Annotated in this window: 57 protein-coding genes, 1 other RNA gene, 3 pseudogenes and 1 other annotated feature (2 of these 62 only partly in view); of the genes and pseudogenes, 18 read left to right on the forward strand and 43 right to left on the reverse strand. The window is 46.1% G+C overall.

Annotated elements, in window-relative coordinates; genetic code table 11:
- The 4 genes from CP943_RS18700 to CP943_RS18715 all read left to right on the forward strand — a co-directional run.
- On the forward strand, positions 1-829 hold the 3' portion of the coding sequence (locus CP943_RS18700; RefSeq protein WP_020452974.1) for an oxalate decarboxylase family bicupin. Its footprint begins 326 nt before the window's first position; 829 of the gene's 1,155 nt are visible here — the last part of the coding sequence; its start codon lies off the left edge, out of view; it ends in the stop codon at positions 827-829.
- Positions 830-901: 72 nt separating this feature from the next.
- Positions 902-1,300, forward strand: coding sequence for a YrvL family regulatory protein (locus CP943_RS18705; RefSeq protein ID WP_050820780.1), 399 nt, complete (start codon positions 902-904; stop codon positions 1,298-1,300).
- Positions 1,301-1,364: 64 nt separating this feature from the next.
- The gene (locus CP943_RS18710; protein ID WP_039073024.1) at positions 1,365-1,850 is read left to right on the forward strand and encodes a DUF6022 family protein; all 486 of its coding nucleotides are present in this window, start codon (positions 1,365-1,367) and stop codon (positions 1,848-1,850) included.
- A gap of 147 nt (positions 1,851-1,997) precedes the next feature.
- Positions 1,998-3,443 (forward strand): alpha/beta hydrolase family protein, encoded by a 1,446-nt coding sequence (locus CP943_RS18715; protein ID WP_105981237.1) that lies wholly within the window; start codon positions 1,998-2,000, stop codon positions 3,441-3,443.
- A 176-nt stretch (positions 3,444-3,619) separates the two neighbouring features.
- On the opposite strand, the gene CP943_RS18720 is transcribed toward CP943_RS18715, so the two are convergent.
- From CP943_RS18720 to CP943_RS22340, 3 genes are all read right to left on the reverse strand, one after another.
- Positions 3,620-4,843, reverse strand: a complete 1,224-nt coding sequence (locus CP943_RS18720; protein WP_105981375.1) for a glucuronoarabinoxylan endo-1,4-beta-xylanase XynC — start codon at positions 4,841-4,843, stop codon at positions 3,620-3,622.
- 100 nt (positions 4,844-4,943) lie between these two features.
- Positions 4,944-6,491 (reverse strand): glycoside hydrolase family 43 protein, encoded by a 1,548-nt coding sequence (locus CP943_RS18725; RefSeq protein WP_101561457.1) that lies wholly within the window; start codon positions 6,489-6,491, stop codon positions 4,944-4,946.
- A 670-nt stretch (positions 6,492-7,161) separates the two neighbouring features.
- Positions 7,162-7,323 (reverse strand): hypothetical protein, encoded by a 162-nt coding sequence (locus tag CP943_RS22340; RefSeq protein ID WP_153247050.1) that lies wholly within the window; start codon positions 7,321-7,323, stop codon positions 7,162-7,164.
- Positions 7,324-7,525: 202 nt separating this feature from the next.
- On the opposite strand from CP943_RS22340, the gene CP943_RS18730 reads away from it, so the two are divergent.
- From CP943_RS18730 to CP943_RS18745, 4 genes are all read left to right on the forward strand, one after another.
- Entirely contained in the window at positions 7,526-8,068 is a 543-nt protein-coding gene (locus tag CP943_RS18730; RefSeq protein WP_020452980.1) for a YcxB family protein, read from the forward strand.
- 172 nt (positions 8,069-8,240) lie between these two features.
- Positions 8,241-8,621, forward strand: coding sequence for a hypothetical protein (locus CP943_RS18735; protein ID WP_023856311.1), 381 nt, complete (start codon positions 8,241-8,243; stop codon positions 8,619-8,621).
- Between the two features lie 283 nt (positions 8,622-8,904).
- Positions 8,905-10,623 (forward strand): ribonuclease YeeF family protein, encoded by a 1,719-nt coding sequence (locus CP943_RS18740; protein ID WP_020452982.1) that lies wholly within the window; start codon positions 8,905-8,907, stop codon positions 10,621-10,623.
- Positions 10,624-10,628: 5 nt separating this feature from the next.
- Complete coding sequence (locus CP943_RS18745; RefSeq protein WP_003185302.1) at positions 10,629-10,913, forward strand: hypothetical protein; 285 nt, start codon at positions 10,629-10,631, stop codon at positions 10,911-10,913.
- A 28-nt stretch (positions 10,914-10,941) separates the two neighbouring features.
- Here CP943_RS18745 and CP943_RS18750 read toward each other — a convergent pair.
- From CP943_RS18750 to CP943_RS18785, 8 genes and pseudogenes are all read right to left on the reverse strand, one after another.
- Positions 10,942-11,237: pseudogene (locus CP943_RS18750) on the reverse strand (peptidoglycan-binding domain-containing protein); the annotation flags it as partial.
- 108 nt (positions 11,238-11,345) lie between these two features.
- Positions 11,346-11,701: a transfer-messenger RNA gene (gene ssrA, locus CP943_RS18755) on the reverse strand.
- A 116-nt stretch (positions 11,702-11,817) separates the two neighbouring features.
- Positions 11,818-12,291, reverse strand: coding sequence for an SsrA-binding protein SmpB (gene smpB / locus CP943_RS18760; protein ID WP_009329604.1), 474 nt, complete (start codon positions 12,289-12,291; stop codon positions 11,818-11,820).
- A 115-nt stretch (positions 12,292-12,406) separates the two neighbouring features.
- A complete protein-coding gene (rnr, locus tag CP943_RS18765; protein WP_059230941.1) occupies positions 12,407-14,710 on the reverse strand; it encodes a ribonuclease R in 2,304 nt (767 codons plus the stop codon).
- Between the two features lie 13 nt (positions 14,711-14,723).
- Positions 14,724-15,470: an alpha/beta hydrolase gene (locus CP943_RS18770; RefSeq protein WP_035337713.1), complete on the reverse strand. Its 747-nt coding sequence runs from the start codon at positions 15,468-15,470 to the stop codon at positions 14,724-14,726.
- A 140-nt stretch (positions 15,471-15,610) separates the two neighbouring features.
- Complete coding sequence (gene secG / locus CP943_RS18775) at positions 15,611-15,841, reverse strand: preprotein translocase subunit SecG (protein WP_003185418.1); 231 nt, start codon at positions 15,839-15,841, stop codon at positions 15,611-15,613.
- Between the two features lie 164 nt (positions 15,842-16,005).
- Positions 16,006-16,287: an AbrB/MazE/SpoVT family DNA-binding domain-containing protein gene (locus tag CP943_RS18780; protein ID WP_020452985.1), complete on the reverse strand. Its 282-nt coding sequence runs from the start codon at positions 16,285-16,287 to the stop codon at positions 16,006-16,008.
- Positions 16,288-16,315: 28 nt separating this feature from the next.
- Positions 16,316-16,549 (reverse strand): helix-turn-helix domain-containing protein, encoded by a 234-nt coding sequence (locus tag CP943_RS18785; protein WP_085959538.1) that lies wholly within the window; start codon positions 16,547-16,549, stop codon positions 16,316-16,318.
- A gap of 152 nt (positions 16,550-16,701) precedes the next feature.
- Between CP943_RS18785 and CP943_RS18790 the strand changes: the two genes are divergently transcribed.
- Positions 16,702-17,103, forward strand: a complete 402-nt coding sequence (locus CP943_RS18790; RefSeq protein WP_020452987.1) for a transcriptional regulator — start codon at positions 16,702-16,704, stop codon at positions 17,101-17,103.
- 172 nt (positions 17,104-17,275) lie between these two features.
- Positions 17,276-17,674 carry a helix-turn-helix domain-containing protein gene (locus CP943_RS18795; RefSeq protein WP_023856314.1) on the forward strand — a complete coding sequence of 133 codons (399 nt, stop codon included), beginning with the start codon at positions 17,276-17,278 and terminating at the stop codon, positions 17,672-17,674.
- Positions 17,675-17,722: 48 nt separating this feature from the next.
- On the opposite strand, the gene CP943_RS18800 is transcribed toward CP943_RS18795, so the two are convergent.
- From CP943_RS18800 to CP943_RS18815, 4 genes are read right to left on the reverse strand one after another with little or no spacing between them, the layout of a single operon-like run.
- Entirely contained in the window at positions 17,723-18,400 is a 678-nt protein-coding gene (locus CP943_RS18800; RefSeq protein WP_020452989.1) for an ABC transporter permease, read from the reverse strand.
- Between the two features lie 16 nt (positions 18,401-18,416).
- The gene (gene opuCC / locus CP943_RS18805) at positions 18,417-19,334 is read right to left on the reverse strand and encodes an osmoprotectant ABC transporter substrate-binding lipoprotein OpuCC (RefSeq protein WP_020452990.1); all 918 of its coding nucleotides are present in this window, start codon (positions 19,332-19,334) and stop codon (positions 18,417-18,419) included.
- Between the two features lie 13 nt (positions 19,335-19,347).
- Positions 19,348-20,001 carry an ABC transporter permease gene (locus CP943_RS18810; RefSeq protein ID WP_020452991.1) on the reverse strand — a complete coding sequence of 218 codons (654 nt, stop codon included), beginning with the start codon at positions 19,999-20,001 and terminating at the stop codon, positions 19,348-19,350.
- Positions 20,002-20,022: 21 nt separating this feature from the next.
- Positions 20,023-21,162 carry a betaine/proline/choline family ABC transporter ATP-binding protein gene (locus CP943_RS18815; RefSeq protein ID WP_105981238.1) on the reverse strand — a complete coding sequence of 380 codons (1,140 nt, stop codon included), beginning with the start codon at positions 21,160-21,162 and terminating at the stop codon, positions 20,023-20,025.
- A 257-nt stretch (positions 21,163-21,419) separates the two neighbouring features.
- Here CP943_RS18815 and CP943_RS18820 point away from each other — a divergent pair, with 257 nt between their 5' ends.
- On the forward strand, positions 21,420-21,959 hold the full coding sequence (locus CP943_RS18820; RefSeq protein WP_020452993.1) for a GbsR/MarR family transcriptional regulator: 540 nt from the start codon (positions 21,420-21,422) through the stop codon (positions 21,957-21,959).
- Between the two features lie 51 nt (positions 21,960-22,010).
- On the opposite strand, the gene CP943_RS18825 is transcribed toward CP943_RS18820, so the two are convergent.
- Positions 22,011-22,643: an NAAT family transporter gene (locus tag CP943_RS18825; RefSeq protein ID WP_105981239.1), complete on the reverse strand. Its 633-nt coding sequence runs from the start codon at positions 22,641-22,643 to the stop codon at positions 22,011-22,013.
- 160 nt (positions 22,644-22,803) lie between these two features.
- Here CP943_RS18825 and CP943_RS18830 point away from each other — a divergent pair, with 160 nt between their 5' ends.
- Positions 22,804-23,583: a zinc ribbon domain-containing protein gene (locus tag CP943_RS18830; protein WP_026580124.1), complete on the forward strand. Its 780-nt coding sequence runs from the start codon at positions 22,804-22,806 to the stop codon at positions 23,581-23,583.
- 163 nt (positions 23,584-23,746) lie between these two features.
- Here CP943_RS18830 and CP943_RS18835 read toward each other — a convergent pair whose 3' ends face one another.
- The 3 genes from CP943_RS18835 to CP943_RS18845 all read right to left on the reverse strand — a co-directional run bounded on the left by CP943_RS18835 (position 23,747) and on the right by CP943_RS18845 (position 27,416).
- The gene (locus CP943_RS18835) at positions 23,747-24,121 is read right to left on the reverse strand and encodes a VOC family protein (protein ID WP_095292199.1); all 375 of its coding nucleotides are present in this window, start codon (positions 24,119-24,121) and stop codon (positions 23,747-23,749) included.
- Between the two features lie 438 nt (positions 24,122-24,559).
- Complete coding sequence (locus CP943_RS18840) at positions 24,560-26,338, reverse strand: zinc ribbon domain-containing protein (protein WP_105981240.1); 1,779 nt, start codon at positions 26,336-26,338, stop codon at positions 24,560-24,562.
- Between the two features lie 130 nt (positions 26,339-26,468).
- Entirely contained in the window at positions 26,469-27,416 is a 948-nt protein-coding gene (locus CP943_RS18845) for an ABC transporter substrate-binding protein (RefSeq protein WP_101561452.1), read from the reverse strand.
- Between the two features lie 149 nt (positions 27,417-27,565).
- On the opposite strand from CP943_RS18845, the pseudogene CP943_RS18850 reads away from it, so the two are divergent.
- Both CP943_RS18850 and CP943_RS18855 read left to right on the forward strand, forming a co-directional pair.
- Positions 27,566-28,018 (forward strand): annotated as a pseudogene (locus CP943_RS18850) (methyl-accepting chemotaxis protein); the annotation flags it as partial.
- Positions 28,019-28,664: 646 nt separating this feature from the next.
- Entirely contained in the window at positions 28,665-29,054 is a 390-nt protein-coding gene (locus CP943_RS18855; protein ID WP_020452999.1) for a hypothetical protein, read from the forward strand.
- A gap of 304 nt (positions 29,055-29,358) precedes the next feature.
- On the opposite strand, the gene CP943_RS23060 is transcribed toward CP943_RS18855, so the two are convergent.
- From CP943_RS23060 to CP943_RS18900, 8 genes are all read right to left on the reverse strand, one after another.
- Positions 29,359-29,448 (reverse strand): putative holin-like toxin, encoded by a 90-nt coding sequence (locus CP943_RS23060; RefSeq protein WP_221175459.1) that lies wholly within the window; start codon positions 29,446-29,448, stop codon positions 29,359-29,361.
- Positions 29,449-29,636: 188 nt separating this feature from the next.
- A complete protein-coding gene (locus CP943_RS18865) occupies positions 29,637-30,269 on the reverse strand; it encodes a type 1 glutamine amidotransferase family protein (protein WP_020453000.1) in 633 nt (210 codons plus the stop codon).
- A gap of 136 nt (positions 30,270-30,405) precedes the next feature.
- On the reverse strand, positions 30,406-31,698 hold the full coding sequence (gene eno / locus CP943_RS18870) for a phosphopyruvate hydratase (RefSeq protein ID WP_020453001.1): 1,293 nt from the start codon (positions 31,696-31,698) through the stop codon (positions 30,406-30,408).
- Between the two features lie 22 nt (positions 31,699-31,720).
- Positions 31,721-33,256, reverse strand: coding sequence for a 2,3-bisphosphoglycerate-independent phosphoglycerate mutase (gene gpmI, locus CP943_RS18875; RefSeq protein WP_105981241.1), 1,536 nt, complete (start codon positions 33,254-33,256; stop codon positions 31,721-31,723).
- A complete protein-coding gene (gene tpiA, locus CP943_RS18880; protein WP_105981242.1) occupies positions 33,249-34,010 on the reverse strand; it encodes a triose-phosphate isomerase in 762 nt (253 codons plus the stop codon). Before tpiA ends, gpmI begins: the two co-directional genes overlap by 8 nt.
- A 30-nt stretch (positions 34,011-34,040) precedes the next feature.
- The gene (locus CP943_RS18885) at positions 34,041-35,225 is read right to left on the reverse strand and encodes a phosphoglycerate kinase (RefSeq protein ID WP_020453004.1); all 1,185 of its coding nucleotides are present in this window, start codon (positions 35,223-35,225) and stop codon (positions 34,041-34,043) included.
- A 174-nt stretch (positions 35,226-35,399) separates the two neighbouring features.
- Positions 35,400-36,407, reverse strand: coding sequence for a type I glyceraldehyde-3-phosphate dehydrogenase (gene gap / locus CP943_RS18895; RefSeq protein ID WP_020453005.1), 1,008 nt, complete (start codon positions 36,405-36,407; stop codon positions 35,400-35,402).
- A 33-nt stretch (positions 36,408-36,440) separates the two neighbouring features.
- Complete coding sequence (locus tag CP943_RS18900) at positions 36,441-37,481, reverse strand: sugar-binding transcriptional regulator (protein WP_020453006.1); 1,041 nt, start codon at positions 37,479-37,481, stop codon at positions 36,441-36,443.
- Between the two features lie 292 nt (positions 37,482-37,773).
- Between CP943_RS18900 and CP943_RS23065 the strand changes: the two are divergent.
- Positions 37,774-37,871: pseudogene (locus CP943_RS23065) on the forward strand (hypothetical protein); the annotation flags it as partial.
- An 89-nt stretch (positions 37,872-37,960) separates the two neighbouring features.
- On the opposite strand, the gene CP943_RS18905 reads toward CP943_RS23065, so the two are convergent.
- Together CP943_RS18905 and CP943_RS18910 are read right to left on the reverse strand one after the other, a co-directional pair.
- Positions 37,961-38,968 (reverse strand): LLM class flavin-dependent oxidoreductase, encoded by a 1,008-nt coding sequence (locus CP943_RS18905; RefSeq protein ID WP_023856322.1) that lies wholly within the window; start codon positions 38,966-38,968, stop codon positions 37,961-37,963.
- A gap of 139 nt (positions 38,969-39,107) precedes the next feature.
- A complete protein-coding gene (locus CP943_RS18910) occupies positions 39,108-40,475 on the reverse strand; it encodes an amino acid permease (protein WP_023856323.1) in 1,368 nt (455 codons plus the stop codon).
- Positions 40,476-40,536: 61 nt separating this feature from the next.
- Positions 40,537-40,793: a binding site (T-box leader), on the reverse strand.
- 314 nt (positions 40,794-41,107) lie between these two features.
- Between CP943_RS18910 and CP943_RS18915 the strand changes: the two genes are divergently transcribed.
- On the forward strand, positions 41,108-41,581 hold the full coding sequence (locus CP943_RS18915; protein WP_105981243.1) for a hypothetical protein: 474 nt from the start codon (positions 41,108-41,110) through the stop codon (positions 41,579-41,581).
- 354 nt (positions 41,582-41,935) lie between these two features.
- Here CP943_RS18915 and CP943_RS18920 read toward each other — a convergent pair whose 3' ends face one another.
- The 6 genes from CP943_RS18920 to CP943_RS18945 all read right to left on the reverse strand — a co-directional run bounded on the left by CP943_RS18920 (position 41,936) and on the right by CP943_RS18945 (position 47,670).
- The gene (locus tag CP943_RS18920) at positions 41,936-42,862 is read right to left on the reverse strand and encodes an ABC transporter ATP-binding protein (RefSeq protein ID WP_023856326.1); all 927 of its coding nucleotides are present in this window, start codon (positions 42,860-42,862) and stop codon (positions 41,936-41,938) included.
- Positions 42,862-43,551 (reverse strand): ABC transporter permease subunit, encoded by a 690-nt coding sequence (locus CP943_RS18925; protein ID WP_020453011.1) that lies wholly within the window; start codon positions 43,549-43,551, stop codon positions 42,862-42,864. The genes CP943_RS18920 and CP943_RS18925 overlap by 1 nt, the downstream gene beginning before the upstream one ends.
- A gap of 336 nt (positions 43,552-43,887) precedes the next feature.
- A complete protein-coding gene (locus CP943_RS18930; RefSeq protein WP_020453012.1) occupies positions 43,888-44,610 on the reverse strand; it encodes a LutC/YkgG family protein in 723 nt (240 codons plus the stop codon).
- Positions 44,607-46,040: a LutB/LldF family L-lactate oxidation iron-sulfur protein gene (locus tag CP943_RS18935; protein ID WP_020453013.1), complete on the reverse strand. Its 1,434-nt coding sequence runs from the start codon at positions 46,038-46,040 to the stop codon at positions 44,607-44,609. Before CP943_RS18935 ends, CP943_RS18930 begins: the two co-directional genes overlap by 4 nt.
- A gap of 42 nt (positions 46,041-46,082) precedes the next feature.
- Positions 46,083-46,799, reverse strand: a complete 717-nt coding sequence (locus tag CP943_RS18940) for a (Fe-S)-binding protein (protein ID WP_020453014.1) — start codon at positions 46,797-46,799, stop codon at positions 46,083-46,085.
- Between the two features lie 130 nt (positions 46,800-46,929).
- Positions 46,930-47,670, reverse strand: a complete 741-nt coding sequence (locus tag CP943_RS18945; protein ID WP_020453015.1) for an L-lactate utilization/bacilysin biosynthesis transcriptional regulator LutR — start codon at positions 47,668-47,670, stop codon at positions 46,930-46,932.
- Between the two features lie 201 nt (positions 47,671-47,871).
- Between CP943_RS18945 and lutP the strand changes: the two genes are divergently transcribed.
- Entirely contained in the window at positions 47,872-49,563 is a 1,692-nt protein-coding gene (gene lutP / locus CP943_RS18950) for an L-lactate permease LutP (protein ID WP_020453016.1), read from the forward strand.
- A 33-nt stretch (positions 49,564-49,596) separates the two neighbouring features.
- On the opposite strand, the gene rpoN is transcribed toward lutP, so the two are convergent.
- On the reverse strand, positions 49,597-50,907 hold the full coding sequence (rpoN, locus tag CP943_RS18955; RefSeq protein ID WP_026580131.1) for an RNA polymerase factor sigma-54: 1,311 nt from the start codon (positions 50,905-50,907) through the stop codon (positions 49,597-49,599).
- Between the two features lie 73 nt (positions 50,908-50,980).
- Between rpoN and yvfG the strand changes: the two genes are divergently transcribed.
- Positions 50,981-51,196 carry a protein YvfG gene (yvfG, locus tag CP943_RS18960; protein ID WP_003185491.1) on the forward strand — a complete coding sequence of 72 codons (216 nt, stop codon included), beginning with the start codon at positions 50,981-50,983 and terminating at the stop codon, positions 51,194-51,196.
- Between the two features lie 15 nt (positions 51,197-51,211).
- On the opposite strand, the gene CP943_RS18965 is transcribed toward yvfG, so the two are convergent.
- The 7 genes in view from CP943_RS18965 to CP943_RS18995 are tightly spaced (at most 20 nt apart) and all read right to left on the reverse strand, a layout consistent with a single transcriptional unit that may run on beyond the window.
- Positions 51,212-52,189: a polysaccharide pyruvyl transferase family protein gene (locus tag CP943_RS18965; protein ID WP_020453018.1), complete on the reverse strand. Its 978-nt coding sequence runs from the start codon at positions 52,187-52,189 to the stop codon at positions 51,212-51,214.
- A gap of 10 nt (positions 52,190-52,199) precedes the next feature.
- The gene (locus tag CP943_RS18970) at positions 52,200-53,345 is read right to left on the reverse strand and encodes a DegT/DnrJ/EryC1/StrS family aminotransferase (RefSeq protein WP_020453019.1); all 1,146 of its coding nucleotides are present in this window, start codon (positions 53,343-53,345) and stop codon (positions 52,200-52,202) included.
- Positions 53,332-53,997 carry an acetyltransferase gene (locus CP943_RS18975; RefSeq protein WP_020453020.1) on the reverse strand — a complete coding sequence of 222 codons (666 nt, stop codon included), beginning with the start codon at positions 53,995-53,997 and terminating at the stop codon, positions 53,332-53,334. Before CP943_RS18975 ends, CP943_RS18970 begins: the two co-directional genes overlap by 14 nt.
- Positions 53,997-54,599 (reverse strand): sugar transferase, encoded by a 603-nt coding sequence (locus CP943_RS18980; protein WP_020453021.1) that lies wholly within the window; start codon positions 54,597-54,599, stop codon positions 53,997-53,999. The genes CP943_RS18975 and CP943_RS18980 overlap by 1 nt, the downstream gene beginning before the upstream one ends.
- Before the next feature lie 20 nt (positions 54,600-54,619).
- Positions 54,620-56,176: an MATE family efflux transporter gene (locus CP943_RS18985; RefSeq protein ID WP_231005573.1), complete on the reverse strand. Its 1,557-nt coding sequence runs from the start codon at positions 56,174-56,176 to the stop codon at positions 54,620-54,622.
- Positions 56,173-57,192, reverse strand: a complete 1,020-nt coding sequence (locus CP943_RS18990; RefSeq protein ID WP_020453023.1) for a glycosyltransferase — start codon at positions 57,190-57,192, stop codon at positions 56,173-56,175. Before CP943_RS18990 ends, CP943_RS18985 begins: the two co-directional genes overlap by 4 nt.
- Positions 57,189-57,374: the final stretch of a polysaccharide pyruvyl transferase family protein gene (locus CP943_RS18995; RefSeq protein WP_020453024.1), read on the reverse strand. It continues 894 nt past the right edge of the window; only the last 186 of its 1,080 coding nucleotides appear in the window; the start codon falls outside the window, past its right edge — the gene reads right to left on this strand; it ends in the stop codon at positions 57,189-57,191. The genes CP943_RS18990 and CP943_RS18995 overlap by 4 nt, the downstream gene beginning before the upstream one ends.

Raw genomic sequence — 57,374 nt, forward strand, 5'->3', positions numbered from 1 at the left:
AGCACGGATTACGTCTGTTGACCAAGACGGCAGAAATTTTATTGAAGATGTGAAAGAAGGAGATCTCTGGTACTTCCCGTCAGGTCTGCCGCATTCAATCCAAGCGCTTGAAGACGGCTGCGAATTCCTGCTCGTCTTCGATGACGGCTCTTTCTCTGAAAACAGCACCTTCCAGGTGACAGATTGGCTGGCCCATACGCCTGATGAGGTAATTGCCGCAAACTTCGGCATTTCAAAAGACGTCGTAGCATCTCTTCCAGATAAAGAAAAGTATATTTTCCAAGAAGTGATCCCTGGATGTCTTGAGAAAGACAAAGTCGAAAGCCCGAACGGAACGGTGCCTCAATCTTTCAGCTACAATTTGCTTGAACAGGAACCGATCGTATCTAGTGGCGGTAAAGTATGGATTGCCGATTCCACGAATTTCAAAGCGTCGAAAACAATCGCTTCTGCGCTGGTGGAAGTCGAACCTGGAGGCATCCGGGAGCTGCACTGGCATCCGAATACAGACGAATGGCAGTATTATATTTCCGGACAAGCGAAAATGACCGTTTTCGCGTCCGACGGGCATGCCAGAACATTTAACTACCAGGCCGGAGATGTCGGCTATGTGCCGTTTGCAATGGGACACTACGTCCAAAATACAGGAGACGAACCGCTTCGCTTCCTCGAAATCTTCAAAGACGACCACTATGCTGACGTTTCGTTAAACCAATGGCTCGCGCTCGTTCCGGAAGAGCTTGTCCGCCAGCACCTCGACGTCGGCAGCGAGTTTACAAACATGCTCTCTAAAGAAAAGCATCCGGTCGTGAAATTTGATAAGAAATAACCAGCCAGGCTTGCAGGAGACATATCCTGCAGGCCTTCGGCTGCTGTGTACATATTTCAAAGGAGTTGTATCATGAAACATTTCGTTATTTGCTGCTTATCGGTAATGTTCGTTTTTTTCGCCCACTTTCTCGGCATTTCGATCCTGTTTCATCTGCCGGGCGCATTTTATCAAACAGTCGGGTCCCTGCTTTTGTTTACGCTTTGTTATACCGCACTGACCTTTGTCCTGGAACCGGCTGAAAAGCTGCTCATCCACAGTATGAAGCTGCTGGGCATCAATCGGCGGATCACGTTTTTTGCAGCCGAAATGCTCACGATCGGATGTTTATGGGCCGCGATTTTTACAGCGGACGAATTGCTGGACGACGTTCTGCTGACCTCTTCGGCGGAAATCATGATTGCCTTTTCGTTTTTTACCATTGATAAAATCCTTTATCCACGGCAGAGGTCCGGTTCGCTCTTATATTGAGAATCCACTGTGCAGGAGAATGTTATATAATGGATTTCAAGTAATCAAAAGGAGGTTTTCGTTCTTGTATAAGGTACGTTTTAGACCCGACATGTCGATCAAAGAAATCGGCGAACAGGTGCAAAGCTATGTCGCCGCCAATTGGAAACAAACGCTTGAAGATCATCGCGAAGCGCTTTTAAAGGTGTTTCCCGAATTGGAAGACGCGACTTACGGCGTCTACTTGGACCACCTGCTGCCTCCTGTATTTGAAAGTCTCGAACAGTCCGGCTTTACAACGATTCAAGATGCGGGAAAAGGTGATTTTTTCATCGGAAAAGGCTTAAACTTTAGACAGTCCATGGAAAAATGGGGAGCTGACGACTGCCGCTCACGGGTGTTTTGGGCTGTCATCTCCGATCAGCAAGAAAAGCCTGCCGGGACGCTGCTCTTTGACTTTTTTCACTCTCACGCCGGGTTTGACGTGCCTCTTTCTCCGAAGATTTACACATTGGAGGAAACAGAGAGAGACAGAATTGTCGCTCACGTGAAACAGATAAAGGAAAACTAGCTGATAGCGACCCACAACATCATAAGCTGAAACCGCTGGGTAACCCGGCGGTTTTTTTAATGCAGAACAAGGAATATTTTTGCAACCAATCAAACCACACATTCGTTATGTATAAGACCACCAACATCTTACATAAGGGAGAAAATCATGAGAACTTTCGAAATATTATTAACACTTCTGTCTTTTGTCATGCTGTTTCAGCAAAAAATGCCGAGAAAGCTTGCGGCGGCAGCCGGATTTGCGAGTATTGGCGTGTTGGCGGGACAGCTTTTTTTTGAGGGATACAGATGGCAAATGGTTTTGATCTATCTGATCTCCGCCGCCCTCGCCTTTATCGCGATCTTCGGTAAAAGGCTTCAAATCAAGATGTGGAAGCCGCTGAAATATGGCTTGTATGTTCTAATATTCGCCATGCTGGCAATCTCCGTCTTCCTGTCTGTATACCTGCCCGTCTTCGATTTGCCTAAGCCTGACGGCGCTTATTCTGTCGGGACGAAGACGTTTCATTTGACCGACCGCGACAGAGAAGAAACGCTGACAAAAAATCCGCACGATAAAAGAGAACTGATGATCCAAGTATGGTACCCTGCCCAAGGTTTGCATGGACAGAAACGGGCACCTCTCTTTCCCGAAGACGCAAGCACATTTCACGAATATATCGAGAAGTTCGCAGATGGATTCGGTCTTCCCCCGTTTGCTTTGGACTATTGGCGCTACATCAAAACAAACTCATACGAAAACGTTGAAATCTCATCAGCTGAAGCCCGATATCCAGTCGTCGTAATCAGCCACGGCTTCGGAACAAGCCGGCTGCTGCACGCTTCCCAAGCCGAACATCTGGCAAGCCATGGGTTTGTCGCAGTGGCGATCGATCATACGTACAGTACGATGGCAACGGCTTTTCCAGACGGACGGATGACAGGCTTAACAACCGAGCGATATATGAACGGAGTTTCCGAAAACAGCAGCAAGCTCGGGAACATTTGGACGCAGGACGCCGACTTTGTCATCAACCAGTTGGATCAGCTGAATCGCGATGCCTTTAATGGAAAACTCGATATGGACAACATCGGGATGATGGGTCACTCATTCGGCGGCGCCACGGCGTTTAACGCCGCATATTCAAATCCCAAAATTAAAGCCGGAATCAACATGGACGGTTCACTGTACAATGTCAACGGCAAGCAGGCGATTTCAAAGCCGTTTCTATTCATGGAATCGAGCAGCTTTATGAACATTAAAGACAAGGCGCTCAGCGGAAAAATTTCTGATGAAGAAATCAAAAATTCGGGTTTAACGAAAGAAGAATTCAACAAGATGATTGAGGAACGAAAAAAGGAATACAAAATCATTGATCAAGCGTCAATGGTGTATATTGAAGGAACGGAGCATTACAACTTCACCGACTTGCAGCTTTATTCAAAACTTTTGAAGCAGCTCGGCATGACGGGCGACATCGACGGCGAACGAAGCGCGGATATCGTGAACCGGTACGTTTTGGATTTTTTCAACAAGCATTTAAAAGAAACCGGCGGCGGCTTGATCAGCAAGCCGAATCCGTCATATCCGGAGGTGAAGTTTCCGAAGGAATAAACCGAAAACGACAGAAAGGGTGCCGACGGCGGCACCCTCTTTGTCTCATTAACAGATACACCCTGGATTGCGAGAACTAAATATTTTTCGTATGCCTTTTCACTAAATGGCCGCTAAGCCCGGCATATCGGAACTGTGCGGCTTGTAACTCCGCTTCATGCGCGGCGTCGTTAATATTAGCGGAGGTTAGCGACAAATGTTGTCACACTCTGAGCCGGAAGATGCGCCCAAAAATGATTGTCTGTTACATTGAGATTCGTTCCAGGTTGAAGGTTGCTGCTGCTGCTCGTGATCCATCTGGATACTTGAGAAACAGATCCATTCTGCAGAACGAAGTTTTGGTTAACCCCTGAGTTGTTTTTATTAATGGCAACTATAACGACTTTGTTGTCACCTTTATAGGCAGATACGTAAACGTTTGAAGCGGGGCTCTTTGTCGCATCAACCCTGACATAACCGGGACGGACAAACTTCGAGAAATGAGCCATATTGTAACCGCGCTTGCTGATCGTACCGTCTTCTTTCATAGGACCGTATGATCTGCGGATGTACCACCATACATAAGCCTGAAAATCTCCCTCTACCATCGAATTGTGAATATGGTGCGAAACATCCAATGCCTCAGGCCAGCGGTCCGCAGAATTATTGTCACTGTTCGGATAATATACTTCCGTCATCCAAAGATCTTTTCCTGCTCCTTTTTGTTTGAACAGTGGATAAGCGAAATTGTTAAGCTGTGTACCATAAAGATGAGCGCCAAGAATATCCATATTGGCAAGCGCCTTCGGATCATTCAAAATCGGATCCGATATATTTTTTAAGTATTGAAACGACTCAGGCGCGATGACACGGGCATTAATCGAGCCGGCGTTCTCTTTCATAAAGCGAAGTATTTCTTGCGGTGTCCACCACGTCCAGTCGTGTGCGTAATCAGGCTCGTTTTGGACGGAAATCGCATACAGATTCACGCCATTATTTTTCATGAAGGTAACAAAGTCGTTAAGATGCTTCGCGTATGCGGCGTACTTATCGTATCTCAGCCGTTTAGCTGATGTGTCTCCATTCCGATTGAAAGTCTCAACCATATCGCTTGGCGGATTCCAGGGAGAAGCAAAAACGATTGCTCCGTGTTTGATCGCACTCTTTGCCGTCTCCACTTCTCTGTACCAATTGTTTCTATTTTCATCAACATGAATTCTTAAAATTGAAAAGCCTAACTGATTCTGTCCATTGCCAAAGGCGGTTTCTCTTTGAGCTGCTGTAAGATCCCCGATCCAAGCCGGGTGATTCATCCCTCCAAAACCGCGAATCACTTGTTTTTCTGCAGATAGACGAACTGTTGCGTCACTGGCTGCTGAAACTTCAGAAGCGGCAGGCCCGGTTAACATGAGCGACAGCATCGTTACATATGCCAACAATACACAAATTAATTTTTTCACATGCTTTCATCCTCTCATTGTTGTGGTATATGAAAACCCTTCTGAGACCACCTTTTTGCTGTTACCGGTGCTCATTTTGTGTAAACTGCCAGTAATCAACATTAAACAAGTTGCCTGAACTGTTTCCGGTAAATACAAAATAGACGTTGTGAACACCGGTTGCGCCGCTCACAGTGGTTTCTATTTCTCTCCAAGTCTGCGCTCCGCCTGTGGAAGGTACATTCAGAGTTCCCACAAGCTTACCTGTTACACTGTCGAGACGGACTTCAATTTTACCGCCTGCAGTGGAAGCGACATTGGCTTTAAATGTCCTCGCTCCGCGCGTGCCGAAGTCAGCATTTCCTACAGCAATCCAGTCTCCGTTATGAATGCTTGTGACGTTTTGATTATTTTCCGGTCCGCCGCGTGCTGAGGATTTCTCCGTCAAAATGCGTCCATTCCAGGCAAACGTTTCAGCTTCTACCCGGTTATACGGATTCAAATTGGCAAGCTGAGACACTCCCCTATAATTTGCCGCCACCTCTTGAATGGACCCGTCTGCAAGATGGACCAGCTTATTGATATGGGGAGAACGGTATCCTTTGCCGGCTCCGAACAAAGCGAAACTGACAGTTTGAGCATGGTACACCACATACCACTCGTTTTTAAAATTGAAAACAGCATGATGGTTGTTTCCGCCAGCCCCGAAGAATGCACCCGGATTTTTCAGGAAATGCCCTCTATACGTAAAGGGCCCCATGGGACTTGAGCTGGTCATGTAGCCGATTTCACCCGGTGGTATATTGGCCGGGTGCGCACCGCTGAAATTGATGCAATAGGAATAGTAATATTTTCCGTTATGTTTATGAATTCCCGAGTCTTCAAACATGAAAGGCGCATCAATCACAGACGCGCTTCCAACAACGCTCGTCATATCGGTCCCCAATTTTATGACTCGTGCTGTTTTAGGATTTGCCCATTGCTCCTGCGTTGGATTTGAACCTCCAGGGATGCCTCCGCCGGCATACAGATAACCGGTGCCGTCGTCATCTACGAACACTGCCGGATCAAATAGCCAAACAACGCCGGACATTCCCGGTGTACTTGTTGTAACCAACGCTTTTCCGATCGGATCTGTCCACGGCCCGGTCGGGCTGTCTGCGGTGAGGACCCCGATACCTCCGCCGCCGTTTGCAAAGTAAAGGAAGAATTTATCCTTACCATTTATCTTTTTAACTGCGACTGACGGGGCCCAGGACGCGCCTGCCCATTTCGCAATCCCCCGGCCGCCATTAGCCCCGTTGGCACCTGCCACCGGAATGGCTCCGTGATCTGTCCAGTTCACCATATCCGCTGAAGAGATGACGAACACTTTGTTCAAATTGGCAAATGAATTATCCTTAATCGTTCCGTTGCTGTTATATTCATAATCGTCACTGGACATATAGATGTAGACTCTTCCGTTATAGGTCAGCGCAAAGGGATCCGCCCCTAAATGATGGTCTATAAGCGGGTTAGAATTCCCTACATGTTTTGCAATGGTTGTGCTGGCAGCAAGTACAGATTTCCCAGGTATACAGCTCATGAATAGCACAAGAACCAATAAACATGCACCGCACTTCATTTTCATGACCAACATCCTCCTTTTATCTATAAAATCAGGCGAGTTGCCGATTTTTCCGGCAGAAGCCCCTGTCTTTGGAAAGTGCGATCCGGCTTTGGGGCGATTTCTAATCTTGAAGCAGCTTCTTTCATAGCTCTATTCCTTCGCGAAGCCGGGCCTAGCCCTCTTCCGGAAGAACGCGTTCAGAATCTTGGCCAACCGCAATAACCTGACCGGTGATTTATCTGCCGGCGCTTTGCTCTTCTTTCTCCGCATCCCCTCCTGTAGTTCATATTTAATAACCGTTTTGCATAAGCGTTGATCATACAAACTTTTACATTTAGCGCCTTCAAAAACTTACCATAATTTTTTAAGCATATTAAGTGTCTTTTATCATTTCTTTTTCATAATCTAAAATTGATTCTTATGAACTAATTTCATTTTTCTAAAAGAAAATAGGGTTGTTTTATAGACATCCGTACGTTGCCTAGAGGTGATTCTTAATCGCGGAAAGAAAAAGAGTTTAAGTTGAATCAGCGGAGCATTACAGCTTCCCCGAAGACGGAAAAGCGGAGATATTATAAATCATCATGTTTTGGATTTTTTAAGGAACGGGCGGCGACTTGACAAGCGAGCTGAATCCGGAGGAATGATCGAAAAGCTGAGTGCCGCTGAGGAAAGCGGCAACCTCTTATAATCAGGAGAAAATAAAGAAAAGACTTAAAGCAATCGCAGTCTGAACAAGCGAAATCAAAGCCAAGTGTCCAAACGGAGTCTTGGCTTTTTTGATGTATGTATCATAAATGGCATTAACAGTAAAGAAACAAACGTATCCTATTAGCGATTCAATGATGAGCATGGTAGACCTCCTTTTGGTCAGCTCCTTCGAATGTATATACAATCAAAGTTCGACATAATACCCTCTGATCCTTTTTTAGCGATCCCTAAGTCGATTACACGGTGCCTCTGCTATACCGATTCCAAAGAAAAGCCAATTTCTGAAAATAAATGAAACTTTATGCTAAAATTAAAGGAAAACAGGTTTGAGGTGCAGTAAACTTATGATCCAACACAGTGTCTTTCTTGAGGGAGAATATACATTACAGGATATGAGATACTTCTTTTTTTATTGGCTTAAAAAATACGCATTCCTTTATTTTATTCTTATTTTTCTATTGTTGGTCTGGGTGTTTTCCGTCGATGGGAAGATGCCGATTACCGTTTATCATAGTGAAACACTCGAATTGTTGTTGAATGGACTTCTCATGATTGTACTTTCAATAATATTAACCTCACTTTTAATTGGTTTTTTTTATATCCGGATGCAAATTGTCTATCGGAAAAATGAACGGCTAAAACGTAAAAGAACTTACACTATCAATCCACAAGGAATTCAGATTCAATTTAAGAATTTCGATACGTTGTTTCAATGGTATGAAGTGACAGCAGTAACAGAATATAAACGCCTCATCCTCATGAAAACGTCAAGCAGCCAGATGATTTTGATACCGAAACGCTTTTTCACATTTGAAAATGAACTTCATTCTTTCAGAGAGCTTGTGACTACATATGGGCAGGCCAAAAAATTGAAATTGCAATCTTAAGAAGATGGATTTCTCTTTTTTGTATATCCATTTTCATTTCGTAAAAGGAAGCTTTATTCTTTAGTGATTGTAACCAAATGTATCAGAGGAGAATGCTATTTTTAGAAAACCATTAATAATAAGAATGTCCCTATAATGAATCCAGTCGATAAATAAAAGGCGGTTGATAGTAATGAATAATGCAATACTAAAAAAATTACACCCACATATAGAGGAAGAGGTTACACTTGAAATAAACGGATTTGAATTCACTGGATTTTCAACTATTTGCCCCTATGTCATTGAAGAAGGGAGAGAGTATCCTGTTTTTATTAGCTTCACAATTTTAGATCAGTCAGACCTTCTTGAGTTAGATAAGGAAATCAAAGAATTAGCACGAATTGATGATAGTTATAGATATTATATACGCGGAATACTACATGAAGATTATATTGATGCAGGAATAAAAATTTATGATGACAATGGATATTTTAATGATTATAAATATCTGGCAGGTAAACCCGTAGAGTTATTAGTTGACAGAATAGCAGTTGATTTTCTTGATAATAACTAATGACCAATCGGCAAGAAACCATTCAAAATAAAATAGATTGATGAAAGTCAAAAAAGTTTTAAAACAGTTCTTTAATCTCGAGTTTATAGAATTTGAAAATTATGATCCTGAGTGGTTGCAAGTATTTGACGCACCATTGGAACGATTTAGCCTAATTTTCTCCACCCTTCTTCCTTCCTCTTCATTATGATTCATTTTCAGTGAACCACAGGATTTATTGTCCATTCTTTTCTATAAAGTGGTAAACTTTTTTCTGAATAAGTCTTTTGAAAGGGTTTGACGTATGAAAGTCTTTGAAGCGAGTTCTTTAATTGAAGCAGCGAACAAACGTAAGAAAGAATATGAAGCCTTTGAAGAACAACTGCAAACACTGAAAAAAGCGTTTCTGGGCGTTGCTGATTTAGGTGATGACTTTGAGGGAAAAGGCGCGGACAACATCAAAGACTTCTTTAGAGGACAGGCCGAGATCGTTGATAGTTGGCTCAAGCTTGTCGATGCACAGATCGCTTTTTTTAAAGGGGTTTCCGGCGATATTAAAGATCAAAAGCTGTCCAATTCATATGTGGAAGTCTCCTTTCTGGATCATGAGCTGAAAAATGCGGATTTGAAAGCAACGGAAATCGTCTCAGGGCTCAAGCTGGAAATGGATAAGATCATCGCCAGCGTAAGCGATATTGTTGACTTGGATAATTGGACGCTAGATGACTATATTGATAAAATGGGCAAGGCACAAGAAACTCGCCAGAACACGATCGATGCTGTCAACAAGCTTGACGAATCGTTAAAAACCGAATACTCAAATTTAGAAGCTCTTGACAATACAGTGCTCGCTAAGTATTCCGGTCTAATGGAAGCAACAAGCCATGGAAAAAGTGCGGCTCCGATGCATTTTAGTTTGAAGTCGTTTCATTCCAGTGAAATCTACAAGAATACGATGGAAGTTGAAAAACAGGCCACTAATTACATCGACTCCAAAAGCGAACAAGCCGAAGCCCGGCAACTGCAGGAAAAACAAGAAGAAGAAGCAAACAAGCCTTGGTATTTAAAAACGCTTGATGCTGGTGGAACATTTTTAGGAGAAATCAGCGGGTACTATGATTATAAAAGAGCTGCTGAAGGGATTGACCCGATCACAGGCGAGAAATTAACGGATGGCCAGCGAGTCGCCGCCGGAGCGATGGGTGCGGCCGGCTATATCCCGGTTGTCGGCTGGTTAGGCAAAGGTGCAAAAGGGATCAAAGGTGTATACAGCATGTACAAGGCCGAAAAAGCAGTCACAACTGTAGACAAAGCTCTGGCTGCTTACAAAACCCCGAAAACCTTCCACGCTCTGAAAAACTCTGAAAAAGGCCTATATGGACTGGCCGCGGCTAATGGCTTCAGCGAAACCATCACCGGACGGGATATGCTCGGAAATAAGATTTCGGATGAACAGCGACAGGATAGCCTAAATCGTGCAATCGCAATGATAGCACCTTTCGGTATGCAGAAAGCCGGAAAAGTGCTGAGTGTAAACTCACATAACGGTAGGGCCACTAATCTTTACAGAGGTGAAGACTTTCCTTATGAGCCTAAAAGACCAAACGGCATAGGCAAGTCTCATATTTCCCCTGAAACCGGTAATCTTGTACCTGCCAACAAAACTGGTATGTACCAAGGTCGTCAGGTTACTGTAACAGAGCACGTCCTTGGAGGATATAGAAAAGGCGGGAAATCCAACAGCCCATATACAAGTTTTACAATAAATCAAAAAGTTGCAAAGGGATACGGTGAAAATACAATAGAACTCGACATATCTGCTCTCCGTAAAGCCATCAGGTCTGGTGAAGTGAAGGATATTGTAATTTTATCTCCTAAACAAATCGAAAGGTTAATCAAAAATGATACTCGACAGTCTGAATACTGGAAAAACAAAGCTTTAAAATGGACTCAAAGAGACACTGAATACTTTGTAAAAGGTGAAGTTCCAAAACAATTTATCAAAGTACATCCGAAGGAGTGATAAATATGCTTCTATATTATAAAAATGAATGCTTGGGTGAAATAAAAGGCGCTACTGTTGAAGGTGTCTGGATGTATGGAACAATCATTCCTAATGAAAACATGGAAAAGTTCAAAGATTTCTTTAAGGCTGTAGTAAACGAGGATGACCCTTTTGCCATTGAACAGTATAGTGAAGAATGGTTAGATGATGAAAATTGGTTTATTATTGATGAAAAGCAAAAAAAGGTTGGTATATCCCTTCCAGGGATTTACGAAAATGATAATGAAATAAATTGGAGATGGAGATAAGAAGGCCCTTATTAGAGGCCTTTTTGTATTACTTCAGTAGTGATTCAAGTTTTGCTTTCGTTTTCGGTCCGTAAATACCATCCGCAGACAACTCGTACATCAGCTGGAACCGTTTGACCGCGTTCGCCGTTTTCGGCCCGCAGCAGCCATTTCTATGTCGTTATTCTTTGCCTCTTTGTATGGATAGAAATAGAGGGCAGCTAAAGCCTCTTGAATCCGCCGAACGGCCGTTCCTTTCATGAGTGGGCTTTTTATCTTAAAGATGCCCGCAGGCAGCGTGTAGGATGATTTTTTGTCGCTCGAGGAAAGCTTTTTTTTTTCCGCTGCAATATGAGGCCCGATGACCCGCCATACATGTTCATTAAGCCTTTCAAAGGCTCTTGCACAAACATCAAAACTCCCCCAAAAACAAAAAAACCACCATCATATGTATGGTGGAGACGGTGGGAGTCGAACCCACGTCCAGAAACGTCGATTGCTTCAGCGTCTACGAGCGTAGCCCTGCATATTTAGTTTCGCTCATCTTCGTGCCTGCGGGCAGGCCCTCGGAGAGCTAGTCTGATAAGTCTCTTCCTGCGCTCTCAGACGGGAGCGCAAGCGTAGCCTACTTCGTTATGGGCTCTTAACCGGCACATAGGCGATGCGGGCAAGAGCTCGCTGCGCTAATTAGGCAGCTAGTGCTAAGTTCTGGTTAGATTTGCCAGTTATATTTAGGTGCGTTTTTACGAGATCGCCTCTCGGCTCGCAACTCAAGCTCGATCCGTCCCTGTCGAATCCGTAACGTCCCCTTGGATGAAAAGGAAGTCGGATAACTGGCTGCATCACTATTATAACAAGATCACGCGTCAATTCCAAATGGTAATGTCTGTGATCACGTTCATATAGGATAACATGGGTTCCGGCTTTAGATCAAGCCTTTTTGCCTGTCGCGGAATGCTCTTTCGATTTCGCGTTTGGCGTCTTTGCGCTTTAAGTCCTCGCGTTTGTCGAATTTCTTCTTCCCTTTTCCGAGTCCGAGCAGCACTTTCGCAAAACCGTTCTTCAAATAAATCTTGAGCGGTACGAGCGAGTATCCCTGCTCTTTCGTCAAACCGATCAATTTGTTGATCTGCTTGCGGTGCATCAAAAGCTTTCTCGTCCGCAACGGATCATGGTTGTAGCGGTTCCCCTGCTCATACGGGCTGATGTGCATATTGTGAAGGAACACTTCCCCGCGCTCAATTTTAGCGAACGCGTCCTTTAAATTCACCCGTCCGGCGCGAATGGACTTGATTTCCGTACCTTGAAGCACGATGCCTGTTTCGTATGTTTCTTCTATAAAATAATCATGATTTGCTTTTTTATTTTGGGAAACAACCTTCCCTTCTCCCTTTGGCATACGGCAACCTCCTCCCGCCTTCAATCTCACATTCAAAAGGGCGGCGAATACGTATTATTCTATCAAATGAACGTTCGCCTTACAATTTCGCCGCCCTTTTTTTGACGTGTGCCGTCTATTTTTTCTTTTTCTTGCGTTTTTGTTTCGGCGCGTTTTGAAAACCGCGTTTTTTCTTTACTTTTTTCTTTTTCGGCTTGGTGAACCATTCCCCTTTGTCAGCCGATGGAGCATCCTTTTTAGGACCCTTTTTCTGTTTTGGCTCCGGTTTCTGCCGGCGGCGGGAGCCTTTCATGCCGACGATTTCAAAATCGATGTTCCGCTCGTCTTTATTGACGTCAACGACGCGGACCGTAATCTCATCGCCGATCCGGTAGACGTTGCCCGTACGCTCGCCGATCATGGCATAGTGCTGTTCATCATAACGGTAAAAATCGTCTGTCATAAAGCTGACGTGGACAAGCCCTTCGATCGTGTTCGGCAGCTCGACAAACATGCCGAAGTTCGTAACGGAACTGATCACACCGTCAAATTCTTCACCGATCTTATCCAGCATAAATTCGGTTTTTTTCAGATCATCCGTTTCCCGCTCGGCATCTACGGCATTGCGTTCCATATTTGACGTATGCTCGGCGATCTCAGGCAGTTTTTCGGCCCATTTCTCCCTTGTCGCTTCGTCTGTCTTGCCCTGAATCAAATACGTCCTGATCAGCCTGTGGACGATCAAGTCAGGGTAGCGGCGAATCGGTGACGTGAAATGGGTGTAGAATTCAGTCGACAAGCCGAAGTGTCCGAGGCTTTGCGGATCGTATTTCGCCTGCTTCATCGATCTGAGCATAACCGTTGAAATTACGGCTTCTTCAGGACGATCCCTGACTTCTTCAAGCACGCTTTGCAGCGCTTTCGGATGGATGCTTCCGGCCGTCCCTTTGACGACATAGCCGAATGTCGTAACGAACTCAAGAAATCTCTGGAGCTTTTCTTGATCCGGATCTTCGTGAATCCGGTAAATAAACGGAACATTCATCCAATGAAAGTGCTCGGCGACCGTTTCATTGGCGACAAGCATAAATTCTTCGATCAGCTTTTCTGCTGTCGACCGTTCTCTCAAGACGACGTCCTTCGCTTTTCCTTCTTCGTCGACGAGTACCTTCGCTTCCTTAAAGTCAAAGTCGACGGCACCGCGTTCCATCCGCTTGCCGCGCAGAATCGCAGCCAAGTCTTCCATGTCTTTGAACATCGGGACAAGCGCCTCATATTTCTGCTTCAGCTCTTCATCGTCATCGACTAAAATCTTGTTCACATCAGAATAAGTCATCCGCTCGGTCGTTTTAATGACACTTTGAAAAATTTCGTGTTCGACGACTTGCCCTTGAGGATTAATGAGCATTTCGCACGACAAAGTCAGCCGGTCAACCTTCGGATTTAAAGAGCAGATTCCATTCGACAGCCTGTGCGGGATCATCGGAATCACCCGGTCGACAAGATAGACGCTCGTGCCGCGTTCATATGCTTCCTGGTCAATCGGAGACCCTTCTGTGACATAATGGCTGACATCGGCAATGTGGACGCCGAGTTTATAATGGCCGTTTTTGAGTTTTGTGACGGTAACGGCATCATCCAAGTCTTTGGCATCTGCACCGTCGATCGTGACGATCGTTTGATCGCGCAGATCCCGTCTGCCTTCAAGATCTTTTTCATCGATTGTATCAGGCGTATTGCCGGCTTGTTCCATCGCCTCAGCCGGAAAGTCTCCCGGGAGGCCATGTTTATGAATGATGGAAAGGATATCGATGCCGGGGTCGTTTTTGTGGCCGAGAATCTCGATAACTTCCCCTTCCGCACTCATCCGGCCTTCAGGATAGCTTGTCAGGCGGACGACGACTTTGTGCCCCTCGACGGCGCCGTTTTTGGCGTGCTTCGGAATAAAGATGTCATTCGTGATTTTTTTATCGTCGGGAATGACGAAGCCGAAGTTTTTCGTCTCTGTATACGTGCCGACAATCTTCTGAATGCTGCGCTCAATGATGCGGATGATGGCCCCTTCTTTTTTTGTACCTCCGGACTCCGTACTCAGGCGGACAAGCACGGTATCTCCGTTCATTGCCGTATTCAACTCAGACGGCGGAATGAAGACATCGTCAAGCGAGGAATCTTCGGGGAGAACAAACGCGAAGCCTTTCGCGTGCGCCGACACCTTCCCTTTGATCAAATTCATTTTTTCGGGCAAACCGTAGCGGTTGCTTCTCGTTCTGACGACAAGCCCTTTTTCTTCAAGGGTTACAAGAGCTTTGACAAGCTCTTTGTATTCGTCCGAATCGGTGATTTCCAGCATCTCTTCCAGTTCCTGAACTGTAAGAGGTTTATACGCTTCTTCTTTCATAAAGGAGAGAAGCTTATCCATAAATTCTTCTTTTTCCACTAACCAGACCTCCTTATGTCTGCCAATCCAGCGTTTCTAAAAATTGATACACATCCTTGTGCAGTGCTTCGCGTTCTTTATCCAATGTGATGGCATGACCGGATTCTTCATACCATTTCAGCTGCTTATCATCCGTTTCAACTTCATTGTAGATGATGTTCGCGCTGTCCGTATTAATCATATGATCGTGGCGCGCCTGCACGACAAATGTAGGCGAATAGATCATGTCCACATGCTCTCTGACATCGGCAATCAAATCCTGCAGTGCTTTCAACGTGTTCATCGGCGTTTTTTTGAATTCTTCCATCTCAGCGTCAATCTGTTCCGCTGTCTTGCCTTCAAATTTCTTATAATTGCGTGCATACTCAAGCACACCCTCGTACATCGTCTCTTCGCTTTTGATATACATCGGCGCGCACATTGGAACAATTCCCTTTATGGGTACAGTGTAACCCAATTTCAATGAAAAAACCCCTCCGAGAGACAGACCGCAAGCGGCGATTTGTTCATACCCTTCCGATTTCAAATATTCATACCCGTTCATGACGTCTTTCCACCAGTCTTCCGGCCCTGTGGAAAGAAGTTCTTCCGGAGGCACGCCGTGGCCTTTATATTGGGGCGCATGGCATGTGTAGCCTTTTTCATTCAAATATCTTCCGAGCATTCTCACGTCCGCCGTGTTGCCCGTAAATCCGTGCAGCAGCAGGACGGCTTTTTTTCCGCCTTTAAATGTGAAAGGTTGTGGTTTGACGATTTTCATGATTCACTGTCTCCTTTTCATATGTATTCTTCCACGTTTAGTCTTGAAACAAACTTTATCAATCGGCCGGTCTCTTCATACAAAGACCTGCAAATAGGAAAAAGGCCTGACTTGAACATCAGACCTCATGCTTCATTGTCTTATACAAAGTAAGCAAGCGCAATCGTTAAGAAAAAGAAAAGCACGGTTAAAACGACCGTCATCCGGTGGAGAATCAAATCAAGTCCTCTTGCTTTCTGCTTTCCGAAAAGCTGCTCGGCTCCGCCGGAAATTGCGCCTGATAATCCGGCGCTTTTGCCGGATTGCAGTAAAACGACAACGATCAGTACGATACTTACAATCACTAATAAGACCGTTAAAAATGCGGCCATAACCTACACCTCCAGACAAACTGGCTGACAATAGTTTTATTTTACATGAAAAGCAAGCGCATGTCACGAGCGTTTCGAACAGCTTTTTTTATTTTTTCCCAGCGCCTGAATAAGGTATACAAAAAAAAGGAGCGGCTATGCTCCCTATCAGGCGGAATATGTAATCATTTTTCTGACAAGGCCGCCATCATATCTTCCAGCAGCATTTCTGCTCCCCTTGGGCTGAGTACGATTTTGCCGCCCGCATACGTTTTATTTTTGGTGGTGATGTCGCCGGTCATCAAGCATGCCATGTTGGCGGCGTATTTTGTCAAAATGATGTTTTCTCCGTCGGTGTATATTTCGAGCGGGTCCTTTTCATTGATATTCAGCACCCTGCGCATTTCGACCGGGAGAACGACTCTGCCGAGCTCATCGATTCTCCGGACAATTCCTGTATTTTTCACGTTTGAAAAGCCTCCTTTTTTCCTTCGTTTATTGACTTTTGTCAACATCTTTATAATAAAAGAGATCTTCAAATTTTTTGTTGAAATACTGAATCATCTTTCCGATCACAAGCTGTCCGGGCCTCCTTTCGCCATTTAAAACTCTGCTCAGAGTCGCCGGGGATACGCCGATTTCAATGGCAAGCTGATTTAAGGAGAGATTGTGTTCAATCATATACTGAAGAACAAAATCTCTTTTGATATGAATCTTTTTTACCATGATTACTCCCCTTTCTAATCTCTTATGTTCCTTTTTGTCTATATTGAACATAAACGATTTGTTAACTTTTGTCAATACTTTTATCATCCATATGTTTCCTATAGGCAATATTCGTACTAAAATATTTTATAATAAGAGATTGCGAGGTTTTGGCCATGACGAACTTTGGATACCATTTACGACAATTAAGGGAACGGAAAAAACTGACCGTCAATCAGCTGGCGATGTATTCCGGCGTCAGTTCGGCCGGCATTTCGCGAATTGAAAACGGAAAGCGCGGCGTGCCGAAGCCGGCGACGATCAGAAAACTGGCGGATGCTTTGAAAGTCCCGTATGAGGAACTGATGGCATCCGCAGGCTATATCAGCGCATCTACAGTCCAGGAAGCAAGAAGCAGCTACGATTCCATTTACGACATCGTTTCACAGTACGATTTAGAGGATCTTTCTCTGTTTGACAGCGAAAAGTGGAAGGTGCTCTCAAAGAAAGACATCGAAAACCTGGACAAATATTTCGACTTTCTCGTGCAGGAAGCAAGCAGCCGAAACAAAAACTGAATACCTTCTCCGCAGCGCACGCCCCCCTTTTTATCATTTTCGTCTGTTTTCGACCCTGCTGTTATTTTATCCCTTATGTTAACTTTTGTCAATATTTTTCCTGTCTAAGTATTTCCTTTAGTCAACATTTGTATTAAACTGTTTATATCATGAATTTGCGGGGGAGATGGCGATGACAATGTTCGGCGAACGACTCAAAGAGCTGAGGGAACAAAGAAGCCTGTCTGTTAATCAGCTTGCTATGTATGCCGGTGTGAGCGCCGCTGCCATTTCCAGAATCGAAAACGGCCACCGCGGCGTTCCAAAGCCCGCGACGATCAGAAAATTGGCCGATGCTCTGAAAATGCCGTACGAGCAGCTCATGGATATTGCCGGTTATATGAGGGCTGACGAGATTCGCGAACAACCGCGCGGCTATGTCACGATGCAGGACATCGCGGCCAAGCATGGCGTCGAAGATCTGTGGCTGTTTGAGCCCGGAAAATGGGACTGCTTGTCCCGCGAAGACCTGCTCAACCTCGAACAATACTTTCATTTTTTGGTCAATGAAGCGAAAAAACGCCAATCATAAAAAGCCGAATTTCTCTTTAGCAGAAATTCGGCTTTTTTCGGCTGCCATTTAAGCGGCATCCGGATTCGGCGTCTTGCCTTTATGATGCTTAACGGGGCTCAGCGCACGTTCAAGCCATCCCATGAACAGATCGGCGATGATCGCCATCAGTGCCGTCGGGATCGCGCCTGCCAGAATGATCGCTGTTCCGTTGGTCGCGTTTGACCCCCTGACAATGATGTCCCCGAGGCCGCCAGCGCCGACAAACGTGCCGATGGCCGTGATGCCGATCGCGATGACGAGCGCGGTTCTGAGCCCTGCCATAATGACCGACAAAGCGAGCGGAAGCTCCACCATCCGGAGCACTTGAAATTTCGTCATGCCCATCGCCTTCCCTGATTCAAGGTAGGCGTGCTCAATGCTGACGATTCCCGTATATGTGTTTCGAATAATCGGCAAAAGCGAATACAAAAACAATGATAGAATCACCGTGTTGGCGCCGAGTCCCATGACTAGCATCAAGACGGCGAGCATCGCAAGCGCCGGAATCGTTTGAATGACATTGGTGATGGAAAAGACCCATTTGCTGATCTTCCGGTATCTGGCGATGAAAATACCAACAGGGATGCCGACGACGGCGGCGAATAATACGCCGTATGCCGACATTAAAAAGTGTCGGTAAAATTCCCCCAGCACATAGCTCCCGTTTTGCGCATAATACGTCCAAAGCTGCTGCAGCACTTCCATTTGTCAGCCCCTCCTTTTACTCAAAATAATTGTGCTTCTTTAAAAATTCGGCCGCGACGACAGAAGGCTCTTTCAGTTTTCCATCAACTTCGTAATTGAGCTCCTGCATCGTTTCGGTATCGATTTTTCCGATCAGTTTATTGATGGTCTCTTTAAGCTCTGGATGTTCCTTCAGCACTTTTTCCGGCACGACCGGCGAACAGTCATACGGCGGGAAAAAGCGTTTATCGTCTTTTAACAGCTTTAAATCATAGGCTTTGATCCTGCCGTCCGTTGAATAGGCAAGAACGATATCCATTTTGCCGTTTTTGACGGCGTCATAAACGAGTCCGATCTGCATTGGAAAGGTCGAGCCGAATGAAAATCCGTATTCCTGTTTAAATCCCGGATATCCGTCGCCTTTTCGTTTCAGCCAGGCATTGTCAACGCCAAGCTTCAGTTTATCCGCGTCTTTTTTCAGATCGGATATGGTTTCATAGTTCCCTTTTTCAGCGAGTTCTTTCGTGACTGTAAAAGCGTACGTATTGTCAAATCCGTAAGAATCAAACCATTTGTAGTTGAATTTCTTTTTAAAGTCCTGCTGTACGATGTGAAGCGCTTTTTCCGGGTCTTTCTCCGCTTCCCTTCCTAGCGTACTTGTCAGATCGGTTCCCGAATAGCGCGTCGCTGAAATGTCGATGTCTCCGCCGAGCATGGCCTGGTGCTGCACATAGTTTGAGCCGAGGTTTTTGACAAGCACCGTATTGAGATCTGTATCATGCTCGATCAAAAGCGAGATCATATTGGCAAGAATTTCGGATTCGGTCAGGTTTTGCGCCCCGATTTTGATCGTTTTATCGGAAGCCCCGCCAAGACCCGGCAGCGCACAGCCGCTGATCAAAAGCGAGAAGACCAGCATGACGGCGCCGAGCCGTCTCAATTTTTTTGTTTGCATAAGAGCCAACTCCTTATGATACTTCCTTCATCCCTTTTAATCCTTGGGGCGTGACTTTGTCTTCGGTTTTCGACAGCATATAGTCGATCACAATGGCCAGTATCGTAACCGGCACCGCTCCGGCGATAATGTACTCAGGCTGGTACAGGTTGAGCCCGATAAAAATATAGTCGCCGAGTCCACCGCCGCCGATAAAAGCCGCGAGCGTCGCCCAGCCGATTAAGTAAACGGTGGAAGTCCGGATGCCTGCCATGATCACCGGCACCGACAGCGGCAGTTCGATCAGGCGGATTTGTTCCCATGCAGTCATACCGATTCCCTTTCCTGATTCAAGCAAATTTTGATTGACGCCTTTTACGCCCGTGTAAGTGTTTCTCAGAATCGGTAGGACTGAATAGAAAAACAGCGCGACAATCGCCGGAATCTTTCCCACTCCGAGGAGCGGAATAAAAAACGCCAGAATCGCCAAACTCGGCAGCGTTTGAATGATATTAACAATTCCAATCACGACGCCGGCCCCTTTTTTCATTCTCGTTAAAACGACACCGAGCGGAACCGCGATAATGATGCCGAGCAGCACCGCAAAAATGGATATATATAAGTGCTCCCATGTTTTATAAAGCATTTCCCCGCCGTTGTTCTGGAGAAATTGGACGATCTGATTCATGATTGATGCACCTCCCTACATTTAACGTTGGACAAGGGTTTCTTCATCTCCCCAAATCGAGTCGTACACGATGTCGACAAGGTTTGCCCTTGTGACAATTCCGACAAGGCGCCCTTCTTCATCAAGAACGGGAACATATTTGAATCCTCTTTTCAAAATTTTTCGGACGGTATCTCTGATGAGCGTGCCTTTTTGAACGGAGTAGACATTCTCATTGACAACCTCTCCGACCGTGACGGCTTTTTTCCGGTATTGATCGATGATTTCAACATCGATATATCCTTTTAAGACATTGCGTTCGTCCACAACAAGCAGTGAATCGACGCGGCGCTCCCTCATCACTTGAATCGCTTCAGTCAGGTTTTTTTCACTCGTAATCGTGACCGGATTCGGATTCATCACTTGTTCGACATGCTCGATGTCAGGACGGGACTGAAGAAGCCGTTCTTTTCCGATGAACTCCTCAACGAATTCATCCGCCGGATTCCGCAAAATGTCGTCAGGCGTTCCGACTTGAACAATCTCGCCGGCACGAAGAATCACAATTCTGTCGGCAAGCTTGATCGCTTCATCCATATCGTGGGTCACAAAGACAATCGTTTTGTCCAGCGATTTCTGCAGCTTTTTGAACTCTTCCTGAAGCGAATCACGGGTGATCGGGTCCAGCGCTCCGAACGGTTCATCCATTAAAATGAGGGGCGGCTCTGCCGCAAGCGCCCGCAGCACGCCGATTCTCTGCTGCTGTCCGCCGCTTAGTTCATGAGGATAGCGGTTCAAATATTCCGGCCCCATATCAACGAGCTGAAGCAGTTCCTCCGCCCGCTTCTTCCGCTTTTCTTCCGGCCATTTCAAAAGCCTTGGAACAAGCGTGATATTCTGCTGAATCGTCATATGGGGAAAGAGTCCGATTTGCTGAATGACATAGCCGATTTTCCGGCGCAGCTCCACCGGGTCCTGATCCATTATGTTTTCTCCGTCGATGTAAATGCTTCCTGAAGACGGTTCAATTAAACGGTTGATCATTTTCATCGTCGTTGTCTTCCCGCAGCCGCTCGGTCCGATAAAGACGATAAATTCACCTTTTGCTATATCAAGATCAATGTTCTTGACCGCTTTTTTTCCGCCTTTATAAACCTTCGATACATTTTCTAGCTTCAGCAAAACGCACACCTCCATCTGTTTTTTAAAAATTTCAACATCTCATTTATTATAAAATACACTTTGTAAAATAAAAAGTTTACAAAGTGTTTAAATTATATATATAAGACATAAAAATATATGTTAACGGCATCAATCTGCTGGTTATTCTTAAAATTACGGCCGATTTCTTTATTTTCCTGCCGTTTTAGTGTTTTCAACCGCTAACAAAATTATGATATATTGACAATAAAATTGGCTGCCCGAAGGGATGATGTGCTTTGGAGGAAAACGCTTTAAAGGCGATTAAACAAGCGGAAGAACATTTCATAGAAAAAATCGCGGAAAACATGAATACGTACGGTATATCATCAACTGTCGGCCGCGTGCTCGGGATTATCTATATGAACAGAAAGCCGATGACTTTAAATGAACTGTCAGAAGAAACGGGCATGAGCAAAACGAGAATGAGCCAGGTCGTCCGCGAAATGCTCGATTTAAATATAGCCGAAAAAGTTTTCGAAAAAGGCGTCCGCAAAGATTTGTACGATGTCGAACAAGATTATTACCAAACGTTTATTTCATTGTTTACGGCCAACTGGAGCAAAGTCGTCAAAAAGAACAGGATGATCGGGAAGAAAATCAGAAAAGAGCTGTTGGAAGCCCTTGAGGAAGAAGGCCTTTCACCCGAAACCGAAGCTAAAATCAACGAGCTGCTGGCAGAAACAAAACAATGGATCGATTACTGCGAGTGGCTTGACAATCTGATCGCGTTTTTGGAAAGCGAAGAAATCTTCAAGCATGTGCCGAAACCTTCATAAATCGAAAAAAAGCTGCAAAGAATAAAGCAGCTTTTTTTGCTTTTTCTCCAATCATCCCGACAAAACCGGAAACATCCCTTTTAAGCCCGTGCCGATCATGCCGACCGCCACGACCGCCAAATTCAAGCCCATCAGCCGGGTGATCACATTCATTTCCGTCTGCCCCAATTTGTTGCTGATCAGCGTCGAATAATGAAAAGCCGCAAACGTCAGCAGGAGGACGGCGGCGATGCCGATGATCATACCGCCAAAATGAACCAGGCTGCGGCTGCCGGCCGAAAGGCTCATCACCGTTGCAATCGTTCCGGGCCCCGAAATGATCGGAATGCTGAGCGGCGTCACCGAGATATCCTCTTTTTCCTTGCTCTCGCGGTGCTCATCATGATGGAGCGACTGAACATGAGACTGCTTCGCATTCAGCAGATTGTAGGCAATTCCGAAAATAAAAATACCGCCGGCAACTCGCAACGCATGGATGTTGATGTCAAAAAGCCTGAAGATGAACTCTCCGAATATGAGAAACGCGATCAGAATCAGAAACGATAAAATTGCTGCCTTTCTCGCCAATGCGGTGCGTTCTTTTGCTTCATAGCCTTCTGTGAGCGCCAAAAAGATCGGCACATTGCCTATCGGATTTGTGACGGCGAACAATGATACAAAAACATGGATGATAAAAGCAAACACGGTTTACCACTCCTTTCTCAGTAAAAAAATATGGGTAATCGATTTTTACCTCCGACGTTGGCCACTTAAACTTTCAAAAAACAATGTCATCTTGCGGCACTTTCCTTTATAATAATTTTTTATAGGATAAAATAACTATTTCAAAGGAGATTTTATTTTTATGACATGTTCAAAGTGCGGCCATCAAACAGATGGCGGAAAATTTTGTGAGCAGTGCGGGGCAAGCTTGGCAGGCGGCAGTGCTGACAGCAAGGCTCCCGCTGAAACGCCGCAGGCAGCGAGGTACACGGAGGCGGCGAAACAAGCGTCTTCCATGTATTTTTCCTTTTGTTTAAAGGTATTGAAACGACCGTATACCGAAATGAAAAACGCGGGGGAACAGCACGTCCTCAACAGCATCATCACAATGGTGATCTTTGCGCTTACAGTGCCGCTGATGTTTTACTTCGGCCTCAAAGGCTTTTTTGACTCTCTGGGGGACTATTCCGGATTATTCGGCCGATCCTACGCAATGCCGACATTTTTTGATATCGTCGTCAAGCCCGCTTTTACCTTTGCTATTTATATTTTCTTATTATTTGTTTTTACATACGCAGGTGTGCGCATTCGAGGTGTGCAAGCGACATTTAAGGAAGTGCTCGGACGGTTTGGAACGGTACTTGTTCCTTTCGTCGCACTTCTGCTCGCCGCATTGCTCTTATCATTCATGCAAACGGGTTTGTTTGTATACATTCTTTTCTTTGCCCTTTGCGGTATCGCCTTTTTAATTCCGCCGGCTGTCATCTTGAGCTACCACGAAAAAGCGGCAGGCGCTGTTGATACGATTTACGCGACGCTGATCGTCTATTTGCTGACATTTATGTCTGTGCGGATCATGGGAGATTTGTTTCTTGAATATTTCGGAAGGATCGGAGGCTCTATATTAGGGCGGCTGTTTTAGAGGACTCAAGGGAAAAAGGGGGGGGATACCAAAACAGGTCGGATTTTTATAAACCGGCCTGTTTTATGTATTTATTCCAATTTCCCGATAAAAAAACGATGTCGATGACGCGCTTTTTTTGAGTTTGATGGCAAACCAGAACGTTGTATGCATTCTACAATCGTTATGCCATTGATTTGGAGAATTCAAGCAGCTCAATTTTATTATCGAACGGATCCACAATGACAGTATAATGACCCGGCGGACATTTTTGCGGTTCTTTGTACAAAACTTTCACACCGTTTTTTTTCAGATGTTCTAAGTCCTTATTCAGATCATCGGTTTGTAATCCAAGTACGACTTGTGAATTTTCTCCATAGTCTAAGGTATTCGGTTTCGAAGCTTTCTCAAGAATGATTGGAAAGCCATTTACATTTAATTCAATGATATTCTCTCCATACTCTTTTTCTAAATTGAAATTCATTTTTTCACAATAAAACTTCTTCGCCTCTTTCATGTCTGTTACTTTAATGGATACCATACAGACCTTGGCCTTCATCTTTTACACCTACTTTCTGGATTGAAAATTTCTCATCGTTACTATTAATTTTGCACTTTATAATCTTGTTGATTGAATAACATTTTCGTCGATTGACTTAAAAATCCTTCTTTCAGCAGAACTTTTTTAAGTTTATGGATACTATTGATGGTGAGAGGTTTAAAGTAGATCACAATCATTACTGGGAGTCCGTAAAACACAAAAAATAGTTCTGATTTAGCCAAGTTCCAGCCAAGATGTATATTATATTGATGACCAAGTTTTTTATTTAGGGTTATTCCTTTTAGATAAAATAAAAGCTTGCAGAGAAGACAGTGCTTTCTCTACAAGCAAAACTGACATGCCATCGTGTCTCTTATTTATACAACAGCCTGATCTTTTTAAAACAATCATGCTAACGGTAAAATCATACAATTCCCTTATATTTGCTTTACTATACTATTCTATTGAGATCAAAAGTAACTCCCCGCCTTCTACAACAGCATGGTAAGTCCACTTGTAGGTTTTGAGTTGTTCTTTTCCGCCTTTAATGATATTGATTTTCTCCGTTGTCTTAATCGTTGCCTCCCGCCCGTTTTGCTTCCAGCTGTTTACGCTGAAATCTGCAACTTCTTCCTGCGTCCCGCTGTTGTACAGTTTAGTGACAAGTTTCTTTTGATCGTTGTACAGCGGACTTCCTTCTTTCAAGCTATCGCGGACAAGGCCGAAATTGTTTGTGTTGATGGCGCCTTGAAGACCGTATAAATACGTTTCAATGGCGGAAGCAACCTTTTGATCAGTGAGCTCTTCATCTGCTGATGCATTGTTCACAGCTCCTTTTGCCGAAGCCCATGCCGATGTGTATTCCTTCGGATTGTCATTTTTGATTTCTTTTTGATGTTCGATATTGATAACGGCTTCAGGATCGCTTTTTTCGACGAACCACTTTTTCTTGCTTTCTGAATAGACCAGTGTGTACGTATAGCCGTTATCGTTTTCTTCCAGTTCAGGGGCACTGTAGTCGTCATAATAAGCCGATTTATGCTTTTCAATCACCTTGACCTCTGTTTTCCATTGCCCGTCTTCTTTGTACAGCCGAAACGAATCAAGATCAAATACGGTAGATAAGTAGGTGCCTTTATAGTAGGTGCTGCTGCTTTTCAGCCCGTCCGTGACCTCTTTCAGGCTAGTTTGATAAGACGTCGCGGCCAGTGTCATGCCGCTGACATCGCCGCTTGCAAAGGCCTTTGCTGCTTCTTTTGTATGACTGACGACCGTGGTCATCATCTCATCCATAAATTCCTTGTCTGAAGCAAGATTGACTTCGATTTCCCCGCTTTCAATCGGCGTTTTTTCGCTTTTCAGCTTCCCCCACGGAAATTGCGCCTCAACCGCAGCAGTCATTGAACCGTCAGCCAGCACGGGTCCGAATTCAGTTCCTTTGAACGGGTTGATCTTCATCTCCTGATCATTGATCCAGAGCGTTCCTTTCAAGTTTTCATAGCCTTCTCCAAAGACGAGCTTTGCCATGTGCCCGTCAAGATCCGCATTAACCTTCACATCACCTTGGAGGGCAGTGACCTTTTCCGCTTTTTCAAGGTCGGTGATTCCGCTTTTCAGCTTTGCCTTCACCTCGTAAATACCGGGAACAAACGGGCCGATTTTTTTCTCGAAGTTTTCTTTTTCTGTTGTGATGACCTTCTCACCGTTAACAAACAGGCCGGTATCTTTATAGTTTGTCTTAACCGTTAAATAGACAGGCACCGTGTTCAAGACATAGTGGTCATAGATCCAAAAACGTCTGCCCTTTTTTTCGATCGTCATCAATGGATGGCCGGCACCGCTCTTTAAGGATGAGATCAGCTCTTTTTCTTCATCCGGATGTTCTTTCAAATAATCGAGGAGCGGCTTGACGTTTTTCTCCGTGACAGCCAGATCCACGTCTGATGATTGAAGCAGTTTTGCTGCTTTCTTGGCATCTTTCTGATCGAGGACAGCTTCAAAATCGGAAATCAGTTTTTCCTTTGAAGTGAGTGCTTCACCGGTTTTATAGCCGGCAAACAATAAAATCAAGCAGGCCGCGATTGCTGCCATGATGATGATTCTTTTTCGTGTCATCGCACGCTGATACCCTGCCGCCGGATCGGAAGCTCGTTCCTCGTCCACCCGCGCGCCGCAATGCTTGCAATACAGCGCATTTTTTGTTCGTTCCCTTCCACATTCCTTGCAAAAATTCATGACTTTCCTCCTATCAAACTTAAACCTCTTTAGTCATTTTATACTATATTTATCGTAAGAAGGGAGTTAATCTTAAGGCAGCATCAAAAAAAGCCAAACGAATGCGCTGATCCGTTTGACTTTTTTTTCATTATTTTAAAAAGTATTTTTCGATATCATCAAGCATCAGATTCGCTGCAAGGACGCCCCCGGCTGTATTCCAGACGGCATCGCTCACTTTATGGACGTTTCCTTTTTTGGAGACGCTTAAATTTTTAAAGAGCGGATCGTTGACATAGTCTTTCTCAATGGCGCTTGCTTTGTCATTGCCTGTCTCATACGTGTAATAAAAAAGCACGTCTCCATCCATATCAGGAATTTGCTCCTTTGTCACTTCCATTTGTCCGAGATCGTTGGCTTCCTGGCCTTTAGGCCTTGCAAAACCGAGCTGATCCAAAATCGTTCCGGCAAACGATCCCTTGTGATAGATGCGGGTATCGGCATCTGTAAAGCGGACGAGAGAGACTTTTTGCTTCACTTTATCGCCGAGCTTTTCATGAATGTCTTCAACACGCTTATCAAAGTCAGCGATGACTTTTTCGCCTTCTGCTTTTTTATTGAGCGCCTCGGCTGTCAGCTTAAAGTTGTCTTTCCATTCCCCTGACAATGTCTCGGCAAATACGGTCGGCGCGATGGCTTTCAGCTTGTCGTATACTTCTTCTTGGCGGATTTTGTTGCCGATGATGAGGTCAGGGTTCAGGCTCGCGATTTTTTCAATATTCGGCGCAGCTTCCGTTCCGACGTTCTCTACGCCTTTCATTTTATCTTTAATATGATCATACCATGGATCTCCCAGCCAGGATTGAACGGCGCCGATAGGTTTAACACCCAGGGCGAGCACTGCTTCTGTCGCTTCATTCGTCAGCACAACGACTTTTTTCGGAGTGCCGTCAATTGTCGCTGTTCCCATTGCGTGCTTTACAGTATAGGAATCTTTGCTGTCGTTCTTCTCCGCAGCTTGTTCTTTCTCTTGATTTCCACAGGCGGCTAATACAAGGAAAAGCGCAGCGAACAGCGCAAACCATTTAAAACGTTTCATGATATGCTGTATCCCCTTTTCTCAAATGATTTTCATTATCAATTAGATTATATAATGAAACAACCCAAAGTCAATATGAAATTCCTATAAATCTGCTTTGGATGATGCTGAAGACCGTTTTTAAGCTGTTATACAGGTGGGATTATCCAGTGGAAGCGGCGAGAGCTGGTGAATCAGAAAAAGGGTTCGCCGTCGTGGCTGAGGAAGTCCGCAAGCTTGCCGAGGAAACAAAAAATGCTTCGACTGATATTTCAGCTACCATCCACTCAATACAAGACGGGATAACCCATTCAGTCGAATCGATGAAAGACAGCCAGCAAGCTGCACATACAGGCATCGAAAAAGTCAAACAAACGGGGCAGTCCTTTACAAGCATCCATCAATCTATCCATGATGTGACAGCAAATATTCAGCTTATCAAAGATGATATCCAAGCTGTTGAAGAACATACAAAACAAATGCGCGATATCGTCAAACAAGTGCACGATTATTCAGTGAACACAAACGAAAACCTAAACAATTCATCCGCTTTAACAGAGGAGCAGTCATCGATTACGGCAGAAATCGCCAAAGCATCAGAAGACCTGGCGGTTATAGCGTAGGACCTTCAAGAAAAGATTTCTCAGTTTAAAATGTAGAGCAATTAAATAACACCCTCGCTTAAAAGACGCAAGGGTGTTATTTTTATTTTGAAGATAAGTAAAAAAATCATAAAGTGATACATAATGTCCAACACATTTAAGTCCATTGAATGTAGTATGTATGATTTATTTTTTATGCTTTGTCAAAAAAATAACCAAATAGAACATTTAACAGTACTCTCATCTTGACAGCCAAATAGTTAGAATCCTGTACGTGGCATAGATGTTTAATTAAAAGATCACTCTATTTATTGTTTATCTTTTTGTATCGAATATAAAAAGAAAGATCTATTAACGATCCAAGCATTATTCCTATAGAAAGACCATACGATAAAATATTAAAAACGACTCCAAGGAAAAGCCCTAAACAAAAACCGATTACAAGAAATACCGCGCCATCCCCTTTATAATGTTTCAAATTAAACAGCTCCTTAAATGTATAAGTTAATTATAGCATATTCTCCCAAAAATTCTTTTAATACCATGAAACTCCATTCAACTATTTTTTCTTAATAAAACAATAGTTTTTTAGTTCAAACACTAAGATAATTATTCCGCTTTTACTTCTGAATACTTATAGTGTATATTTTCAAGTGGAGGGATTTAAATGAAAAATTTGGCTTTATCCATTCTCTATCTTTTAGGATTTGTGATGTTAAGCAGCTGGTCGGCTTCATTTGGAGAAATGTTCGGAGTCAATGTTTCAGCTATACCTCAGTTTATTTTAGCGATGCTGTTCACACTTATCATAGGAGGCTATACGGGTCTTCCTTTAATTTATATCAAATTCAAAAGATCTGAAACGTTGTTTTTCACGAATCAAAAGGTCTTCCTCATCACCTTAGGATTGGGTGTGCTGCTTTCCTGCGCGGCTTACAGCCTTCAGCAAACGCTCTCTTCCATTGCGATTGCACTGCTGTCGATCATTGGTTTTTTGATCATTGGCATTAGCGGTTTTCTTCCCGCCTGGCTTCTGAAACCTGTGAAAAGTCTGTGATAACGGGTGGGCTTTTTCTTAGGCTGAAGGGTTGTTGGAGCCCAAGGTTATAAACAGTGCTAGACAAAATGGGGCAGAAAATACCTTTCCGATTCATAAAAACAACAATTTGCTATCACCATTTACAAATTAATGAAAATTCCTTATGATATAGATGTAATCTCAGAAAGCATGTTGTATATATTAAGAAGACCGAAGTGCTCCAACACTTCGGCTTGTACAAAAAGCCGGCCCTTCGAAGGGGCTTGCTCAGATTGATCTAAAATAGACCACTCCCTATCACTTTCCAGGCTCAAGGGGCGGTCTATTTTTCTTTGTTCTTTGACAACATGGCAATCAGCATGCCAAAAGCAATCATTAAAGAGATTGTTTCATATGCTGTCACTTTTATCACCCCCTTTCAGAAGGGGATGAGCAAGACTTCCCTTGAGTGAGCAAAGCTTTTTATACGAGGTAGATTATACCATACCAAGCAGAGTGTTAAATAAAATAAAAAACCCTTTTCCCTCATGAAATTTGCTTATCTACCGAAAAAAATGCTCCTCCAGCGTCTAAAGCATCGTTCTCCTCATGGTCTTTGAGCTACTTATTGATCGAGTTCATTAACGTGAAGAAATATTCAGGTTGGCCGGTCTTATTGAGCTGATACCATGAATCCAATGTATCCGGTGCAAACACGTCTAATTTTTTCAGCACTTCCCTCGCGAATTCAAGAGGAGCCGTTCCTGATGCAGTAACCAGATTCTCATCAGATACCGCTGGGTCCATCTCATAAAATGGTTCTCCTTTATAATGGGGACAGACCATTTTCATATATGCCAGGTCATTGCTTGTATGCTTTCTTGAATTCAAGTATCCGTTATTCGCCAGTCCCGCAGTTGCGCCGCAAATTGCGGCAACCATCGCGCCAAGCTCTAAAGCTTCGCCGGCCTTTTTTAAGATCGGCTGATGAATCTCTTCTCCCCAAGTATTCCCTCCGGGTAAAATTAAAAGATCCGTACTCTCAAGCGTCCACTCATCAAGTGAGATATCCGGTTTGATGCGCAGCCCTCCCATCGTCGTCACCATTTCTTTAGTCACTCCTATTGTCATGACTTTTAAAGGTGCTGCATCTTTTTTGAAATATCTTCCCGAGTTCAGTTCGGCCATTAAATATCCATATTCCCAATCCGACATTGTAGGAAATGCATAAAGATAAACTGTTTTCGACTGCATCCATAACACTCCAATCTCAATTGATACAGCCTATTATAGTCAAAAACCCTGACAGCTCTTGTCAGGGTAAAGAAAAAATTTAGCTTTCACACAAAAAAGAGCTTGGCCGCATCAGCAGCCAAGCTTTTTTTTATGCTTACTTATTCAAGTTGTAGAAAGATTGAATACCGTGGTATTGAGCAGTTTCAGCCAACTGATCTTCGATGCGAAGAAGCTGGTTGTATTTCGCAACACGGTCCGTACGGGACGGAGCACCTGTTTTGATTTGTCCTGCGTTTGTTGCCACAGCGATGTCAGCGATTGTGCTGTCTTCAGTTTCACCAGAACGGTGAGAGATAACAGCAGTGTAGCCTGCGCGTTTCGCCATTTCGATCGCATCGAATGTTTCAGTCAATGTACCGATTTGGTTTACTTTGATCAGGATAGAGTTGCCGACGCCGTTTTTGATGCCTTCAGCAAGTTTTTTCGTGTTTGTAACGAAAAGGTCATCACCGACAAGCTGAACTTTTGAGCCAAGACGCTCAGTCAGAAGTTTGTGGCCTTCCCAGTCGTTTTCGTCAAGTCCGTCTTCGATAGAGATGATTGGGTATTTAGAAACCATTTCTTCGTACCAGTCAACCATTTCAGCAGATGTTTTCACAACGCCTTCGCCGGACAGATGGTATTTGCCGTCTTCTTTGTTGTAGAACTCAGAAGATGCAGCATCCATAGCCAATTTCACTTCTTCGCCAGGTTTGAAGCCGGCTTTTTCAATCGCTTCAACGATTGTTTGAAGCGCTTCTTCGTTAGAACCAAGGTTTGGAGCGAATCCGCCTTCATCACCTACAGCAGTGTTCATTCCTTTAGCAGAAAGAACTGATTTCAAGCTGTGGAAAATTTGTGCTCCCATGCGAAGTGCTTCGCGGAAGTTTTCCGCACCGACAGGCATGATCATGAATTCTTGAATGTCAACGTTGTTGTCCGCATGCTCTCCGCCGTTTACGATGTTCATCATCGGTACTGGGAGCGTTTTAGAGTTGAATCCTCCAAGGTATTGGTATAGAGGAATCTGTAAGAAATCCGCAGCTGCGCGGGCAACGGCCATTGATACGCCAAGGATGGCGTTGGCGCCGAGCTTGCCTTTATTTTCAGTTCCGTCAAGTTCGATCAGCAATTTGTCGATTGATACTTGCTCTGTCACATCAAAGCCGATAAGCTCAGGTGCGATGATTTCGTTTACGTTGTTAACGGCTGTTAAAACGCCTTTTCCAAGGTAGCGGTCTTTGTCGCCGTCGCGAAGCTCAACAGCTTCGTATTCACCAGTGGAAGCTCCGCTTGGAACAAGCGCGCGTCCAAAAGCTCCTGATTCAGTGTATACTTCAACTTCAACCGTCGGGTTACCGCGGGAGTCTAATACTTCACGTGCATAAACATCAACAATGTATGGCATGTTTGTTTCTCTCCTTTAAAGCTTATTTTTGAATTAATGACGATCCTGTCATTTCTTTCGGTTTTTCAACACCCAGCAAGTCTAAAAGAGTTGGCGCCAGATCCCCGAGGATTCCGCCTTCTCTTAATGTCACGCCTTCTTTTGTGACGATGACAGGAACCGGATTTGTCGTATGTGCGGTGTGCGGCTTGCCTTCTTCAGTAATCAGCACGTCTGCGTTACCGTGGTCGGCCGTAATAATCGCGTGGCCGCCTTTTGCAAGAATCGCATCAACGACTTCGCCGAGGCACTCGTCAACCGCTTCGATTGCTTTGACCGTCGGCTCGACTTTTCCTGAATGTCCGACCATGTCAGGGTTGGCAAAGTTGAGGATGATCGCGTTATGGTTTTCAGCCTCAATTTCTTTGACAAGCGCATCCTTTACTTCATATGCGCTCATTTCAGGTTTCAAGTCGTATGTTGCAACTTTAGGCGAGTCGATTAAGATTCGCTCTTCGCCAGGGAATTTCTCTTCGCGTCCGCCGCTCATAAAGAACGTAACGTGCGGATATTTTTCAGTTTCAGCGATGCGAAGCTGCTTCAACCCGTTTTGGGATAAAACTTCGCCGACTGTGTTGTCGAGATTGACCGGTTTGAATGCCACGTATCCGTCAACCGTTTCACTGAAATGTGTCAAGCAGACGAAATGAAGGTTTTTCGGATGCTTGTCTCCGCGGTCGAAATCGCGGAAGTCATCATTGGTGAACGTGTTGGAAATCTGGATCGCCCGGTCAGGTCTGAAGTTGTAGAAAATGACCGCATCGTTGTCCTTAATTGTCGCAACAGGCTCGCCGTTTTCTTTCGTGATGACGGAAGGAATGACGAATTCATCGTAAATTCCGTTTTCATAAGAATCTTTCACGACATCGAGCGGATTTTCATATTTCGGTCCTTCTCCGTATGCCATGGCGCGGTACGCTTTTTCGACACGGTCCCAGCGCTTGTCTCGGTCCATTGAATAATAGCGGCCTGACAATGTTGCGATCTCGCCGACGCCGATTTCTTCGATTTGCTCCTGAAGCTCTTTGATGTACTTCTCAGCTGTTTGCGGGCCTACATCGCGGCCGTCAAGGAAGCCGTGAATATAGACGTTTTCAACGCCTTCTTTTTTCGCAAGCTTCAAGAGTGCGTACAAATGTTGAATATGGCTGTGTACTCCGCCGTCAGACAGCAGTCCGAACAAGTGGAGGTTTGTGCCTTTTTCTTTGACGTGTTTCATCGCGTCTAAAAACGTTTCGTTCCGCTCAAATTCGCCTTCACGGATTGCGACGTTGACGCGCGTCAGGCTTTGATAGACGATCCGTCCGGCGCCAATGTTCAAGTGGCCGACTTCAGAGTTTCCCATTTGTCCTTCGGGAAGTCCGACCGCTTCGCCTGAAGCTGTCAGCGTCTGATGCGGATACTTGTTCCAATAGCGGTCAAAGTTCGGTTTCTTCGCTTGGGCTACGGCGTTTCCGACTGTTTGGTCCCTTAGTCCAAACCCATCCAAAATGATGAGTGCGGCCAATTTATTACTCATATTGACCTGCCTCCAGTAATTGCACGAAAGACTGCGGCTCAAGGCTTGCTCCGCCGACAAGAGCGCCGTCGATATCGGATTCGGCCATATATTCTTTAATGTTCGCAGGTTTTACGCTTCCGCCGTACTGAATGCGGACGCTGTCTGCTGCAGCTTGTCCGAATTCTGATGCAACGGTTTTGCGGATGTGCGCGCATACTTCGTTTGCATCTTGTGCAGTTGAAGATTTGCCGGTTCCAATCGCCCAGATCGGCTCATAAGCGATCACGGAAGCAGCTATCTGTTCAGTTGTTAAACCTGCAAGTGCTTTTTTCACTTGGTCTGCAACAAGCTCGTTTGTTTTGTTTGCTTCGCGCTCTTCAAGCGTTTCACCTACGCAGATGATCGGCACGATGCCATATTTGAATGCAGCATGCGCTTTTTTGTTGACCGTTTCATCCGTTTCAGCAAACATTTCGCGGCGCTCGGAGTGGCCGATGACGCAGTATTCAACTCCGAGGTCTTTCAAAGCCGCAGGGCTGATTTCACCCGTGAAAGCACCGCTTTCTTCAAAGTGCATGTTTTGCGCGCCGACTTTCAGTTCTGTACCTTTAACAGCTGATGCAAGCTTTTCAAGGAACAGTGCAGGCGCACAGACAACAGCTTCTGCTTTATCTGCTGCGGGAATGGAAGATTTCACTTCTTCAACGAAGCTGACAGCTTCTGAAAGCACTTTATTCATCTTCCAGTTACCGGCTATTATTGGTTTTCTCATGTGCTCCACTCCTTATGCTGTATATTTTGCTTACTTGTCGTTCAATGCTTTGACGCCAGGAAGTTCTTTTCCTTCCATAAACTCAAGGGAAGCTCCGCCGCCTGTTGAAATGTGGCTCATTTTGTCAGCAAGGCCGAACTTTTCTACAGCAGCTGCAGAGTCTCCGCCGCCGATGACAGAGTATGTATCTTTTGCCTCTGCTAAAGCTTCAGCGACAGCTTTTGTTCCTTTAGCGAACGCATCGAGTTCGAATACACCCATCGGTCCGTTCCAAACAACAAGCTTGCTGTTTTTAATGACGTCAGCATATGTTTTTCTTGTTTCCTCCCCGATGTCAAGGGCTTCCCAGTCGCTAGGGATTTCGCTGACCGGCACGACTTTCGTGTTGGCGTCGTTTGAGAAATCGTCAGCAACAAGCACGTCTGTAGGCATGTAGAAGTTCACGCCTTTTTCTTTGGCGCGGTCCATGAAAGATTTAGCCAATTCAATTTTATCTTCTTCAAGCAGGGATTTTCCTACTTCATGGCCCAGCGCTTTAACGAACGTGTAAGCAAGACCGCCGCCGATGATCAGGTTGTCTACTTTCTCAAGAAGACTTTCGATCACGCCGATTTTGTCTTTTACTTTTGCGCCGCCGATGATCGCTGTAAACGGACGTTCAGGGTTAGACAGTGCTTTGCCCAGCACTTCAAGCTCTTTTTCCATGAGGAAGCCTGCAACAGCCGGAAGGTGTTCAGCGATACCTGCTGTTGAAGCATGGGCACGGTGAGCCGCTCCGAATGCGTCATTGACATAAACGTCAGCCAGGTCGGCAAACGCTTTAGACAGCTCAGGATCATTCTTTTCTTCTCCCGGATAGAAGCGGACATTTTCCAATACGAGAATATCTCCGTCTTTCATTTCGGAAATTTGCGCTTTTACGGCGTCGCCGTAAGCTTCATCCGCTTTTTTCACTTCTTTGCCGATCAGTTCGCCGAGGCGTGCGGCTACCGGCGTTAAGCGAAGCTCTTCTGAAACCTGGCCTTTCGGACGGCCCAAGTGGCTTGCAAGAAGAACTTTCGCTCCCTGCTCTGTTAAGTATTGAATCGTCGGAAGTGCGGCGCGGATTCTCGTATCATCCGTCACTTTTCCGTCCTTCATCGGAACGTTAAAGTCAACACGGCAGAAAACAACACGGCCTTTTACATCAATGTCTTTTACTGATTTTTTGTTCATGGCTTTTAGGAGATCCTCCTTTTAATGTTTTACAAGCCTGAAAACGGAAATCCCCGGGCGGCTTAATTGGCGCCGATATGGAAAAAGGGAAAGGGAGTGTGTGTCCCCTTCCCTTGTCCGCTTTCATTATAGCGCTTCTCTCATCAAGAACCAAGTCTGATTCTGGTTTCCGGATTAAAGACCTTGTTTTGCGATGTAAGCGGCAAGGTCAACTACACGGTGAGAATATCCGCTTTCGTTGTCATACCAAGAAATAACTTTAACCATGCTGCCTTCCATAACCATTGTAGAAAGAGCATCGATTGTAGAAGAGTTTGCATTGCCGTTGTAGTCTTTAGAAACAAGCGGCTCTTCGCTGTAGCCAAGAACGCCTTGAAGTTCGCCTTCTGCTGCTTCTTTAAACGCTGCGTTTACTTCTTCTGCTGTTACTTCTTTGTCAAGTTCAGCAACCAGGTCAACAAGTGATACGTTTGGTGTTGGAACACGCATTGCTCCGCCGTTCAGTTTTCCTTTCAATTCAGGAAGTACAAGAGAAACGGCTTTCGCTGCACCAGTTGTTGTAGGAATGATGCTTTCAGCTGCCGCACGCGCACGACGGTAGTCTTTGTGCGGAAGATCCAGGATTTGCTGATCGTTTGTGTAAGAGTGAACAGTTGTCATCATACCGCGTTTGATGCCGAATTTGTCGTTCAGAACTTTTGCAAACGGCGCAAGGCAGTTTGTTGTGCAAGATGCGTTAGAGATCACATCGTGGTTAGCCGCATCGTATTTATCTTCGTTAACACCCATAACGATTGTAATATCTTCTTCACTCGCAGGAGCTGAGATGATAACTTTTTTCGCGCCGGCTTCCAAATGTTTCGCCGCGTCTGCGCGTTTTGTGAAGAAACCAGTAGATTCAACTACGATTTCAACGCCTTGTTTGCCCCAGCTAAGTTTAGAAGGATCGCGCTCTGCTGTAACTTGGATTGTTTGACCGTTAACAACTAGGTTGTTTCCGTCAACAGAAACCTCTGCGTCCAATTTTCCGTGTACTGAATCATATTGTAATAGGTGAGCAAGCATGTTAGCGTCTGTCAAATCGTTAACTGCTACAACCTCAACTTCAGGATTATTTAATGCTGCGCGGAATACATTGCGTCCAATACGACCAAAACCATTAATACCGACTTTTACTGCCATGATGATTTCCTCCTTTAAGTAAATAAGAGATATTTAATTTATATTGAGGGAAGAAGCTTCCCTTAATAACTGTTTCGCGGCTCCTTCATCAGTGATCAAAACCGTGTTGCGCGGCTTTTTGAAGTACGCCTCTATCGCGTCCGCTTTTGACGAGCCTCCCGCCACCGCAATGATGTTCGGGATTGAATCAAGATCTTCGAGCTGGATTCCAACGCTGTGCACTTTGTGAATGACTTCTCCGTGGCGGTCGAAATAGTAGCCGAACGCTTCTGCAACTGCCTCATTTTCTTCTATTTTCTTCAAATCTTCCTTCGGTGTATTTCTTCGTTCTGCCATTGTTTTAGCATCCCCGATTCCATGGATCACCATACTGGACGATTGAATTGTCTGAAGCACTTCTTTAATAGAAGGCTCTTCAATGATAGAAGAATATGCTTCTTTGCTCAGCTCACCCGGCACAAATAACAGTCTGTATGTACCGGAAGCTTTTTCAGCCATATGGGCGCAAATCGTATTGGCCTGATTCCTGACGTTTTCGCCGAGCCCGCCTCTTGCCGGAACAAAAAGCAGCTTGCGGTTTTTCGAGTCAGGCGTCATCATTTCTGCCACGGCCTCAAGCGTCGTACCTCCGGTTACGGCGACGATATTTTCCCCCGTAAACCTGTTTTTCATGCATGCGACGGCCGCTCTCCCCATCTCTTTTTTGACCCATGGGGACTGGTCGCTGTCTCCCGATACAATGATGACTTCGTCGAGGTTCAACCTCTCTTTTAATGTATTTTCCAAATGGGTTAAACCTAAAACATCCTTCATCGTATCTTCGAGAACTTTCAGCAGGTTGGATCCTTCAAGTGTCAATATCATGCCGGTTGTTTTAATCTCTAGTAGATTTTGTTCTTTTAAAAACTGAACCTCCGCCCTTAAAATCCGCTCGCTGATGCCGAGGCTGGCGGCAAGGCTTCTTCTGCCGATCGGTTCAGTCAGCCTTATGTACTGCAAAATTTTGTACCTTTTCTGCATGACATCGAGAAGATCCGGCAATAATTTTTTTTGAGCCTGTATTAGTTGATTCATGCCAAAACGTTCCTTTCATCTCGTCCTGGACAAATAATGTCCCGTAGTGACTGAAAACGTCCCACCTCAGCCAAAAAAAATTGCTCCTGCTTACATTCCTTATTGTAACAGGGTTAAAATGTTTATTCAACTGTTAAGAATCAATTCTTCGACAACATTCGCGCGAATGTTCACACATCTGTATTAATTATTGTCCCTGTTGATTTCTATACTATACATATTTCATGAAAATTGTGCCTCAATGAAAAAAACTATGAATGCCATTGCGTATTACGGACCGGAAATATTCAAAATGAATCTGGCTGTCCAATGTTCTGGGACGTTTGAATGGGGTGTAATACCGGATGGAGGTCGATGCTCGCGTACAGGATGGTACCGTCCCTCATCTTCGTCTATTTTCAAAAATAAATATATTGCTAAAGTACGTACTCAAAAAAAAAGCAACGGGCGGTTTTTCCGTTCCGTTGCTTTGTTGCCGTTTATCCATTTTTCCAGACATCTGCAATGATTTCAAACGAGCGAAGTCTATCAGCATGGTCAAACGTTTCTGAATTGATCATGATCTCGTCCGCCTGAGTCGTACGGATGAATTCTTCAAGCTTTTCTTTCACAGTGTCCGGCCCGCCGATGATCGTTGAGCTGAGCTGCTCATTCACCATCGCTTTTTCACGCGGCGTCCAAATCTGATCCATATCATCTACAGGCGGCTTAAGCTGAGTCGGGGCGCCGCGGACAAGATCCAAAAACTTCTGATAGTGCGATGTTGCAAGGCGCTGCGCTTGCGCGTCCGTATCGGCTGCGATCACGGTCACCCCGACCATCGCATAAGGCTCCTCCAAGACGCCCGGCTTAAACGAGCTGCGGTACAGTTCCAAGGCAGGCAGCGTATTGGCCGGCGAAAAATGAGCCGCAAATGCAAACGGCAAACCGAGTTCCCCGGCAAGCCGGGCGCTGAATCCGCTTGAACCGAGAAGCCAAATCGGCACATCAAGCCCTTCGCCCGGTATGGCGCGCACGTGATTTCTTACATTGCCGGACGGCTTAAAATACTGGCGGAGTTCTTCAAGCTGCTCGGGAAAATCCTCCCCGCTGCTTATATTTCTTCTTAATGCGCGGGCGGTTAATTGATCCGTACCCGGAGCGCGCCCCAGTCCTAAATCGATTCTGCCTGGATAAAGGGATTCAAGCGTTCCGAACTGTTCGGCGATAACGAGCGGGGAATGGTTCGGCAGCATAATCCCTCCCGAACCGATGCGCATCTTCTTGGTGCCCCCGGCGATATAACCGATCAAAACAGAGGTAGCCGAGCTCGCAACGCCTTCGATATTATGGTGTTCAGCCAGCCAGAACCTGTGGTATCCCCATCTTTCGGCATGCTGCGCCAAATCCATAGATTGTTTAAAAGATTGTCCCGCATCTCCGCCTTGTACGATAGGAGACAGATTTAATACGGAATACTTCGTATTTTTGAAATGCTGTTTTGACATTGTCTTTCCTTCTTCCTGAAGTGTAGTGGTCATGTAATTAGACGATAACATAATCGTTCAGGTGAATAAAAGAAATTAGTTCGAAAAAAATCGAACTAATGTGTTAAAAGCTTGCCTCCCTGCGGAGGCAAGCCTTTTTTTAAGAAGCGGACGTTTGGCCGGCTGTCTGGTTCCTTCCTTTAAAGAAATAAGCAGCGCTAATGAGCAGATAGATTCCCGCCGTCACCAATGTAATGACAATCGATGTGGTCAGGATGACACCGATCAGTATCGCTGTCAGTGAAATGATTGCCAGCCAAGTCGTATAAGGGAACCATTTGACATAGTAGCCGTTCCCCGCTGTTTGATTCCGTTTTCTCGATTTTAAATGGGCAGCGGCAATCAGCATCCAGATCACAAGGACGGTATAGCCGAGAGACCCCATCAAATATTCAAACGTTTGGCTGCCGGCAAACAGTGAAAACAATACGCCCAAGTATAAGAAAGAAGTACACAATAGAATCGAATAAACCGGCACTTTTCTCATGGAAAGTCTCGAAAAGATTTTCGGCATTCTTCCGTCTGATGCCTGTGTATACATTATTCGGGAGGCGCCGTAAAGCCCTGAGTTCATCGAAGAAATGACCGCCAGTAAAATGACCGCATTCATCAAATGATCCGCTCCGGGAATGCCGATCATCTTAAAGACCATAACAAAAGGACTCTCCGACACACCGTTGACTTGATTCCATGGAATCAAGCTGACGATCACGAAAAACGGCAGAAGATAAAAAGCAATAATGCGCGTCAACGTTCCACGCACAGCTTTAGGCACGACCTTCTCAGGGTTTTTGGTTTCCGCCAGTGTCACCCCGATAATTTCGGTTCCGCCGTAGGAATATATCACAACTAGCATGGCTGTAATCAGCCCTCCGGCGCCATTCGGGAAGAAGCCGCCATGGTCTGTCAAATGAGTAAAACCAACAGCTGAGTGTTGTCCAAAAGAGAAAAATAACAAGATAAATCCGGATATAATAAAGACGACAATCACTGTGATTTTAATAAGGGCAAGCCAGTATTCCGTCTCGGCAAAGCTTTTGACAGAAAGCAAATTCACGCTCGTAATGACGAGTGAAACGAACAGCGCCAGCACCCAGATCGGCAGCCCCGGCAGCCAGTACTGCAAAAATATCGCGGCGACAACAGCCTCTGCCGCAATATTGAGAACCCACATTTTCCAGTATATCCAGTCTAAAAAATAAGCGGCATACGGACCTAATATTGATTGAACGAGATCCCTGAATGTTCTGGCTTCACTGTTTCGGACAGCCATCTCGGCAAGCCCCTGCATGATAAACAGCAAAATCACGCCGCCGATCAAGTAGGCGATCATGACCGAAGGCCCCGCCAAATCGATCGCTTTGCTGCTTCCTTTAAATAATCCTGCTCCAATGGCTCCGCCCAATGCCATCATCATAATATGCCGCGATGTCATTGTGCGCTCGAGCTTCTGCATGTCTTTCTCCATCTATGTTCACTTCCTCTAGTAAAATGAAAAAAGCTCACCGTCTCCCTCTTCGATTTGAAGATAAAGAGACGATGAGCTTTGAAGCTTACCGCGGTACCACTCTTTTTGATTCTATGCCAAGAATCCAGCTTTGCGATGCACAGCCATACTGTGCAAACCTGTTAACGAAGGTTAATCGTAATGTCCTCAGGAATTGATGTCCGTCCTTTAGCCAGTCCACTCCCGGGCGAGTTCAAAGGTTCATTGGTCTGCGTCGCACCTACCCGCAGCTCTCTTTGCCAATGCCGATCTTTTACTGCTCCCGTTCATTGTGTTTTCTTCTGCCTGAAATATATTCATATAATATACGTGCCGATCTTGACTTTGTCAACATCAAATCCACTGCCAAAAAATAAAAATTAAAATTTTTCTCTTTTTTCAAGGAAAATCGCCTTTTCCATTGGAAAATACAAGGGAAGATATGCACAACTTTCATGATGATGGAGCATTCCCCAAAAGAGGGAAATATAAAAATCGGCGGATTTCCCCCGAAAAAAATAGTTAAATTGAAATATTATTCAAACTTTACAAAATATTTTAACGATGATAGAGTGTGAACCGAATCATCACTTCAGCTAAAGGAGGAAGAGAACGTGAAAAAACTTTCGTTTATGGTGATCTTGTCCGTATTGACGCTCGTCTTTGGTTCATCGTCCGTAAGCTTTGCGAAAAACATTCCTGAAGACAGATATACAACACCTACAGATGCTGAATTTAGCCAGATGAAAGAGATTTTAAACAATGATGATATCGAAACCGGCAATTTGCAGAAGGATTACGGCGTGATTGTCAATGATCCCGCTGAAAAAGTCGGCGTCATATCAGACATCCCCGCCGAAAAAGACGACTGGAGCCATGTCAGCTTCCATTCCTACTATGTCGACCTCAACAGCAACACTCTTATCGCTGATGTTCAATTTGAATTCACACAAAACGATGACGGTATATCGGAAACCGAGTACAAAAACGTAACAAACGGAGGCAGGTATTTCGTCAAGATGGACCAAGACGGAAATGTCATTGATGAAGAAACGACCGGCGACATGTCGATTTTGGGGAAATACTAGAAACCGAGCACCCCTTATGGAAAACGCCTTTATTCAAAGGCGTTTCAGATTGTTGACAAAATCCCAAAGCGGCTTTTTGTTTTGGGATTTTGTCATCCTTTCAGCGTGATTGAAAAACCTTGCAGTCTAGGAAGGCCGAGCATCGGAGCGCAGCGAATGTTGGGATTCGTGAGCACCGACGCGCAGGCCTGACAACGAATGCGAGGGTTTGTCGACACGCTGAAACGCCTTTATTCAAAGGCGTTTTTTTGTTCGGGCATTTAATAGATCTATCCATTGACGCCATTCGCATCTGCAAGACTAAAGGCATGATGCCCGAACAGATCCGGGTTCATTCCTATCAAATTCTTTCTGTCAAGAAACAACGCGTTCCTCAGAGCTGTCCAAAAAGATGTCTTCAAGCGACGGTTCATCGACGTGAATTCTGTAGATTCCCACTTTGCAGTTCGTTAATACTCTGACAATGGCGGGAATTTTTTCTTCTGAATTGACGGTGATCGAAATCTCATGGTGATTGAATTGAACGTTTTCACCAGCTGACTCAAGAAAACGGTCGATCAGGCCGAAATGCTGATCGGGAATAGTCGAATGGCGAATGTGAACGCTTATGTTCGACATGAAATGCCTCCTTAATTCATCGAGCGTGCCTTCTATTAAAATGCGGCCGTTTTTCATGATGGCGATTCGCGTACAGATTTTCTCTATCTCATGCAGGTTGTGTGATGTCATAAATACCGTCTTACCTTCTTTTTGCAAATCCATAATCAGCTTTTGAATGTGCAGGGCAGATTCGGCATCGACACCTGATGTCGGTTCATCCAAAAAGATGAGCTCGGGGTCGTGGATGATCGCCTGGGCGATGCCGAGCTTTTTTTTCATACCGAACGAATAGGCGCCCGATTTTTTTTCAGCATGCTCAGTGAACCCAACTCTCTCTAAGACTTCTTCGCACCGCTCAGTCGATACGGCTTGTCCGTTCAGCTTTGCAAAATACTTCAAATGCCCGACTGCTGTCATTGAATCATAGAGGGTCAAATAATCAGGTAAAACGCCGATGCGATGCTTGACGTTTTCAATCGAAGCATCATTTAACAGCAGAAAACTGCCGGCTGTCGGCTCGATAATGCCTGTGATCATATTCATGAACGTAGATTTCCCCGCACCGTTACGGCCGAGGAAACCGTAAATCTCTCCTTTTTCGACTTGGAGGTCGACATGATTGACGACGGTTTTAGCCCCGTAGCTTTTCATCAGCCCTTTTGCCTCGATCACCACATCCATTATAAATCTCTCCTTTTAAACAAAACGATCGCACCGCAAAGAACGATGGCCGCGTAGACAAAGTTGATGAAAACAAAAGAACCGCCCAGCACGGAGTAATAGTACGGTGTTAAATATTTAAACCAGGTGATCATGCCGTTCTCTGAATAAACAGTCCATAAGCTGACCGCGGGAAAGACGAGCGCAAACACGATTCCGAAAAACATGGACATGGCGGGCCTTGAAATCACGATGGAAAATAAAAGGTTCAAAGAGATTGCAGCTGTAAGAAACGCCATGCTGTCTGCATAACTCATCCATAAAAACTCTTTTGAGGCGATCATCACCAAGGTGTACGAAACGAGCATGCAGAAAAACCAAAACAGCCAGACGCCAAAAAACTTTCCCAGAATGATCTTGATCCGCGAGGTTTTCGTCACAAGAAATCTGACCGTCCGGGCATGGACTTCGCGGTTGATCATGTCATGGGAAAGTCCAGCGATAAACAGGAAACCGAGAGCAAAAACAATAACCGCCGTTCCGATTGCGTTTGCATCGCTTCCTAAATCCAATTCGCGCACAAAGTCCGCAGGCGCCTGTTCGATCAATCCTGCAGTCTTATAGCTCACCCAAAACATAATAATAATGACAATAATCGACTTGATGCTTTTAAAAAGACTGATAAATTCATTCAGACATACCGCCCGCATACGAGTCACTCCTTCACTATTCTCCATTATAGTGAGTGAACATTATCGGGAAATAATCTTATCCTTAACATTACCTTAAATTTTAATAGGCTATTTCTTACAGGGGTGTTTCCGAGAATCATAAATGAGATGCAAGTGGCTTGAACCAGCGGCAGAAATGGGGATACAGAGCCGGAAAACTGATAAAAACACCATTTTAATATAACAAGTTCCGCTATTTTATAACTGGCAAAAAAAGTGGAATGATGCGGAAAATCGGGAAATGCCGGAATTGTCATATCGCTAAATAAAAAAAGATTAGCTCTGCATGAGGCTAATCTTTTTGTTATCGTCTAATTACCGGTCAGTCACGACAATATATGCCGCTTTTACCGGGCCGTGGACACCGACTACAAGGTCCATTTCGATGTCGGCTGAATTGCTCGGTCCAGTGACATAGTTGATGCAGGACGGGATGACGTCGCCGTCTGCAACCTTTTGTTTGATCATTGCGCTTGCCTGTGTCATCCGCGGGACGATGGTGCTTTTCGGGACGATCGCAATATATGTCGTCGGCAGCAAGCTGACAGATCGTCCTTTGTCTTTTGAACTGAAGAGGACGACCGTTCCGGATTCAGCAAGCGTGATCTCGCTGAATGTCACGCCGATGTTAGCCTGTTCGGCCCGCTGGATATTTTCATCTCCGGCCGCTGCATTCCATTCCCACACTTTTGTCCCCTCATTCGGCCACTTGTCTGTTAACAGGCCTGACAGTCCGTACTCTTTAAAACGGTCATCTTTCGGAATGATGACAGGCCCGCCTCCAAATCGTGATGCTTGTTCATACAAGGCATCATGCAAGCCGATGACATCCGTTTCAATCAGCTCCGTATGAATCTTTCGGCAGTGGTCCTTTAAGACGCCGACAAGCTCATCCTGTGTATAGCCTTGATATACCCGGTGCTGCGGCTGATACGTATAATCGGGAACGGTGACACCTGCCGAACGCCTGTTGCGGCCGAGCCTTTCCGCAATCCGGTTTAAAAAGCCGTCTTTATTTTGGATTGTTCCGTTTGTCATCTGTCTTCCCCTTTCTCTTTCCGTCTGTCCTCAAACCAGTCGCGGAACCTTGACTTGTTCGGCGCGGGGAAGTCGCGAATCTGGGTCCACTGTTTTAACGGACCCGGTCCCTTCGTTATTTTGCCGTCTTCGTTAAACGGCTTCATGGCTGCCGGCGCCCATTTGGAGCCCATTTTATATAGAGATGGCGCAGAAGTTCCCAAGCCGAACGCTTTCATCGCGAGCTTCTCGGATATCGGTGCGCGCCCTTCTTTTTCAACGATGCGCTGCCGGTGCTTCAGAAGCAGTTCGTGAAGCGGGATTTTTACCGGACATGCTTCAGAGCATGCCGCACATAACGAAGAGGCGTACGGCAGTTCTTTATAATCGTCATATCCGCCGAGCAGCGGCGACAATACGGCTCCGATCGGGCCTGAATAGATCGAACCGTAAGAATGCCCGCCGACATGGCGGTATACGGGACAAACATTGATGCAGGCCGCACAGCGGATGCATTGGAGGACGGATTGAAACTCCGTTCCGAGAATGTTCGAACGCCCGTTGTCAATGATGACGAGGTGAAACTCTTCGGGTCCGTCCGCTTCACCGGGCAGCCGCGGCCCTGTCAGCGCCGTGATATAGCTTGTCAGCCGCTGTCCGACAGCGCTTCTTGTGAGCATGCCGACGAGAACCTCAAACTCGTCGAATGAAGGGACGATCCGCTCCATCCCCATCACGGTAATCTGCGTCTTCGGAACGGTCGTGACGAGACGTCCGTTTCCCTCGTTTGTGACAAGGCTGACAGACCCCGTATCGGCAATCGCAAAATTGCAGCCCGTAATGCCGATGTCAGCCTCGAGAAATTTCTTTCTGAGCACGGCGCGCGCGTGCATGACAAGCTCTTCCGGCTTTTCGGTGTTGCGGTAGCCGATCCGCTCTTTGAAGACGTCGCGGATTTGCTCTTTGTTTTTATGCAAAGCAGGTGCGACGATATGTGACGGCGGATCATGATCATCGATTTGGAGGATGTATTCGCCCAAATCGGTTTCGACCACTTCGCAGCCGTCGCGTTCAAGCGCCTCGTTCATGTTGATTTCTTCGGTCACCATTGATTTTGATTTCACGATTTTTTTGCCGTTTTTCTTTTTCACGACATCGCGAATATAGCCTGTCGCTTCTTCGGCCGTCTGTGCAAAGAATACGTACCCGCCTTTTTTGGCGACATTTTCGGCGAGCTGTTCTAGGTAGTAGTCCAGGTTTTCGAGCACGTGCTGCCTGATTTCCTCGGCCTGAGACCGCCATTCTTCCCAGTTCCCGAGCTCTTCCGCCGCCTCAAGACGGCGCGCTCTCAAGCGCTCCTGCGCACTTGAAACAGCCCCCCTCATAAACTCGTTTTCGAGCCCGTCTGATACGCGCTCTTTAAATTTCTGCGTTCCGATCTTCATTGCCATAACGAATGTCCCCCTCTATCTGTGAAATGACCGGATGTCTGTTTATCTGCTGTTCAGCACTTCTGCGATGTGCATGACTTCAATCGGCTTGTTCTTTCTCCCGATCCGTCCGCCGATATTCATCAAGCAGCCGCAGTCCGCCCCGATTAACACATCTGCGGCGGTTTCTTCGACACACGCCACTTTCTCATCGACCATCTGTTCGGATATTTGCGACATCTTCACCGAAAAAGTCCCCCCGAATCCGCAGCAGTCGTGTTTGCGCGGCAGCGGCGTGAACTCCAGTCCCTTCACATGCCGAAGCAGCTTCATCGGCGCGTCTGTGACGCCCAAAAGCCTTGTCATATGGCATGACGTATGATAAGTCGCCTTTTTCTCAAGTGTCGCCCCAACGTCTTCAACCTTCAAAACGTTGACGATAAAATCGGTCAGCTCATACGTTTTGTCAGCCAGCCGCTGCGCTTTTTCCGCCCAGGCCGGCTCATCCCGGAAAAGGTGCGGATACTCCTTGAACATAAAAGCGCACGATCCTGAAGGGCTGACGACGTATTCGGCTGATTCAAATGTCTCAATCATCCGTCTCATCGCTTTTTTGGAATCTTTGACATAGCCGCTGTTGTACGCAGGCTGGCCGCAGCAGATCTGCCCTTCGGGAAAATCCACTTCACATCCGAGCCGCTCAAGCAGTTCAACCGTCGCTTTTCCGACATTTGACTGAAACATGTCAACCAAACACGTGATAAACAGTGATACTTTCATCTTGATCCCCTCTCCAACCCGATAAATCAGGTCATCTGATGACTTGGTTAGAAAACCCTCTTTCTCCATCTTACACCTTGGTAAAATTTTTTGAAAGGGGTTTCTTTTTCGTTTTCACTCGGGCCGCTGCTTATATGGCCGGCTCGTCGGCCTGTTTCGTTTCTTCAAAATATGAGGCCAGCACATTTTCCACATTCGTCAGATGATTGTGCATCGCCTGTTCTGCTTTTTGGCCGTCTTTTTCCATCACAGCCTGATAGATGGCATCGTGTTCCTCATAAAGGCGCTTAACGGTTGTGTTCTTCGAGAACAGCCAAATTTTGCGCGTCTCCCTCATCGTCTCAATTAAGAGTGATGACACATGATTCATCAAGCCTTTCAGCAGATCGTTTTGCGAGGCGCCGGCAAGCGCAAGATGAAACGCGAGGTCGGCTTTTTCGCCAAGTTCGCCGTTCCCATCCGCCTGCTTCATATCCTCAAGTGCGGCCTGCATGCGCCCGAGATCTTCTTCTGTGCGTTTTTGAGCCGCACTTGAAACAGCTCCGATTTCAAGAATCTTACGGACTTCGAGCAGTTCAGCGACGTCTTTCTTTTTCATCAAAAGCGCAGCCGAAAGGGGGATGGAAATTTGCTCAGGCTCAAACCTTTTCACATACGTTCCTTCCCCCTGCTTCATTTCGACCATCCCCATCGCTTTTAACGCAGACAGCGCTTCCCTGACGGCCGAACGGCTGACCTGAAAGCTTTCGGCGAGCGCCTGAACGGAGTCAAGCTTATCACCTGGCTCAAGCTCTCCGCTTTTAATCGATTCAAGAAGCGCTTCTGCGACTTCTTCGTATATTTTTTTCGTCTTGATTTGTTTGTATTTCAACTTTTTTCACCTCGTAACCAGACTGGGCATGATGCGCTATTTTTTATTATACCGTTCTTTCCGTCCGGAACATATAGACTTCGGCTCCATGCAAAAAAAGATTGTAATTTATGACATTGAGAAATATAATGCTAAATGATCAGTCTTATCATCATGTCATCAGATGACTGAGTGAGACTTTGAACAAAGGGGGAATTGGAGATGGGATGGACGCAAGATTATACTCCGCTGGGGAACAGTTTGCTGCTCTCTTCGCTTGCAGCGCTTATACCGATTTTGTATTTTTTCTGGGCTCTGGCAATCAAAAGAATGAAAGGGCATACAGCGGGTGTGTCGACTTTGCTGATTGCGCTCGCGCTGGCCGTTTTCGTATACGGCATGCCCGCTCATCAGGCTGTGATGTCGGCTTCACAAGGGGCGGTTTACGGGCTGCTTCCGATCGGCTGGATCATTGTGACTTCCGTTTTTTTGTACAAGCTTACAGTCAAAACCGGCCAATTTGAAATCATCAGGAGCTCGGTATTATCGATCACAGATGACCGCCGTTTGCAAGCACTTTTGATAGCGTTTTCATTCGGGGCGTTTTTAGAAGGAGCGGCAGGCTTCGGCGCCCCTGTCGCGATCTCGGCCGCATTGCTTGTCGGCCTCGGCTTCAATCCGTTGTACGCGGCGGGCATATGCCTGATCGCCAACACGGCGCCTGTCGCTTTCGGAGCGATCGGCATTCCGATTATCGCGGTTGAAGGGCCGACGGGGATTCCTGCGATGGACATTTCAAAAATGGTCGGACGCCAGCTCCCATTTTTATCTGTATTTATTCCGTTTTATTTGATTATCATCATGAGCGGCTTGAAAAGGGCTTGGGAAGTGCTGCCGGCGATTCTCGTGTCGGGTGTCTCTTTTGCCGTTACACAGTATGTAAGCTCAAACTTTCTGGGGCCTGAGCTCCCGGATATTTTGTCAGCCATCGTATCGCTTATCGCGCTCGCTGTATTCTTAAAATTTTGGAAACCGAAAACGATATTCAGATTTTCACATGAAAAGGAAATGGCCGCTGCCGCGGAGGCGCAGCAGCTTGAACATCAAAAGGCCTCATACTCGGCTGGGCAGATTTTCAAGGCGTGGACACCGTTTTTGCTGCTCACGGCAATGGTCTCCATCTGGGGAATTCCAGCTGTCAAACAGGCGCTGACAGGCCATTACGAAGGGTCAAATCCATTGCTGCTGTTCATTAGTGATATCGGCGGCAGGCTGACGTTCGCGCCCGGTGTGCCTTTTTTGCACAATCAAATTCTCGATGGCTCCGGAAAACCGCTTGAAGCTCTTTATAAACTTGATCTCGCCGGATCTGCGGGAACGGCGATCCTGATTGCCGCCGTACTGACAAAGTTTGTCACAGGCATGCCTTGGAAAGAATGGGGCGCCGTGTTTACAGAATCGCTGAAAGAACTCGGCAAGCCGATATTAACGATCGCTTCCGTTGTCGGTTTTGCCTATGTCACCAACTCTTCGGGCATGAGCACAACACTTGGCATGTCCCTTGCGATGACGGGTTCAATGTTCGCATTCTTTTCTCCCGTTCTTGGCTGGCTCGGCGTCTTTATAACCGGTTCAGATACGTCGGCCAATTTGCTTTTCGGCAGTCTGCAAAAAGTGACGGCACAGTCGGTCGGAATGGAGCCGGTGCTGTCTGTGGCGGCCAACTCTTCGGGCGGCGTCACCGGAAAGATGATCTCTCCGCAGTCGATTGCTGTCGCCTGCGCAGCCGTCGGACTGGCAGGAAAGGAATCCGATTTGCTGCGCTTTACACTGAAACACAGCCTGTTTCTTCTGTTCCTGGTTTGCATGATCACGTTCCTGCAGCATCACCTGTTTGCGTGGATGATCCCGTAAAAAAGCCGCCGGCGTTCGTGCCGGACGGCTTCTTTATTGATATCTCTTTCTGACAGACGAAGGCAGTATATTAAGCTGATCGCGGTATTTGGCGACGGTCCGCCTCGATATGACGATGCCGTGCTTTTCGTTTAAAAGGTCGGCCAGCTTCTGGTCTGAAAGCGGTTTCATTTTATTTTCTTCATCGATCAGCCGACGAAGATGCGCTTTGACTGTGTGACTTGATGTATGTCCGTCAGCGGCATCCTTTACCTTCGCCGAAAAAAACCGTTTAAGCTCGCACAGCTCAAAAGGCGTCTGCACGATTTTCCCTTTGACTGCACGGCTTACTGTTGATTCGTGAACCCCGAGGGCATCGGCGACTTCTTTTAATGTGAGCGGCTTCAGTTCATCTTTCCCTTTTAAAAAATAATCTTTTTGACGCACCATAATTTCCGCCATCACCCTCCGCATCGTTTCCCGTCTTTGCCTGAGGGCATTGTCGAGCCATTTCCACTGCTTGAACTTATCAGAGATATAAACGGTCGCCTCGTCTTTTGACTGGCGCTGCAAAAACGGCTCGTAAAACGCGTTAAGCTGGATATCGGGAAAAGAACGGCTGCTGAGCTCAAGCACCAATTTTCCATCCTCGGCTGAAATGATGACATCAGGCTCGATATAGACTCCGCCTTCATCCGTGCCATACATCAATCCGGGACGCGGCGACAGCTCTGCAACAAGATCTTGTATGTCCTGAAGCTCTGAGAGCGAAAGGCCCGCTCTCTCAGACAGCTCTTTCCATCCTTTTTTGGCAAACAGGTCAAAGTATAGGGAAATAACTTTTTCCGCTTTTGCCGTCTCCTTTGGCAGACGCTTTAATTGGATCAGGATGCATTCCTGAAGCGACCGCGCTCCGATGCCTGCCGGATCAAGAGTCTGCAGCTTGCCCAAGACTTCTTCCACTTCTTCTCTGGTGACAGCCAGCTCGGAAGCGATAAAGGCGATGTCTTCTGTCACATATCCGTTTCGATCAAGGGATTCGACCAGGTAGCTGAAAATCCGCTTTTCCCGGTTTGACAGCCGGAGATCGAGCGCCTGCTGTTTCAAGACGCTTTTGATATCTTCACGGGAATGCGCCGTCTCAGAGCGGCTCATTCCTTCATTTTGCAAATGACGATTCGTTTTATGGTAAAATGATCGGGGAATATCGGGGTCTTTTCGTTCGATCAGGGGGTTTTCCAATGAGAGTTCGTCAATCCGGCTGTTCAGCTCGGCCGACGAATACTGAAGCATATGAATGGCTTGGGCAAGCCCTTGCGTCAAGTGAAGTTTTGCCGTTTGCTGCTGCTGTACATGCAAGTTCATCATATCTCCCCTCCCACTATTAGTTTACACGATCGGTTCCGTACCGTATAGACTTAAAAAAGGAGTGTTACCATTGACAGAACTTTTCTCTGTACCCTATTTCATAGAAAATTTTAAAACCCATATTGAAATGCATCCAAATGAGGATAAAATTCACGCAATGAACAGCTACTACCGTTCAGTCGTGTCAACGCTTGTCCAAGACCAGCTGACAAAAAACGCGGTCGTCTTAAAACGGATTCAGCATTTGGATGAAGCCTACAACAAAGTAAAGCGCGAAGAAGCATAGCAAAAAAACCGCCTGTCATACGTGAACAGGCGGTTTTTCTGCTTCTTCCGGATTGTTTTGAATCAGTTTTGTACTCGGGATATCCTTCATCCATGTGTTGTAGTAATTTGCGTTTTTTCCGTAGGAGTTGTCAATCACGACATTTTCTTTTCCGAGCAGACACGATAAGATGTGGCCGTGCAGCCTTGAAGTAACGACGGATTCATAGCGGTTGAAAAAACGGATTGATTTGTCGACGAGGCTGTCCGAATAGCGTTTCCAATAAGAAGCGATCGGCAGCGGATTGCCGGCTTTTTTGTTGAGGACATTGATCGTCTGCAAGCGTTTGATTCCGCGTTTGTCGCCTTCTGACAAGATAACGTTCCAATCGTACGTATCCGGCTCCTCTGCTTTTTGCAGGCTGCTGTTTGCTTCTTTGTCGGTTCTGATCAACCGCAGAACGGACTCAGAAGGCTTTTCGGCAGGTGCCGCGATCGGCCAGAGCTGGTGAGCCATATCGGGCATCATTCTGATGTTTTTCACCCCTTCGAAATGCTTGAGAGCAAATTCGAAGGATGCCTTTTCCCGCGTGAATAAGTGCAGATCCGGGTGAGCCGCCAAAATGCCGCGCGTTTTTTTTGCATTTTCTTCATGTTCATAATAAATCGACTGCGGCAGAATGACGATCCGGTGGTCCGGGTAATGTTCGACAACCCGTTCCCTGAACTGCTGAAAGTGAGGGTACAAATCGCCGAAATTGCCGCCCCCCTGACAAACGATGATGGCGTCCTTTGGAATGCGGCGGCCCGGAATAAAATTCTCTGCATTCCATCTTTCGCGCACCTTGATGCCGTATGCTTCAAAAAAAGCTTCCGTTCCTTTCATGATCAATAAGTCTCCGACGTTTCCATAGAGCGGGTAGTCCAAGTAAACGACTGATGAATGTCTTGGGATGACATCCAAAATTTCTGCCAGCTTATGCTTTAAGCTGTCCATGGAATATGTAATCGCCATGTTTAGCACCTCATTTATATTTAATCCGGTCGGCCACGATTTGAATCACCCGGTCCTGCTCTTTTCGCGTCATACTTGATCCTGACGGCAGGCAGAGCCCGCGCTGAAATAAGTCGCAGCAGACAGAGCCTTGGTCATCGTGCGGATAAAAGGCCGCTCCTTTAAAAAGGGGCTGTCTGTGCAACGGCTTCCATAACGGCCGGGCTTCAATGTTTTCATTTGCGAGCTGTTCAATGATGTCCGCCGGTGTTGTTTGAATCTTTGCTGTATCAAACGTTAATGTCGTGAGCCAGCGGTTTGACATGCCGGCTTCAGGCATGAATTCTATACCTTCGATACCGGCGAGCGCCTCCTGATAGCGCTCGAAGATCGCCCGTCTGGCGTGTACCCTGTCATCCAGGACGGCGAGCTGAGCGATACCGATTCCGGCCAGGACATTGCTCATCCGGTAATTGTAGCCCGCTTTTTCGTGCTGATAATGAATGGCGGGCTCGCGCGCCTGAGTGGCTAAAAAGCGCGCCTTCTTCAAAGCGTCTTCATCATCGCTGACAAGCATTCCTCCGCCTGATGTGGTGATGATTTTGTTGCCGTTGAACGAATAAATGCCGAAGCGTCCGAAGGTTCCGCTTTTTCTGCCCTTATAAACAGAACCGAGCGATTCGGCCGCATCTTCAATAACAGGGACGGCAAATCGATCGCAAAGCGCGATAATCTCGTCTATTTTCGCGCTTTGGCCGTACAAGTTGACGACGATGACGGCTTTCGGAAGATTTCTGGCCCGCTCCGCTTCGTCGAGCGCCCGTTCAAGCGCCTCGGGCGACATGTTCCATGTATCCCGTTCAGAATCGATGAAAACCGGCTCAGCCTGCTCATATATAATCGGATTGGCGCTCGCTACAAACGTAAAGGAAGAACAGAAGACCGTATCGCCTTTGCCGACGCCGAGCAATTTCAACGCCAGGTGGATTGCGGCTGTTCCTGAGCTGACTGCCGCGGCACCGGACGTCCCCGCATAGGCGGCAAGCTTTTCTTCGAATGTATCGACAAGGGGACCGAGCGGCGCGATCCAGTTTGTCCGAAACGCTTCAGCTACATAGCGCTCTTCGTCTCCGCTCATGTGCGGCGGGGATAAATAAATTCGCTTATTCTGACTCATGTTTTTCACCCTTTTTACTGCTGTGATATTTAATTTTTCTTGCAGGGACTCCGACAGCGGTACAATCATCAGGAATGTCGTGAATGACGGATGATCCCGCTCCCGTTACGCTCCAGCGGCCGATTGTCTTTCCGGGAATGACCGCCGTTCCCGCTCCGAGATGAGCGCCTTCCATAACTGTCACACCGCCGGTTAACACCGTTCCCGGCGAAAGATGAACGTAATCGCCGATCCGGTTGTCATGTTCGACGATCACACCTGTGTTGACAATCGTGTGGATGCCGATGTGGGCATCCGCTTGAATAACGCTCGACGCCATGACAACGGCGCCGTTTTGAATCCGGGCCGAACCGCTGATCACGGCGGACGGATGAATCAAAACCGCATACCGGTCAAGTGGAAGGCCGAGACGTTCATACAGCTTCTTTCTGATGCCGTTTTGACCGACAGCTAAGACGAACTTCACGTCCGGATGCAATCGCGCAAGTTCTTCTGCTGCGCTTGAAGGCCCGCGATACAGACCGTTCTCGACATGAAGCTCCGCATACCGGTCATCGAGAATACCGGCAAGCGCAGTATCAGGCCGTGCTTTTACAAGATCCAGAACGACTTTCCCATGGCCGCCGGCTCCGATGATCACCACATTTTGCATCAGGCATTCCTTCTCCCCGTAAATTTTTCTGCTGTCACATGGCGGTCCTGGCTGACGCCTTCCGACTTCAAGACTTTTACGATAGTCAACAAAAGGATTTTGAGATCAAGCAAAAAAGAACGATGATCCACATACCAGACATCAAGTTCAAACTTTTCCTCCCATGTCACTTTATTTCTCCCGTTGATCTGCGCCCAGCCCGTGATGCCCGGCTTGACTTCATGCCGTCTCCATTGCCGCTTCGTATAGAGGGGAATATACTCCATCAAAAGCGGCCGCGGCCCGACGAGGCTGAGATCTCCTTTGATGACGTTGATCAGCTGCGGCAATTCGTCGAGGCTCGTTTTTCTGATCAGCCGCCCCGTCTTTGTCAGCCGTTTTTCATCGCTTAGCAGATTGCCTGCTTCATCTCTTTCATCAGTCATTGTTCTGAATTTATATAATGTAAAAGGCTCGCCATTCAGCCCCGGACGGGTTTGGCGAAATAAAACAGGCGAGCCGATTTTCCATCTGATGAGGCAAGCTGTCAGGATCATGGCCGGACTGAGCGCGATCAGCAAAATAACCGACAATGAAAGATCGAAAAACCGTTTCGCTAGCACGAAAAACGCACCCCTTTCTTTTATTTAAAAAATCCCTTTTGAAACGGGAAGGATAAAGAGCATCGAAATGCTTGGAGCCTTGTTGTGACAATATGCCGTTCCGCTTTCGTCAACATGACGAAATAGGCAAACAGGCCGTATGTCCCCGTCGCAGCAAGCGCCGTGACAAACAGGGACAGCAGGCTGTCGATTGCAAATAAGTATTGAAGAGCGTAACAGACAGCCAAGGTAAATGAAGCACCGGCAACCGGCCTGTATATACCTTTATAAAAAACCCTTTTTCTTTCACCCGTAATCTTTGACGCATAAATCGGAGTGAAGACGACATTTTTCAGCATTAAAGCTGCCGCACCGGCCAGCGCAATTCCGTAAAGGCCGAGTCCCGCCGGTCCGCTCAGCACGATGGCAAGCAGCAAATTGACAACGCCGAAGGCAACCGTGGTCAGCGCCGGTGTTCTCAGCTTGTTATAGGCGGTAAAAATATAAAAAAGCGGCGCCGGGCTTAATGAAACAACCAAATAACCCGCATGTATCAGTAAAAGCCATTTCAAATGTTCGAATGAAGGGCCAAGCCACAGCGACAGAAACGGGCCGGCAAGCCCGCCCAGAAGCGCAGCCGGCAAAGCGAGCAGAATGCCGTTAATTCTGACGGCCTGGTTGGCATAGCGGACGAGCCCTTCTTTGTAGCCTTTTGAATAATAGAGTGTAATCGTAGGTGAAAATACGGCCGCAAGCGTTCCCGAAAGCGTCCGCAATAACAGCGGAAACTGAATGATCGCGGCGTACATGCCGGATTCGGAAACCCCCAGCATCACATTCGCCACCATTAAATCGATTTGCAGAAACAGCAGGACGCCGACTTGGCTGACGGAGCTCCATCCTCCCGCCTGAAGCAGTTTTTTGCACTTTGCAAACGACATATCCCTCACACGAAACGTAAACCATGGGATCAATTTCTTAAAGAAAAAGATCGACAGGATGCACGCCGAAGCGGTTGCGATAAGAGCGGCGAGCTGAATGTGCCAGATCTTCGGTGCAAACCACGCGAAAATCAACAATACGCTCAAGACGCGAATCAGCATTTGGACGGCCTGGATCGTGCTTGTAATATAGATTTTATTGGCAAAAAACGGACCGGCGGCAAATCCCGACATCACAAAGGTCAATAAAAACAGCAGGCTCCCGATCAAAAGCGCGATCTGCACATCCCCCAAAAGACCGGCGGGAACGCGAATGATCTGATCGATAAAAAACACCGTGCCGCCAAGCGGAAAAAACAAGATGACCGAAAGCACCAGTGATGAAACGATGTAGGTATTCATATAGCCCCTCGCTTCATCAAGCGCCCCCCTGTGGGCGGAAACAGAAAAAAACCGGACAACGACCGCGCTCAAGGCAACCGTAATAATCGAAAAGTAATTGATCATATTCTGCGTGAGATGGACAAACCCAAACGCCTCAACACCGAGGTTCTTGATGACATAAGGCGTCAGCCACATCGAAAACAGCACCGATAATAAAAAAGACGCCACATTGGCGCCGAGATTCAAAATAAATGTCTTATTCAAAAGGCTCATCCCTTACTGGGCAGATTTCGTTTAAAAAACAATTCGAGCAGGATCGGAATATTCAGCTTGCATAGCAATAAAACGAGCCGTTGGCCGATTAAAAGATTGCGGTTGCGGAGAGACGTTGATTTGACGCACGACTGCACCATCCGGTAAGACAAAATGTCTTTAATGTGCCGCCTCACCTGCTTTGAAGGCTTCGGTTCCGCACAGGCATTGGCTAAAAGCATCGGAATTTGATGTTTGCATGTGTACGTTTCCAGATCGTCCGCACATTCATCCAAAAGCTGAAACGTCTCATAGAATCTCCTTTTCGCCCGGTACTGCCTTTTCAGGCTTTCGTCCATGTACGGTTTAAACGGCACCTCCGTCAGGCTATCCGGATTGCACCTGTACATGTAGTAGCCGTCATCGATCGCTCTTACCCGTTTCGCTGCATAAAAGGCGTACAAATTGAACGGCGAATCCTCTGCAAAACGAATGTCTTCAAAAAAGTACAACTGGTTTTTCTTCAGCAGATCGCGCCTGTACAAATTCCGCCACACATACCAGATGAAGCGGGTTTCGTGCGCCTTTTTGAGCTCGCGTTTAATATCCCAGCTCAACAAGAGACGATCGGTCGGCAGCGGCGGCGGGAAATAGGTGTCTTCCGCATCGGAATGTTTATGATACCCGCACATGACGATATCAAGGTCGTCTTTTTTGGCAGCGGCGTACATGTTTTCAAACATGGCAGACAATACAAAATCATCACCGTCGACAAATCCCACATAATCTCCTGTCGCGGCTTGAAGACCGGCATTTCTCGCCGAGCTCAGCCCGCCGTTTTTTTTATGAATCACTTTCACTCTGGCATCCAGGCTGCAGTACTTTCTCGCTATCTCCCCGGATCTGTCAGGAGAGCCGTCATCGACAAGGATGATTTCAATATTTTTCAGCGTCTGCCTGCGCAGGGAATCGACGCATTCTTCTATATAATCTTCGACATTGTACATCGGAACAATGATACTGACAAATGGCTTCATTGGACATCACCCATAATTTTCTGTCTTAAATCTGTGAAATAATGCTCCCTTGACGGAGTCTCACGATACGAATCACCGGTCTTAATCAGCTCTTCAATTGCGCCGAGAACCTCTGCCGCATCGGGATTTTCCACAAGCTTCATCGAAGGAACGCTTTTCAGCCAGCGAAAGCCTTCAAGCAC

This window comes from Bacillus paralicheniformis, from assembly GCF_002993925.1.
Classification (GTDB): domain Bacteria; phylum Bacillota; class Bacilli; order Bacillales; family Bacillaceae; genus Bacillus; species Bacillus paralicheniformis.

Excerpts from the sequence above, each read along its gene's own strand:
- eno (WP_020453001.1), bottom strand. The coding sequence starts at position 31,698 with ATGCCATACATTGTTGATGTTTATGCACGTGAAGTATTAGACTCCCGC.
- CP943_RS18990 (WP_020453023.1), bottom strand. The coding sequence starts at position 57,192 with ATGAAGCCATTTGTCAGTATCATTGTTCCGATGTACAATGTCGAAGAT.
- CP943_RS18725 (WP_101561457.1), bottom strand. The coding sequence starts at position 6,491 with ATGAAAATGAAGTGCGGTGCATGTTTATTGGTTCTTGTGCTATTCATG.
- CP943_RS18900 (WP_020453006.1), bottom strand. The coding sequence starts at position 37,481 with ATGAATCAACTAATACAGGCTCAAAAAAAATTATTGCCGGATCTTCTC.
- CP943_RS18840 (WP_105981240.1), bottom strand. The coding sequence starts at position 26,338 with ATGAATTTTTGCAAGGAATGTGGAAGGGAACGAACAAAAAATGCGCTG.
- CP943_RS18970 (WP_020453019.1), bottom strand. The coding sequence starts at position 53,345 with ATGAGTCAGAATAAGCGAATTTATTTATCCCCGCCGCACATGAGCGGA.
- secG (WP_003185418.1), bottom strand. The coding sequence starts at position 15,841 with ATGGCCGCATTTTTAACGGTCTTATTAGTGATTGTAAGTATCGTACTG.
- CP943_RS18925 (WP_020453011.1), bottom strand. The coding sequence starts at position 43,551 with ATGCGGGCGGTATGTCTGAATGAATTTATCAGTCTTTTTAAAAGCATC.
- CP943_RS18770 (WP_035337713.1), bottom strand. The coding sequence starts at position 15,470 with ATGAAAATCGTCAAACCACAACCTTTCACATTTAAAGGCGGAAAAAAA.
- CP943_RS18930 (WP_020453012.1), bottom strand. The coding sequence starts at position 44,610 with ATGACAAACGGAACAATCCAAAATAAAGACGGCTTTTTAAACCGGATT.
- gpmI (WP_105981241.1), bottom strand. The coding sequence starts at position 33,256 with ATGAGTAATAAATTGGCCGCACTCATCATTTTGGATGGGTTTGGACTA.
- smpB (WP_009329604.1), bottom strand. The coding sequence starts at position 12,291 with ATGCCAAAGGGAGAAGGGAAGGTTGTTTCCCAAAATAAAAAAGCAAAT.
- lutP (WP_020453016.1), top strand. The coding sequence starts at position 47,872 with ATGGGATGGACGCAAGATTATACTCCGCTGGGGAACAGTTTGCTGCTC.
- CP943_RS18940 (WP_020453014.1), bottom strand. The coding sequence starts at position 46,799 with ATGAAAGTATCACTGTTTATCACGTGTTTGGTTGACATGTTTCAGTCA.
- CP943_RS18975 (WP_020453020.1), bottom strand. The coding sequence starts at position 53,997 with ATGCAAAATGTGGTGATCATCGGAGCCGGCGGCCATGGGAAAGTCGTT.
- CP943_RS18735 (WP_023856311.1), top strand. The coding sequence starts at position 8,241 with ATGAATAATGCAATACTAAAAAAATTACACCCACATATAGAGGAAGAG.
- CP943_RS18920 (WP_023856326.1), bottom strand. The coding sequence starts at position 42,862 with ATGGATGTGGTGATCGAGGCAAAAGGGCTGATGAAAAGCTACGGGGCT.
- opuCC (WP_020452990.1), bottom strand. The coding sequence starts at position 19,334 with ATGCAAACAAAAAAATTGAGACGGCTCGGCGCCGTCATGCTGGTCTTC.
- CP943_RS18910 (WP_023856323.1), bottom strand. The coding sequence starts at position 40,475 with ATGGAGAAAGACATGCAGAAGCTCGAGCGCACAATGACATCGCGGCAT.
- tpiA (WP_105981242.1), bottom strand. The coding sequence starts at position 34,010 with ATGAGAAAACCAATAATAGCCGGTAACTGGAAGATGAATAAAGTGCTT.
- CP943_RS18745 (WP_003185302.1), top strand. The coding sequence starts at position 10,629 with ATGCTTCTATATTATAAAAATGAATGCTTGGGTGAAATAAAAGGCGCT.
- CP943_RS18885 (WP_020453004.1), bottom strand. The coding sequence starts at position 35,225 with ATGAACAAAAAATCAGTAAAAGACATTGATGTAAAAGGCCGTGTTGTT.
- CP943_RS18965 (WP_020453018.1), bottom strand. The coding sequence starts at position 52,189 with ATGGCGATTACATATTCCATGGACAGCTTAAAGCATAAGCTGGCAGAA.
- gap (WP_020453005.1), bottom strand. The coding sequence starts at position 36,407 with ATGGCAGTAAAAGTCGGTATTAATGGTTTTGGTCGTATTGGACGCAAT.
- CP943_RS18790 (WP_020452987.1), top strand. The coding sequence starts at position 16,702 with ATGACGAACTTTGGATACCATTTACGACAATTAAGGGAACGGAAAAAA.
- CP943_RS18935 (WP_020453013.1), bottom strand. The coding sequence starts at position 46,040 with ATGGCAATGAAGATCGGAACGCAGAAATTTAAAGAGCGCGTATCAGAC.
- CP943_RS18905 (WP_023856322.1), bottom strand. The coding sequence starts at position 38,968 with ATGTCAAAACAGCATTTCAAAAATACGAAGTATTCCGTATTAAATCTG.
- CP943_RS18705 (WP_050820780.1), top strand. The coding sequence starts at position 902 with ATGAAACATTTCGTTATTTGCTGCTTATCGGTAATGTTCGTTTTTTTC.
- CP943_RS18845 (WP_101561452.1), bottom strand. The coding sequence starts at position 27,416 with ATGAAACGTTTTAAATGGTTTGCGCTGTTCGCTGCGCTTTTCCTTGTA.
- CP943_RS18730 (WP_020452980.1), top strand. The coding sequence starts at position 7,526 with ATGATCCAACACAGTGTCTTTCTTGAGGGAGAATATACATTACAGGAT.
- CP943_RS18835 (WP_095292199.1), bottom strand. The coding sequence starts at position 24,121 with ATGAAGGCCAAGGTCTGTATGGTATCCATTAAAGTAACAGACATGAAA.
- CP943_RS18985 (WP_231005573.1), bottom strand. The coding sequence starts at position 56,176 with ATGAGCCTTTTGAATAAGACATTTATTTTGAATCTCGGCGCCAATGTG.
- CP943_RS22340 (WP_153247050.1), bottom strand. The coding sequence starts at position 7,323 with ATGCTCATCATTGAATCGCTAATAGGATACGTTTGTTTCTTTACTGTT.
- CP943_RS18865 (WP_020453000.1), bottom strand. The coding sequence starts at position 30,269 with ATGCAGTCGAAAACAGTTTATCTTTATGCATTTCCTACAATGTCGGAT.
- CP943_RS18715 (WP_105981237.1), top strand. The coding sequence starts at position 1,998 with ATGAGAACTTTCGAAATATTATTAACACTTCTGTCTTTTGTCATGCTG.
- CP943_RS18855 (WP_020452999.1), top strand. The coding sequence starts at position 28,665 with ATGAAAAATTTGGCTTTATCCATTCTCTATCTTTTAGGATTTGTGATG.
- CP943_RS18740 (WP_020452982.1), top strand. The coding sequence starts at position 8,905 with ATGAAAGTCTTTGAAGCGAGTTCTTTAATTGAAGCAGCGAACAAACGT.
- CP943_RS18795 (WP_023856314.1), top strand. The coding sequence starts at position 17,276 with ATGACAATGTTCGGCGAACGACTCAAAGAGCTGAGGGAACAAAGAAGC.
- CP943_RS18720 (WP_105981375.1), bottom strand. The coding sequence starts at position 4,843 with ATGCTGTCGCTCATGTTAACCGGGCCTGCCGCTTCTGAAGTTTCAGCA.
- CP943_RS18830 (WP_026580124.1), top strand. The coding sequence starts at position 22,804 with ATGACATGTTCAAAGTGCGGCCATCAAACAGATGGCGGAAAATTTTGT.
- rpoN (WP_026580131.1), bottom strand. The coding sequence starts at position 50,907 with ATGAACTTGCATGTACAGCAGCAGCAAACGGCAAAACTTCACTTGACG.
- CP943_RS18810 (WP_020452991.1), bottom strand. The coding sequence starts at position 20,001 with ATGAATCAGATCGTCCAATTTCTCCAGAACAACGGCGGGGAAATGCTT.
- CP943_RS18800 (WP_020452989.1), bottom strand. The coding sequence starts at position 18,400 with ATGGAAGTGCTGCAGCAGCTTTGGACGTATTATGCGCAAAACGGGAGC.